The sequence below is a fragment of the Actinokineospora terrae genome, from assembly GCF_900111175.1.
GTDB classification, from domain to species: domain Bacteria; phylum Actinomycetota; class Actinomycetes; order Mycobacteriales; family Pseudonocardiaceae; genus Actinokineospora; species Actinokineospora terrae.
In genome coordinates, this window is the sequence record NZ_FOGI01000023.1 from 1 (window position 1) to 50215 (window position 50215).

The 50215-nt window shown below is 70.8% G+C and carries 52 protein-coding genes and 2 tRNA genes; 25 read left to right on the forward strand and 29 right to left on the reverse strand.

All coding sequences use genetic code 11. From position 1 onward, the window contains the following. Positions 1-269: 269 nt before the first annotated feature. The 3 genes from BMY07_RS32580 to BMY07_RS35080 form a co-directional block, all read right to left on the reverse strand. Complete coding sequence (locus BMY07_RS32580) at positions 270-1133, reverse strand: DNA-formamidopyrimidine glycosylase family protein (protein ID WP_092787059.1); 864 nt, start codon at positions 1131-1133, stop codon at positions 270-272. Between the two features lie 68 nt (positions 1134-1201). Beyond that, complete coding sequence (locus BMY07_RS32585; protein ID WP_177215935.1) at positions 1202-1639, reverse strand: DUF983 domain-containing protein; 438 nt, start codon at positions 1637-1639, stop codon at positions 1202-1204. Positions 1640-1794: 155 nt separating this feature from the next. Next, positions 1795-3390, reverse strand: coding sequence for a sigma-70 family RNA polymerase sigma factor (locus BMY07_RS35080; protein WP_342741574.1), 1596 nt, complete (start codon positions 3388-3390; stop codon positions 1795-1797). Between the two features lie 244 nt (positions 3391-3634). On the opposite strand from BMY07_RS35080, the gene BMY07_RS32595 reads away from it, so the two are divergent. Next, positions 3635-3707: transfer RNA gene (locus BMY07_RS32595), tRNA-Gly, on the forward strand. 161 nt (positions 3708-3868) lie between these two features. Here the strand turns inward: BMY07_RS32595 and BMY07_RS32600 are convergent. Next, complete coding sequence (locus BMY07_RS32600) at positions 3869-5242, reverse strand: DUF2252 domain-containing protein (protein WP_092787152.1); 1374 nt, start codon at positions 5240-5242, stop codon at positions 3869-3871. Between the two features lie 192 nt (positions 5243-5434). Between BMY07_RS32600 and BMY07_RS32605 the strand changes: the two genes are divergently transcribed. Together BMY07_RS32605 and BMY07_RS32610 are read left to right on the forward strand one after the other, a co-directional pair. Continuing rightward, positions 5435-5677: a type II toxin-antitoxin system Phd/YefM family antitoxin gene (locus BMY07_RS32605; RefSeq protein WP_245782796.1), complete on the forward strand. Its 243-nt coding sequence runs from the start codon at positions 5435-5437 to the stop codon at positions 5675-5677. Then, entirely contained in the window at positions 5674-5934 is a 261-nt protein-coding gene (locus BMY07_RS32610; RefSeq protein WP_092787065.1) for a Txe/YoeB family addiction module toxin, read from the forward strand. The genes BMY07_RS32605 and BMY07_RS32610 overlap by 4 nt, the downstream gene beginning before the upstream one ends. Positions 5935-6139: 205 nt before the next feature. On the opposite strand, the gene BMY07_RS32615 is transcribed toward BMY07_RS32610, so the two are convergent. The 3 genes from BMY07_RS32615 to BMY07_RS32630 form a co-directional block, all read right to left on the reverse strand. Beyond that, positions 6140-7519: an MFS transporter gene (locus tag BMY07_RS32615; RefSeq protein ID WP_218150861.1), complete on the reverse strand. Its 1380-nt coding sequence runs from the start codon at positions 7517-7519 to the stop codon at positions 6140-6142. A 286-nt stretch (positions 7520-7805) separates the two neighbouring features. Next, complete coding sequence (locus BMY07_RS34720; RefSeq protein WP_177215936.1) at positions 7806-8702, reverse strand: hypothetical protein; 897 nt, start codon at positions 8700-8702, stop codon at positions 7806-7808. Positions 8703-8755: 53 nt separating this feature from the next. Then, on the reverse strand, positions 8756-9568 hold the full coding sequence (locus tag BMY07_RS32630; RefSeq protein ID WP_092787069.1) for a hypothetical protein: 813 nt from the start codon (positions 9566-9568) through the stop codon (positions 8756-8758). 76 nt (positions 9569-9644) lie between these two features. On the opposite strand from BMY07_RS32630, the gene msrA reads away from it, so the two are divergent. Next, the gene (gene msrA, locus BMY07_RS32635; RefSeq protein ID WP_092787071.1) at positions 9645-10313 is read left to right on the forward strand and encodes a peptide-methionine (S)-S-oxide reductase MsrA; all 669 of its coding nucleotides are present in this window, start codon (positions 9645-9647) and stop codon (positions 10311-10313) included. A 352-nt stretch (positions 10314-10665) separates the two neighbouring features. Here the strand turns inward: msrA and BMY07_RS32645 are convergent, their stop codons facing one another. Beyond that, positions 10666-11124: a hypothetical protein gene (locus BMY07_RS32645; RefSeq protein WP_143073760.1), complete on the reverse strand. Its 459-nt coding sequence runs from the start codon at positions 11122-11124 to the stop codon at positions 10666-10668. Positions 11125-11186: 62 nt separating this feature from the next. Here BMY07_RS32645 and BMY07_RS32650 point away from each other — a divergent pair, with 62 nt between their 5' ends. Continuing rightward, positions 11187-12932 (forward strand): gamma-glutamyltransferase family protein, encoded by a 1746-nt coding sequence (locus BMY07_RS32650; protein ID WP_092787075.1) that lies wholly within the window; start codon positions 11187-11189, stop codon positions 12930-12932. On the opposite strand, the gene BMY07_RS32655 is transcribed toward BMY07_RS32650, so the two are convergent. After that, the gene (locus tag BMY07_RS32655; protein ID WP_092787077.1) at positions 12929-13447 is read right to left on the reverse strand and encodes a DUF1697 domain-containing protein; all 519 of its coding nucleotides are present in this window, start codon (positions 13445-13447) and stop codon (positions 12929-12931) included. The two genes, BMY07_RS32650 and BMY07_RS32655, sit on opposite strands and share 4 nt — an antisense overlap. Then, on the reverse strand, positions 13444-14391 hold the full coding sequence (locus BMY07_RS32660; protein ID WP_092787079.1) for an oxidoreductase: 948 nt from the start codon (positions 14389-14391) through the stop codon (positions 13444-13446). The genes BMY07_RS32655 and BMY07_RS32660 overlap by 4 nt, the downstream gene beginning before the upstream one ends. Positions 14392-14490: 99 nt before the next feature. Between BMY07_RS32660 and BMY07_RS32665 the strand changes: the two genes are divergently transcribed. Both BMY07_RS32665 and BMY07_RS32670 read left to right on the forward strand, forming a co-directional pair. Further along, positions 14491-15480 (forward strand): aldo/keto reductase, encoded by a 990-nt coding sequence (locus tag BMY07_RS32665; protein WP_211346422.1) that lies wholly within the window; start codon positions 14491-14493, stop codon positions 15478-15480. A 42-nt stretch (positions 15481-15522) separates the two neighbouring features. After that, positions 15523-16284 (forward strand): SDR family NAD(P)-dependent oxidoreductase, encoded by a 762-nt coding sequence (locus tag BMY07_RS32670; protein WP_092787083.1) that lies wholly within the window; start codon positions 15523-15525, stop codon positions 16282-16284. Between the two features lie 23 nt (positions 16285-16307). Here the strand turns inward: BMY07_RS32670 and BMY07_RS32675 are convergent, their stop codons facing one another. From BMY07_RS32675 to BMY07_RS32695, 5 genes are all read right to left on the reverse strand, one after another. Next, entirely contained in the window at positions 16308-17321 is a 1014-nt protein-coding gene (locus BMY07_RS32675; protein ID WP_092787085.1) for a copper resistance D family protein, read from the reverse strand. Next, the gene (locus BMY07_RS32680) at positions 17318-17866 is read right to left on the reverse strand and encodes a copper resistance CopC family protein (protein ID WP_092787088.1); all 549 of its coding nucleotides are present in this window, start codon (positions 17864-17866) and stop codon (positions 17318-17320) included. Before BMY07_RS32680 ends, BMY07_RS32675 begins: the two co-directional genes overlap by 4 nt. Positions 17867-17869: 3 nt before the next feature. Then, positions 17870-18637 (reverse strand): YcnI family copper-binding membrane protein, encoded by a 768-nt coding sequence (locus BMY07_RS32685; protein ID WP_092787090.1) that lies wholly within the window; start codon positions 18635-18637, stop codon positions 17870-17872. A 61-nt stretch (positions 18638-18698) separates the two neighbouring features. Next, positions 18699-19235, reverse strand: coding sequence for a hypothetical protein (locus tag BMY07_RS32690; RefSeq protein ID WP_143073761.1), 537 nt, complete (start codon positions 19233-19235; stop codon positions 18699-18701). Between the two features lie 51 nt (positions 19236-19286). Continuing rightward, positions 19287-19745: a DUF6474 family protein gene (locus BMY07_RS32695; RefSeq protein WP_092787094.1), complete on the reverse strand. Its 459-nt coding sequence runs from the start codon at positions 19743-19745 to the stop codon at positions 19287-19289. A gap of 94 nt (positions 19746-19839) precedes the next feature. On the opposite strand from BMY07_RS32695, the gene BMY07_RS32700 reads away from it, so the two are divergent. The 3 genes from BMY07_RS32700 (at position 19840) to BMY07_RS32710 (ending at position 23253) form a co-directional block, all read left to right on the forward strand. Continuing rightward, positions 19840-21480: a TM0106 family RecB-like putative nuclease gene (locus tag BMY07_RS32700; RefSeq protein ID WP_177215937.1), complete on the forward strand. Its 1641-nt coding sequence runs from the start codon at positions 19840-19842 to the stop codon at positions 21478-21480. Between the two features lie 67 nt (positions 21481-21547). Then, entirely contained in the window at positions 21548-22633 is a 1086-nt protein-coding gene (locus BMY07_RS32705; protein WP_092787098.1) for an S-(hydroxymethyl)mycothiol dehydrogenase, read from the forward strand. Beyond that, on the forward strand, positions 22633-23253 hold the full coding sequence (locus BMY07_RS32710; protein WP_092787100.1) for an MBL fold metallo-hydrolase: 621 nt from the start codon (positions 22633-22635) through the stop codon (positions 23251-23253). The genes BMY07_RS32705 and BMY07_RS32710 overlap by 1 nt, the downstream gene beginning before the upstream one ends. 901 nt (positions 23254-24154) lie before the next feature. Here the strand turns inward: BMY07_RS32710 and BMY07_RS32715 are convergent. The 3 genes from BMY07_RS32715 to BMY07_RS32725 are packed head-to-tail and all read right to left on the reverse strand — an operon-like array spanning position 24155 to position 26874. Beyond that, positions 24155-24520: a hypothetical protein gene (locus BMY07_RS32715; protein WP_245782790.1), complete on the reverse strand. Its 366-nt coding sequence runs from the start codon at positions 24518-24520 to the stop codon at positions 24155-24157. A gap of 52 nt (positions 24521-24572) precedes the next feature. Further along, positions 24573-25466 carry a phosphotransferase family protein gene (locus BMY07_RS32720; RefSeq protein ID WP_092787102.1) on the reverse strand — a complete coding sequence of 298 codons (894 nt, stop codon included), beginning with the start codon at positions 25464-25466 and terminating at the stop codon, positions 24573-24575. 37 nt (positions 25467-25503) lie between these two features. Next, positions 25504-26874 carry an NsdA family TPR-like regulatory protein gene (locus tag BMY07_RS32725; RefSeq protein ID WP_092787104.1) on the reverse strand — a complete coding sequence of 457 codons (1371 nt, stop codon included), beginning with the start codon at positions 26872-26874 and terminating at the stop codon, positions 25504-25506. Between the two features lie 217 nt (positions 26875-27091). Between BMY07_RS32725 and BMY07_RS32730 the strand changes: the two genes are divergently transcribed. The 3 genes from BMY07_RS32730 (at position 27092) to BMY07_RS32740 (ending at position 28678) form a co-directional block, all read left to right on the forward strand. Next, positions 27092-27403: a hypothetical protein gene (locus BMY07_RS32730; protein ID WP_245782792.1), complete on the forward strand. Its 312-nt coding sequence runs from the start codon at positions 27092-27094 to the stop codon at positions 27401-27403. A gap of 13 nt (positions 27404-27416) precedes the next feature. After that, positions 27417-27767, forward strand: coding sequence for a hypothetical protein (locus BMY07_RS32735; protein WP_092787106.1), 351 nt, complete (start codon positions 27417-27419; stop codon positions 27765-27767). 269 nt (positions 27768-28036) lie between these two features. Next, positions 28037-28678 (forward strand): TetR/AcrR family transcriptional regulator, encoded by a 642-nt coding sequence (locus BMY07_RS32740; protein ID WP_245782793.1) that lies wholly within the window; start codon positions 28037-28039, stop codon positions 28676-28678. Here BMY07_RS32740 and BMY07_RS32745 read toward each other — a convergent pair. Continuing rightward, positions 28663-29895: an amino acid deaminase/aldolase gene (locus tag BMY07_RS32745; protein ID WP_092787110.1), complete on the reverse strand. Its 1233-nt coding sequence runs from the start codon at positions 29893-29895 to the stop codon at positions 28663-28665. The genes BMY07_RS32740 and BMY07_RS32745 overlap by 16 nt on opposite strands. Before the next feature lie 53 nt (positions 29896-29948). On the opposite strand from BMY07_RS32745, the gene BMY07_RS32750 reads away from it, so the two are divergent. Next, on the forward strand, positions 29949-31265 hold the full coding sequence (locus BMY07_RS32750) for a D-arabinono-1,4-lactone oxidase (RefSeq protein ID WP_092787112.1): 1317 nt from the start codon (positions 29949-29951) through the stop codon (positions 31263-31265). On the opposite strand, the gene BMY07_RS32755 is transcribed toward BMY07_RS32750, so the two are convergent. The 3 genes from BMY07_RS32755 to BMY07_RS32765 form a co-directional block, all read right to left on the reverse strand. Then, complete coding sequence (locus tag BMY07_RS32755; RefSeq protein ID WP_092787114.1) at positions 31258-31905, reverse strand: NAD(P)H-binding protein; 648 nt, start codon at positions 31903-31905, stop codon at positions 31258-31260. The two genes, BMY07_RS32750 and BMY07_RS32755, sit on opposite strands and share 8 nt — an antisense overlap. Before the next feature lie 19 nt (positions 31906-31924). Next, positions 31925-32551, reverse strand: coding sequence for a hypothetical protein (locus BMY07_RS32760; RefSeq protein WP_092787162.1), 627 nt, complete (start codon positions 32549-32551; stop codon positions 31925-31927). Positions 32552-33147: 596 nt separating this feature from the next. Beyond that, positions 33148-33230 (reverse strand) — tRNA-Leu (locus tag BMY07_RS32765). Between the two features lie 129 nt (positions 33231-33359). Between BMY07_RS32765 and BMY07_RS32770 the strand changes: the two genes are divergently transcribed. The 7 genes from BMY07_RS32770 (at position 33360) to pknB (ending at position 43207) form a co-directional block, all read left to right on the forward strand. Next, positions 33360-34574 carry an FHA domain-containing protein gene (locus BMY07_RS32770; protein ID WP_092787116.1) on the forward strand — a complete coding sequence of 405 codons (1215 nt, stop codon included), beginning with the start codon at positions 33360-33362 and terminating at the stop codon, positions 34572-34574. A gap of 246 nt (positions 34575-34820) precedes the next feature. Beyond that, positions 34821-35279, forward strand: coding sequence for an FHA domain-containing protein FhaB/FipA (locus BMY07_RS32775; protein WP_092787118.1), 459 nt, complete (start codon positions 34821-34823; stop codon positions 35277-35279). Continuing rightward, complete coding sequence (locus BMY07_RS32780; RefSeq protein ID WP_092787120.1) at positions 35276-36733, forward strand: PP2C family protein-serine/threonine phosphatase; 1458 nt, start codon at positions 35276-35278, stop codon at positions 36731-36733. Before BMY07_RS32775 ends, BMY07_RS32780 begins: the two co-directional genes overlap by 4 nt. After that, on the forward strand, positions 36733-38205 hold the full coding sequence (locus BMY07_RS32785) for an FtsW/RodA/SpoVE family cell cycle protein (protein ID WP_092787122.1): 1473 nt from the start codon (positions 36733-36735) through the stop codon (positions 38203-38205). Before BMY07_RS32780 ends, BMY07_RS32785 begins: the two co-directional genes overlap by 1 nt. Continuing rightward, positions 38202-39689 carry a peptidoglycan D,D-transpeptidase FtsI family protein gene (locus tag BMY07_RS32790; protein WP_092787124.1) on the forward strand — a complete coding sequence of 496 codons (1488 nt, stop codon included), beginning with the start codon at positions 38202-38204 and terminating at the stop codon, positions 39687-39689. The genes BMY07_RS32785 and BMY07_RS32790 overlap by 4 nt, the downstream gene beginning before the upstream one ends. 3 nt (positions 39690-39692) lie before the next feature. Then, positions 39693-41141 (forward strand): protein kinase domain-containing protein, encoded by a 1449-nt coding sequence (locus tag BMY07_RS32795; protein WP_092787126.1) that lies wholly within the window; start codon positions 39693-39695, stop codon positions 41139-41141. Between the two features lie 77 nt (positions 41142-41218). Next, on the forward strand, positions 41219-43207 hold the full coding sequence (gene pknB / locus BMY07_RS32800; RefSeq protein WP_092787128.1) for a Stk1 family PASTA domain-containing Ser/Thr kinase: 1989 nt from the start codon (positions 41219-41221) through the stop codon (positions 43205-43207). Positions 43208-43260: 53 nt separating this feature from the next. Here the strand turns inward: pknB and BMY07_RS32805 are convergent, their stop codons facing one another. The 3 genes from BMY07_RS32805 to BMY07_RS32815 all read right to left on the reverse strand — a co-directional run bounded on the left by BMY07_RS32805 (position 43261) and on the right by BMY07_RS32815 (position 45021). Continuing rightward, positions 43261-43908: an aminodeoxychorismate/anthranilate synthase component II gene (locus tag BMY07_RS32805; protein WP_092787130.1), complete on the reverse strand. Its 648-nt coding sequence runs from the start codon at positions 43906-43908 to the stop codon at positions 43261-43263. 79 nt (positions 43909-43987) lie between these two features. Then, positions 43988-44143: a hypothetical protein gene (locus BMY07_RS34725; protein ID WP_092787132.1), complete on the reverse strand. Its 156-nt coding sequence runs from the start codon at positions 44141-44143 to the stop codon at positions 43988-43990. Then, on the reverse strand, positions 44143-45021 hold the full coding sequence (locus tag BMY07_RS32815; protein ID WP_245782794.1) for a class E sortase: 879 nt from the start codon (positions 45019-45021) through the stop codon (positions 44143-44145). Before BMY07_RS32815 ends, BMY07_RS34725 begins: the two co-directional genes overlap by 1 nt. 149 nt (positions 45022-45170) lie before the next feature. Between BMY07_RS32815 and crgA the strand changes: the two genes are divergently transcribed. Beyond that, positions 45171-45437, forward strand: coding sequence for a cell division protein CrgA (gene crgA / locus BMY07_RS32820; protein WP_092787136.1), 267 nt, complete (start codon positions 45171-45173; stop codon positions 45435-45437). A gap of 134 nt (positions 45438-45571) precedes the next feature. Continuing rightward, positions 45572-46000 carry a PH domain-containing protein gene (locus BMY07_RS32825; RefSeq protein ID WP_092787138.1) on the forward strand — a complete coding sequence of 143 codons (429 nt, stop codon included), beginning with the start codon at positions 45572-45574 and terminating at the stop codon, positions 45998-46000. 12 nt (positions 46001-46012) lie between these two features. Here the strand turns inward: BMY07_RS32825 and BMY07_RS32830 are convergent, their stop codons facing one another. Continuing rightward, positions 46013-46903 carry a rhomboid family intramembrane serine protease gene (locus BMY07_RS32830; protein WP_092787140.1) on the reverse strand — a complete coding sequence of 297 codons (891 nt, stop codon included), beginning with the start codon at positions 46901-46903 and terminating at the stop codon, positions 46013-46015. Next, a complete protein-coding gene (locus BMY07_RS32835) occupies positions 46904-47449 on the reverse strand; it encodes a peptidylprolyl isomerase (protein WP_245782795.1) in 546 nt (181 codons plus the stop codon). It abuts the gene before it with no gap. A gap of 97 nt (positions 47450-47546) precedes the next feature. Between BMY07_RS32835 and BMY07_RS32840 the strand changes: the two genes are divergently transcribed. Further along, on the forward strand, positions 47547-48218 hold the full coding sequence (locus BMY07_RS32840; protein WP_092787144.1) for a hypothetical protein: 672 nt from the start codon (positions 47547-47549) through the stop codon (positions 48216-48218). Between the two features lie 54 nt (positions 48219-48272). Here BMY07_RS32840 and BMY07_RS32845 read toward each other — a convergent pair whose 3' ends face one another. Then, positions 48273-48821 carry a DUF2020 domain-containing protein gene (locus BMY07_RS32845; protein WP_092787146.1) on the reverse strand — a complete coding sequence of 183 codons (549 nt, stop codon included), beginning with the start codon at positions 48819-48821 and terminating at the stop codon, positions 48273-48275. 142 nt (positions 48822-48963) lie between these two features. Between BMY07_RS32845 and BMY07_RS32850 the strand changes: the two genes are divergently transcribed. Then, the gene (locus BMY07_RS32850) at positions 48964-49392 is read left to right on the forward strand and encodes a DoxX family protein (RefSeq protein ID WP_092787148.1); all 429 of its coding nucleotides are present in this window, start codon (positions 48964-48966) and stop codon (positions 49390-49392) included. Between the two features lie 85 nt (positions 49393-49477). On the opposite strand, the gene BMY07_RS32855 is transcribed toward BMY07_RS32850, so the two are convergent. Continuing rightward, positions 49478-49909 carry an OsmC family peroxiredoxin gene (locus BMY07_RS32855; protein WP_092787150.1) on the reverse strand — a complete coding sequence of 144 codons (432 nt, stop codon included), beginning with the start codon at positions 49907-49909 and terminating at the stop codon, positions 49478-49480. Positions 49910-50215 lie beyond the last annotated feature (306 nt).

Consider the following 50215-nt stretch of genomic DNA (forward strand, 5'->3'; position numbering starts at 1 on the left):
GCCCTATTGACAGATCGTCCTGGTCGATAGGTTCAGAGATGGGGCCCCGGGCCCCGGGAGGGTGGGCCCCCGGAGCAGAGTTGATCTTGAGCTGGCGGCCAGCAGGCTGCGGGGCGGGGCGGCCGGTCGGTGGCGGGCGGGGCGGGGGCGAGCGGGGCGGGGGCGGTCGGGTGGGGGGACGCGCCGGGCCTGCGGCGGTCGGGTGGCCGGTCGGCGGCGGGTGGGCGGCAAGGGGCCGAGCGGCGGGGGTGGCTCGGTTCGGGGGCGGGTTACTTGAGCAGGCGGGAGAGGCGGCGGTCGGCTAGGGGTTTGCCGTTGGTTTGGCAGGTGGGGCAGTACTGGAAGGCCTTGTCCGCGAACGAGACCTCGCGGATGGTGTCCGCGCAGATCGGGCAGGGCAGGCCGGTCCGGGCGTGGACCCGCAGACCGGAGCGCTTCTCGCCCTTGAGGCGGGCGGCGTCTTGGCCGACCGAACGGGTGACGGCGTCTGTCAGCACTGTGCGCATGGCGTCGTAGAGCTGGTCGATGGACTCCTCCGGCAAGCGCGCTGGAGTGGCGTAGGGGGATAGCCGCGCTACGTGCATGATCTCGTCGGAGTACGCGTTGCCGATGCCTGCTAGGACGCGTTGGCTGGTCAGCAGGTTCTTCAGGCGTTCGGTGCGGCCCGTCAGCACAGCGCCGAACTCGTCGCGGGTCAGGGAGAGGGCGTCGGGGCCGAGGGTGGCGATCTGCTCGATGGTGTCCGGGTCCTCGACGATCCAGACGGCCAGGCCCTTCTTCGTGCCTGCCTCGGTCAGGTCGAAGCCGGGGCCCTGGCCGGGCGGGCCGAGGTGCACGCGCAGTGCCAGCGGGCCCTTGCCCGGCTTGGGCGGCGTTGCCGACATCGTGTCCGCCCAGCGCAGCCACCCGGCCCTCGCCAGGTGCGTGACCAGGTGCAGGCCCTCCGCCGCCACGTCCAGGTACTTGCCGTGGCGGGCGACGGCGGTGACCTCGCGGCCGTGCAGCGCGGTCCATGGCGGGCTGGCGGTTTTGAGGACGCTGAGCGAGGCGACGTCCACCCGCTGCACGCGTCGACCGACGGCGTGTTCGCGCAGGTGGTGGGCTAGGGCCTCGACCTCGGGGAGTTCCGGCACGGCACCAGTCTCGCCGCTGCGGGGCGGTCTGTCATGCCCCGCAGCGGGCCGTCACCGGTCGAGCACGCTCAGGTCAGCGGCTTGAGGACGCCCTCGTAGCTCGGCTGGGTGTCCTGGCTGATCTCCTTGGCGATCCTGGTGATCTCGGTGCGCGCGCTGAAGTAGCCGCGGATCGTGCCCATCCAGCGCTCGGTCGGCTCGCCGTCGCCGTCGTCCCCGGTCTCGGCGACCAGCGTCCACGGCCGCCGCACCGCCCAGCGCGCCGGGAAGAACAGGATGGCCAGCACCAGGAGCAGGACTAACCAGCCCGGCACCACCACGTCGACCGGCATCCAGGCGACCAGCGCGACCACCAGGACCGTGATCAGCACCAGCATCACCACGCCGGGGACGTACCCGGCCGCGACGTCGTGCTCGAAGTCGTCCTCGGTGGCCGGGGTGCGCCACTCGAGGGTGCCGTGCACGGTCCACAACCGACCGTTCACGTCACGTACCTGACGCGTCATCTCCTGCCCTCCGGCCGCCGGTGCGCGGCCAGCGGCACGCACCCGGGTCTGACAGCACCGAGGGGCAACGTTACCGCCTCGGCGCTGCGACCAACGGGTGAAATGCCCGACCAGCCCACGCACCGATTCTGGCACCGGCGACCCGAGTTGATCAACTACCGGGGTCGGGGGACCCCCGTCACGGTGACCGAGGAGTACGACTCCACCCTGGTCCCCTGCCGCACCGGGCGCGGGTGGCGGTAGTGGGTGTACTCCGCCTGCTTGGTCGCGACGGTGGTCTGCCGCGCCGAGTTGACCTTGGTGGTGACCCTCGTCTCGGTGACGACGTCGTAGCGGTCGTAGACCGTCCACCGCCGCTCGTAGGTGGTCTGGCTGTAGACCACCGGCAGCGACTCGTCGAAGGTCGACACCTGCTGGGTGTTCATCCGGCCCTGGTTGCGCTGCCTGGTCTCCTGGGGCGCCTGCTTCGGCTTCTCCACCGGGGAGTTGTTGGGCTGCGCCTTGGGCGGGGTGGCGACCCGGACCACCTGGCTGGCCGCCTGCGGAGACTGCTGGACGGCGGGCACCTGCTGCTGGCTGGTGGCCGTCTGCCTGGCCTCACCGCCCGCGGGGGCGGTCGGGGTGGTCGGCGACCCCGGCCTTGGCCGGTCCTGGGTCGGGACGACCGTGTTCGTCGGCGCCGGGGCGAGACCACCCGCGGCGGACGGGTCCGGCTCGACGAGCAGCTCGGTCGGGCCGCCGCCGTTGAAGTCGGCGTACGCCTGCTGTTCGCCGGTCGTCCCCCACGGGACCAGGGCGAACCCGAACACGCCGACCGCGGCCGCCGAGGTCGCGGCCAGCGTGACCTGCATCTTCGCCGTCGACAGCAGACCCTTGACCGCGCCGAGCCCCGTGGCCGCGCCGGTCGTGGAGCTGGCGATGCCGATCTGCTGCCACAGCGCGATCCCGGCGATCGGGGCGGCGATGAACGCGGCGTGCGCGCGCAGACCGGAGCAGACGTCCTGGAGCTCGGCCTGCATCGACGTGCACGAAGGGCAGATGGACAGGTGCGCGCGGACCTTGCGCCGCTCGGTGCCCTTGATGCTGCCTGCCGTGTACGCGCCTAGCTTCTCCAACACGGACCGGCAGCCGGTAGAGCCGCGGTCGACGGTCAGGTGCGCCTGGAGGTAAGCCGCACGCAGCCCCTGACGCGCACGGCGAGCCAACGCGGCGGTGGCGTTCGGGCTGAGACCGAAGTTGCCCGCGACAACAGCGGGACGCTCCCCCTCGACCTCGACCTTCCACAGCACGCTGCGCCACCGCTCGGGGAGACTGGTGAACGCGCGGGTGATCAGGGTGCGCTCGGTCGACTGACCGGTGTTGTCCGGGCCTGCGCCCACCCGGTGGCTGAGCTCCTCGTCGCTCACCGGGACGTCGCGCTTGCGGGCGTTCCACTCCCACGCGACCCGCCTGGTCACGATCAGCAGGTAGCCGCGCACGTTGTCCACGGGCCCCGAGCCGCGGCGGACCGCCTGCAGCACGCGAAAGAAGGCCTCGGCGGCCAGGTCCTCGGCCTCGGCGCGGTCGGCGACCAACCCCAGGGCCAGCCTGCGCACGGCGTCGGAGTGCCGGGAGAACAGCTCGCCGAAGGCGGCGTCATCACCGGAGCGGAGGCGTTGCAGGAGTGCCAGATCTTCGCAGGCGGCGACTGACGAACCACCCTCGTCAGCGTCGCGACGCCCGCCGGAAGCAGGCCGGTGCATCCCGGTCATCCGGCCCGGTACCTCCTCCTGGCCGTCGTGACAGTGGTGAACAAGATGCCACATGGTGTTGTCCAGCGGTCGATAAACGTGAATAACGTTAAGAGGACCCCATCATCTGCACTAGCCCGTCGGGTAGATCCTGCCTGGCCCAACAGCACCCCCTCGGTCGGCGAGTGTGGGGAAGGTACCCCCCGCTGCGACAGCGTTACCGGAGCCTAAGGTATAGTTCCCGTACCCAAGCAAGACCGGGTAGGCGGATGTAGCGCAGCTGGTAGCGCATCACCTTGCCAAGGTGAGGGTCGCGAGTTCGAGTCTCGTCATCCGCTCACGAATGGTGGCGGGTGCTCATGAAGAGCACTCGCCATTTTTCGTTCGCCGTGTATTTCGGGGGCGAAGCCCCCGCGCCCCACCCGGAGGGCTTCGCCCCCGGACCCCCGTGTCGATGGCCGGGAAGGTAGGGCAAGCGATCAGGTGGGGCTCTCGGGGGTCACTCCTCGTGAAGCGCCGGGAGTTTGCCGGTGCGGACGGCGGCTAGAAGGTCTGCGTGGTCTGACTCGGTCTGGTCTGCGTAAGAGGTCGCGTACTTGCCGATCGCCTCGTCCAAGTCCTCGCCGCAGTAGCCCGCCAGGAGCCTGGGGTCCACGGAGCGGGTGTGGGCGCGGGCCAGGAGTGCCCCCGCGAAGCGGCCGTAGTCGTCGAGGTGGTCCCGCTCCAGCGTTGTGGGATCGATCTCCCCCTTGCGGTTCCGGAACTGCCGGACGATGTAGTGCCTGCCGCCGACGGTGGTCCAACCGAGCAGGATGTCGGTCTCGGCCTGGACGAGCCGCGCGCCGTGGACGATGCGCTTGCCCTCGTGCTTGGCGGGCGCCAGGCCGAGGTGGTGGGCCAGCGCCGAGGACTGGGCCTCCTTCACCTGCAGCACCAGGGCCTCATCGCCGTTGCCGTGCAGCAGCACCAGGTAGTTGCGCAGGCCGACGCTGCCGGTGCCGACCACGCGGAACGCCACGTCGGACACCCCGTACCGCATGATCAGGTTCCGCCGCGACTCGCGCAGCGTGTCGACGTACGTGGGCAGGGCACCGACCACGGCCTCTGCCACCTCGTCGTCGACCGGGGTGAGCACGGGCGGCTCGGTGACGAACCGCCACCGCTGGTCCGCGCCGCGCTGGGTCCACTTCGCGGCGACCTTGGCGCTGGTGTTCTTGCGGGCCTTCTTGGCCGCCTTCGCGAAGTCGTCCAGCAGCGCCTGGCCGTCGACCTTGGCCAGCACCGACTCGTCGCCCAGCGCCGACCACGAGTCGAGGAACGGCTGCTCGGCGAGGTGGTCGAGCGCCTTGCGGTAGGACCGCACCACGTCCTCGGCCGCCTCCCGGCACGACCGCTCGGAGAACCCGCCCTCCCGACCGGCCAGCACGATGCTCGTCGCCAGCCGCTTGAGGTCCCACTCCCACGGCCCCGGCACGGTCTCGTCGAAGTCGTTGATGTCCATGACGATCTGCCCCTCGGGCGTCCCGTACAGACCGAAGTTCGCCGCGTGCGCGTCCCCGCACAACTGCGCGTCCAACCCACTGCGCGGCGTCCGGACCAGGTCGGCCGCCATCAACCCGGCGCTACCCCGGAAGAACGCGAACGGCGACACCACCATCCGCCCGACCCGCAACGGCACCAGGTCCTCGACCCGCCCCGCGTTGCTCGCCGCCACGAAGTCCACGACCGAGGGCCGATCCGCCGCCAGGCTCACCTCGCGGTGCTCCTTGAGCCCCGCCCTCTCCCGCAACGCCTTCCCCTGGGCGAACACCTCCCCAGGCTCCACCCACCGCCCCAAAGCCACCGCGGCCCGCGCCCGCGCCCGTTCACCCATGGCGCAGATCATGCCTGGTCATCGACCCGGATTTCCCCCAACCGACCACCATCGGCCGGAACGCCCCGCCCTACCCGGACATAGCGGGCGACCCTCCCGGGCCCTGCTAGGTCACATGGGCAAACCCTTGCCCCAGCTCCGCAGCCGACGTACATTATTCTGTACGTCGAAGGGAGGGTGTCTGTGAAGACCATGAGCTACTCCGAGTCTCGCGCGAAGTACGCCGAGACCCTCGATTCCGTGGTCAACGACCGCGAGGAGGTCGTGATCACCCGCGCTGGGCACGAGCCGGTCGTGATCGTGTCCCTCGACGACTACCAGTCGCTCAAGGAGACCGCCTACTTGCTGCGGAGTCCTGAGAACGCGCGGCGACTGATCACGGCCATCGAGCGCCTGGAGTCCGGCGACGGCGCACAGCACGACCTGGCGGAATGAAGCTGGTCTGGGACGAATACGCCTCGGCGGACTACGTCTGGTGGCAAACCGAGGACCGCAAGGTCCTCAAGCGGATCAACGACCTCATCAAGGACGTCTGCCGTCACGGCAACGAGGGGATCGGCAAGCCCGAGCCGTTGAAGCACGGCTTCCAGGGCTACTGGTCACGTCGCATCACCGACGAACACCGCCTGGTCTACAAGGTCGTGGACGACACGGTGCGGATCGCCGCGTGCCGATACCACTACGGTAAGTAGCGCCCCCAGCGACACAGCGTTGCTCGAACATTTGTGCACACTGTGGATAACTCCTGTGGATAAACTCATTCCGGTGCCCACCCCCGGTGACTGCTGAAACAGGTGCAAAAGTTGCCTCCGAGCTGGGGAATCACTCGCTCTGGACGGTGCTGTGGGGCACTCCGCGCCGGGTTGAGTTATCCACAGGTGGGGACAACTGGTGCGGTCAAGCGACGGCGGCGGTGGCTGGGGTGCGGCGGGTGAGGGTGAGGAAGGCGGCCAGGACCAAGGTGGTGAGGGCGGCCAGGAGCCAGAGGGAGAGGCGGAGGGCGCTGGTGTAGCCGTCGCCCTGGAGGGTGCCTGCGGTGCCGGTGGCGATGATGGAGCCGACGACGGCGATGCTGATCGTTTCGAAGGCGAGGCGGGAGGTGCCGAACATGCCGGAGGCGGTGCCCGCGCGGTCGGGTCCGGCGCTGCTCAGGGCCATGGCGTCGACCAGGCCTGTCGACAGGCCGATGCCCGCGCCGAGGGTGAGCAGCGGTCCGGCCAGCGACAGCGCGGTGCTGCCCGGGTTGATCGTGGTCAGCCAGCCCGCGCCCAGCGCCACCAGGGCGAGTGCCGCGGCGAGGACGGTGTTCTCCGAGGTCCACCTGGCCAGCGCGCCCGCGACCAGCGGCAGCACGAGGATCGGCGCGGTCATCAGGATCAGCGTGGCCCCGGCCTGCGGCGCCGTCTGCCCGACCACCTCGGTCAGGTACGACGGCAGGTAGACCAGCAGCGGCACCATCACCGCCACGAACGTCGCCGCCGCCATCGCCGCGGCCAGGAAGCGCGGGGTGCGCAGCAGCTCGAAGTGGAACATCGGGTTCGCGACGCGCCGCTCGACCACGGCGAACGCCACCAGCAGGCCGACGCCGACGACGAACGCGAGCAGCACCAGCGGGCTGGCCCAGCCCAGCGCGGGTCCCTCGATGAACCCGGTGATGACCAGCAGCAGCCCGCCGGTGAACGTGGTCGTCCCCGGCCAGTCGACGCCGGTCGCGGCCGGGTTGCGGGACTCGGGCAGCACCGGGACCAGCGCCAACGCCGCCAGGCCGACCGCGGCGGGGAACCAGAACACCGCCTGCCAGCCGAACGCGCCCATGAGCAGGCTCGACACCGACGGCCCGAACGCGAGCCCGAAGCCGATCGTGGTGCCGAACAGGCTGAACGCCAGTGCCTTGGCCTTGCCGTCGAACGAGCCTGCCAGGATCGCGACGGCGCTGGTCGCCGCGGCGGAGGCGCCGATGCCGGACAGGCCGCGCAGCACGTCGAGCACCAGCAGGTTCGCCGCGACCGCGCTGAGCAGGCCGCCCGCGGCGAAGATCGCGGTACCCGCCGCGAACACCCGGCGCCTGCCCACGATGTCGGCCAGCCCACCGGCGGCGAGCATGAACCCGGCGAAGGTCGTGTTGTAGGCGTTGACCACCCACTGCACCGACGCGAGGTCACCGTGCAGCGCGGTGCGGATCTCGGGCAGGGCGATCGAGGCGCCGGTGAGCGTGATCGGGAACATCAGGACGGCGAGCAGCACGGTGGCGAGGGTGACCGCCTGGTGGGTACGCACCCGGCCAGTTTCGTTGTCAGACGAACTATGCGGCAAGAGCTTTTCCTTCCCCGACTACCTCGTGCAGGACCGGCCGTGCGGGCGCGGTCGAAAGGTTGGGAGACGTGCTGGCCCACGCGGGCAGATGGCCGATCCTTGATCGTGTCCGCGCTCGACCTGTACGGGAGCTGCGGTTCACGGAGCTGCGGGCGCACATCGGGGCGGACAGCCAAACGCTCAGGCGCTAAGAGCCTTGGAGCGTGACGGGAGGATCTCCCGAACGGTACCGATAACTGTGGAGTGGTCGCTAACGAGTTTGGGTGGTGCTGTCCAGGCGCGAGTAGCCAGCGCTCGACGACTTGCTCTCGCCGACGCTCTTGCCCACGAAGAACGCGCCGGTCGCGATGCCCAGCACCACGAGGATCGCGATGATCACCAGCCACACCGTCTTGCCGCGGCCGGGCTTGGTGTCGGTGGCGAACACGTCCGCGCTCTGCGGCCACGCGGAGTTGCCCAGCTCGGGCACCTCCTCGCCCGCCCACCACGGCGGCGCGCTCTCGACCGGCCGCTGCTGGTTCCAGCCCGGCGGCACCACCGGGTGCTGCGGTGGGTGCTGGGGCTGCTGCTGCTGGGGCAGCGGCGGGATGTTCGTGGTGACCGTGCGCATCTCGCTGCTGGACACGACCTGGGTGCGGTCCGCTTGCGGCTCCGCGGTGGCCGCCTGCTGCTCGGGGTTGCGCACGACCTGTGTGCGGTCCGCCTGCGGCTCCTGCGGGCGCACCGTCTGCACGGTCTGCGTCCGCTCACCGACCGGGATGCCGGCGGGGCGCGGGGTGTCCGGGGTGATCGCCGGGATGATGTTGGTCGCCTCGACCGCCGGGGTGTCGTCCTTCCACTTGAACGCGGGCGGGAAGGGGCCGTCTGCGGGCTTGTCCGCGACCACGGGCGGCGCGGGGACCGGGACCGGGGCGGAGATCGGCGCCGCGACGGGTGCGGCCGGGGTGGGTGCCGGGGGCAGCGGCAGCTGGGTGATCGGCTCCGGGGCGGGCTGCACGGGGGTGGGCGCGGGCTGCAGCGGCAGGCCGGTGTCACCGCTCGCGGCCTTGGCCAGCACGGCGTCCCGCCGGACGCGGTAGTCGTCGGAGGACAGGCGTCCCGCGGCCAAGTCGGCGTCCAGCTGCCTTAACTCTTCTTGCCAGGTCATCGCCGAGCTCCTCCACCGTGTGCTCGTACCCTACCCAATGTGACTCCGCGAGCTCAGCGGGCAGGCAACGCCAAGAGCGTGCGTGCTAGGACCGAGTCGAAGTAGGCCCGGAACGACACATCGTCGTCCTTCGAGGTGGCCGTGACCAGCACAGTCCAGGTTCCAGAGCGGTAGACGGCGCGGTAGTGCTGTGTGCCGCCTTGACCCGTGCGCACTATCTGTACGCCTTCCGGGGCGGTGTCGTTGGCCCAACCTGTGGCGGCTGCGTAGGCCAGGATGTCTTTGGCCCGATCAGGACCGCCGCCGTTGTCGAGGACGTTGACGGTAAGAGAGCGGGGACCGTCAGTAGAGGCGGCGTTCACGAGGCCCGAGCTACCGGCGTTGGGGACCTCCGGGCCATAGAGGCCGAGCTGGGGGCCAACGGAGACGGGTAAGACTGACGGCTGGGATCTGACTGTGCCGGGCAGCTTGGGTAAGCCTCTAGCGAGTTCGTCTGCCCGGTTGGCGGTCGGAGGCGGAGGTGCGGCTACCGGCGCGGGCTCAGTCGAACCGGAGAACCACCACACAGCCACACCGACCACCGCTGCCGCAGCCACCACACCGAGCGCGACCTTGCCCCTACGGCCCTCCGACTCGACGAACAGCGACTCACCGTCGACGAAACGGCCCCGTTCGCCCAGCTCGAGCGCCCGCGCCGGGCTCAACTCGCGGCGCGGGAGGAACGCTGACGACGGGATCGGCACCCGCCGGGTCGTCCCCGACGCCTCGGCCAGCGCCTCGTCCCGCAACCGCCGGTGCTCGGCGGCGTCGATCTCCCCGGACGACAGCCGGTCGTCGAGGTCGCGAAGGGTGTCCTGCCACTGCATGCGTTGGTCTTCCGCTCGCGGTCAGCTCGGTCCTGTCCCACCCGCACGGGTTGCCGTGGGTCTCTACAGTGGTGTCATGACGCTGTTCAGGCGGGACAAGACTCGTATTGTCGCAGCCGACCAGGCCCTGCCGGGTCGCCAGGAGCCCCTGGTGGTCCCGACGGCGCACACGGTGTACCCCGACCGGCGGATCGTGGCGCCGTTCCCCGAGGGCACGCGCACCGCTGTGTTCGCCATGGGCTGCTTCTGGGGTCCCGAACGGGTCTTCTGGGCGGTCCCCGGCGTGTACTCCACAGCGGTGGGTTACGTCGGCGGCCACACCCCGAACCCGACCTACGAGGAAGTGTGCTCCGGCCTCACCGGCCACACCGAGGGCGTCCTCGTGGTGTACGACCCCGCGAAGGTCTCCTACGACGACCTGCTCAAGATCTTCTGGGAAGGCCACGACCCCACCCAGGGCCTGCGCCAGGGCAACGACCTCGGCAGCCAGTACCGCTCCGCCGTCTACTACGCCGACGACGAGCAAAAGAAGTCCCTGGAAACCTCCCTGGCCGCCTACCAGGACGTCCTCACCCGCGCGGGCTACGGCCAGATCACCACCGAAGTAGCCCCCCTCGGCACCTTCTACTACGCCGAGGACTACCACCAGCAATACCTGAGCCCCCAGAAAAACCCCAACGGCTACTGCGGCATGGGCGGCACCGGCGTCTCCTGCCCCATCGGCCTGGGCGTCCGGGAGAACTAGTCAGTCGACTTCGGGTGGCCGGTGCCCGCATGGGTCACCCACACGACGCGGCGGGCCGGGTCTGGGCAGTACCAGATCCGGCCACCTGCGGTGACTTCGTACTGCCATTGCTCCAAGGGGCGTCCGGAGTGTTCGCGGGTGCCCAGGCTCCCTCGGAGACGATGCTGGCGTGCGGGGCTCTCCGGTTCGGTCGGACGCTCGGTGAGCACGATCCACGCTTCCCAGGTGTTGCTCCTGGCGGTCTGGCACAGGTGCTCCCAGCCCTTCGCCGCCTCGGTGGTGGCGAATCGTGCTTCCCAGCCACTCGGTGGACCCGGTGGGGTTACGCGGTCTCCGCGTTTGGCGGGCACGGTCACTCGCCCATCGGTGGGGTCACGGCGCCGAGGTCGTCGTCGAGGGGGCCGGTGAGGGCGGCGCGGAGGTCGGGGTCGGCGTGAACGGCGGCCGTGCTGCGCCATTCGCGGACTGCCTGGTCGAGCAGGGACCAGTTGCCCAGTTCGGCCGATGCCTGGAACGCGCGGACGAAGTCGTGGGCGAACTGGAGCCGCTCGGGTTCGGGGAGCGCGTCCACCCAGGGGAACTCCTCGATCAGCGCCGTGTTCACCACCTCCGGCGGCAGGTGTGCCAGCACGGTGCGCAGCCCGCGGGCAGCGGCGAACGACCCAGCGGCCGCCGACCGGGCACGATCCGCTCTGACCAGCAGCAATGACGCCCCGTCCCGTCGTCGGACGAGCACGTCGCCCTGGTCCGCGAGGGCGGCGACGCTCTTCGGGTCGCGTTGGAGTTCGCTCCACTGCACCTCAGTTGCCATGCTCTAATTCTGAACTTTTTCAGAAGTTGGGGCAAGTGGTGCGGCGCTCGTATGTTGGGGGTGTGTTCACGACTCGGCCCGAGCTTGCGGGCACCTTCGGGATGGTTGCTTCCACGCACTGGGTCGCGTCCGGGGTGGGGATGGCGGTGTTGGAGGACGGGGGGAATGCCTTCGACGCCGTGGTGGCGGCTGGGTTTGTGTTGCAGGTGGTGGAGCCGCACCTGAACGGGCCTGGTGGGGAGGTTCCAGCGGTGTTCGCGACCGCCGCCGATCCGGTGCCTCGGGTGTTGTGCGGGCAGGGGGTGGCGCCTGCGGGGGCTTCGGTGGGGTACTACCGGGGGCTTGGGCTTGATCTGGTGCCGGGGAGCGGGTTGTTGTCGGCGACCGTGCCCGGGGCGTGGGACGGGTGGTTGACGTTGTTGCGGGATCATGGGACCAAGCGGTTGCACGACGTGCTCGGGTACGCCATCGGGTATGCGCGGAACGGGTTTCCGTTGCTCAAGCAGGTGACCGCCGTCGTCGACAGGGTGCGGGACCTTTTCACCGAGCACTGGCCGACGTCGGGGGCGTTGTGGTTGGGGGCCAAGGGGAGTCGGTTCGCGAACCCCGGTCTGGCCGATACCTGGGAGCGGCTGCTCAGGGCGGCCAAGGGGTCGACCCGGGAGGCCGAGATCGACGCGGCGCGGCGGGCGTGGTCGCAGGGGTTTGTCGCCGAGGCGGTGGATTCTTTCTGCCGCAACGCTTTCCGGGACGACTCGGGGCGGGACCACGCGGGAGTGCTGACCGGGCAGGACATGGCCGACTGGTCCGCCACCTACGAACCCGCCACCACCGCCGACTTCGGCCCGTGGACCCTGGCCAAGTGCGGCCCCTGGACCCAAGGACCCGTTCTCCTGCAACAACTCCGCCTTCTGGAGAACGCACAACTCTCCTATGTGGACGGAATCCCCACCGCCGACACCGTGCACACCGCCCTGGAGGCCACCAAGCTCGCCTTCGCCGACCGGGAAGCCTGGTACGGCGATGCACCAGTCCCGATCGACGCCCTCCTCTCCCGCGAGTACGCCGCCGAACGCGCCAAGCTCGTCTCCGACACGGCCTCGTTCGACCTCCGCCCCGGCTCCCCCGGCGGCCGCGACCCGCGACTCCCCCACTACCCCACCGCCCCCGCCGCCCTGTCCGGCGCGATCGGCGAACCCACCGTGCGCGCGGACGGCTCGACCAAGGGCGACACCGTGCACATCGACGTCGTCGACCGGTGGGGGAACATGATCTCGGCGACCCCGTCCGGCGGCTGGTTGCAGTCCTCGCCCACCATCCCCGACCTGGGCTTCTGCCTCGGCAGCCGCGCGCAGATGTTCTGGCTCGACGAGGGCCTGCCGAACACCCTGGCCCCCGGCAAGCGCCCGAGGATCACCCTCACCCCGAGCCTCGCGCTGCACGAGGGCGTCCCCCGGATCGCCTTCGGCACCCCCGGCGGCGACGGCCAGGACCAGTGGCAGCTGTGCTTCTGGCTGGCGCACACCGTCGGCGGGCTCAACCTCCAGGAAGCGATCGACGCCCCCGCGTGGCACTCCAACGCCGTGCCCAGTTCGTTCTACCCGCGCGACTTCGTCCCCGGCGAGGCGCACGTCGAGTCCCGCCTCGGGCAGGACACGCTGGACTCGCTGAAAGCGCGCGGCCACACCCTGCTCGACGTCGGTCCGTGGACCCTCGGTCGCCTGTCCGCCGTGTCCCGCGACCCTGACGGTCTGATGCGCGCCGCCGCCAACCCGCGCGGCATGCAGGGGTACGCGGTCGGGCGTTAAAGCAGGTCGGCCAGCTTCGTCACGGTGTTGAAGTTGCGGGCGGTCACCACGACGCCCCACTTCTTCTCCACGACCGGGACGACCAGCGGCGCGTTGCTGATGCCGTCCGGGCACCACTGGTAGATCACCCGATCGCCCACCCGCACCCGCTCCGGGTCCAGCGTCACCGGGTCGAACCCCGGCGAGTCCGGCACCGAGGACACGAACGCGGCCACCATCTTCGACCCGTTGTCGGCCTCGGTGAACGGGTTGCCCGCGAGCACCGCCCGCAGCTCATCGCCGGTGCGCACCAAGCACCGCGTCGTCAGCCCGACCTCGGCGAGCAACGCCCGCTCGACGGCCTGCTCGACGTCCGCCGCGTCCGCATCGGTGCGCAGCACGGCGTTGCCGCTCTGCAACAGCGTGCGGACGTCCGCATAACCGAGGCCGGTCAGCACCGCGCGCAGGTCCGCCATCGGGAGCTTCGAGCGCCCGCCGACGTTGACCCCGCGCAGCAGCGCCGCGTACGCGGTCATCGCGCGGCGAGGCCGAAGGACAGCTCGGTCAGTTCCTCGCTGGTGTCCCACAGCCGCTTCGCGAGCTCGCGGTCGCGCGCCGACTCCAGCGGGTGGACCACCGTCGGGTAGCCCTTCTGCTCCTTGCGCCCGTCCGGCCCGATCAGCTGACCGCCGTCGACGTCCTGCGACACCGCGGCGTAGAGCTGCGGCAACGCACCCATCCCGGCGTCCTGCGCGGCGAGCCGGTTGGACACCTTCATCGCCAGCTTCATGATCCCGGTCGGCCCGGCCGACTGCAGGTTCGTCGCCGCGTAGCCGGGGTGGGCGAGGACGCTGGTGATCGGCACGTTGTTGAGCCGCAGCCGCCGGTGCAGCTCCAGGCCGAACACGACGTTGGCCAGCTTCGACTGCGAGTAGTAGCCGGTGCGGGAGTACTTGTGCTCGCCGTGCAGGTCGTCGAAGTGGATGCGGCCGCGGCGGTGCAGGAACGAGGTGACGGTCACCACACGCGGGTCGGCGCCCTGCGACAGCACGTCGAGCAGCCGGGCGGTGAGCGCGAAGTGGCCGAGGTGGTTCACGGCGAACTGCAGCTCGTAGCCCTGCGCGCTGGTCGTGCGCGGCGGCATCATCACGCCCGCGTTGTTGACCAGCACGTCGACCTCGTGGATCCCGGCCGCGAACACCTCGACGCTGTCGAGGTCGGCCAGGTCGAGCACCCGCGTCTCGACCGTGGCGTCCGGGTGCTCCGCGCGGATCCGCTCGACCGCTGCGGCGCCCTTCTCGGGGTCGCGGGCGGCGAGGACGACCTGGGCACCCTTGGCGGCCAGCGCGCGGCAGGTCTCGAAGCCGAGGCCGCTGTTGCCGCCGGTGACGATGAAGGTCCGGCCGTCCAACGCGGGGATGTCGGCGGCGGTCCAACCTGGGGCGGTGACCCCCGGCTCACCCTCTGGTGTCGTGCTCATGGGCATAGCCTGCCTTACCGGGGTCACCCACACAGGGCGCGGTCCACGTTACATCCGATGTCTGGCTCACACGCGCTCTCCCGCCCTATCGTCAGCGGTGTGGAGCTCCGTCACCTGGGTGAGTCAGGACTGGTGGTCAGCGCCGTCGGTCTCGGCTGCAACAACCTGGGCCGACCCGGCACGGCCGCCGAGTCGCTGGCGGGTTCCCGCGAGCTCGTCTCCGCCGCGCTCGACGCCGGGGTGACCCTGTTCGACGTGGCCGACGTGTACGGGGCGCCGCGCGGTCGCAGCGAGGAACTGCTCGGCCAAGCCCTGATCGGGCGGCGCGAGAAGGCCGTCGTCGCCACCAAGTTCGGCCTCGACATGCAGGGCGTCAACGGGCCCGACTTCGGCGCGCGCGGGTCCCGCCGGTACGTGCGGCGTGCGGCCGAGACGTCGCTGCGCAGGCTCGGCACCGACTGGATCGACCTCTACCAACTGCACCGGCCAGACCCGGGGACGCCCGTCGAGGAGACCCTGTCCGCGCTCGACGACCTGGTCCGCGACGGGCTGGTGCGGTACGCGGGGATCTGCAACGTGCCCGCCTGGCAGTTGGCGGACGTGTGCTGGACGGCGCGCACCGAGCAGGTCGGGCCGGTGGTGTCCGCGCAGACGCACTACTCGCTGCTCGAACGCGGCGCCGAGACCGAGTTCCTGCCCGCCTGCGCCCGGTTCTCGGTCAGCCTGCTGCCGTACTTCCCGCTGGCCAACGGCCTGCTCACCGGCAAGTACGCGCGCGGCGAGACCCCGCCGGACGGCAGCAGGCTCGCCGGGCGGCAACGATTATTGGCCGACGCGCCGTGGGACCGGATCGAGAAGCTGCGCGCCTTCGCCGACGAGCGCGGGATCGGCATGGCCACCCTCGCCATCGGCTGGCTCGCCGCCCAGCCCACCGTCGGCTCGGTGATCGCGGGCGCCACCACCCCCGAACAGGTGACCGCCAACGCGGCGGCCGCGACCTGGCGGCCCAGCGCGGACGACCTGGTCGCCATCGACGGCATCTGCCGCGTGCGCCACAGTGCGGTGGGGCAGGCGCTGAACGGGCGTTAACCTCAGCCGCGGAGCACACCGCACGGGCGAGAGGAACGCACAATGCAGATCGACGGGTCCGCGGCCATCGTCACCGGAGGCGCGTCCGGCCTCGGCGGCGCCACCGCCCACGCCCTCGCCGCGGCGGGTGCCACGGTGTACGCGCTCGACCTGCCGTCCTCCATCGCCGCCGCCCCCGCAGTCGACGGGGTGACCTACCTCGAGGCGGACGTGACAGTCCCGGCGCAGGTCAGCGCCGCCGTCGAGCAGGCCGCCGGTGGGTCGGCGCCGCTGCGGGTCGTGGTGAACTGCGCGGGCATCGGGCCGTCGGCGCGCATCCTGTCCAAGCGCGGGCCGCACGACCTGGACCTGTTCCGCAAGGTCGTCGAGGTCAACCTGATCGGCACGTTCAACGTCGTCACCCTCGCCACCGCCGAGATCGCCAAGACCGAGCCGGTTGACGCACACGGCCAGCGCGGCATCGTGATCAACACGGCGTCCATCGCGGCCTACGACGGCCAGATCGGCCAAGCCGCCTACTCCGCCTCCAAGGGCGGCGTCGTCGGGCTGACCCTGCCCGCCGCCCGCGACCTCGCCAGCTCCGGCATCCGCGTCGTCACCATCGCCCCCGGCATCATCGACACCCCGATGCTCGCCACCGTCAGCGAGGACTTCCGCGCCGCCCTGGCCGACGGCGTCCCCTTCCCCAAGCGCCTCGGCACCGCCGACGACTACTCCGCCCTCGCCCTCTCGATCATCACCCACGACTACCTCAACGGCGAGGTAATCCGCCTCGACGGCGCCCTCCGGATGGCCCCCCGCTAGCCCTCAGGAAACGGGCGCGCGGGTCAGGAGACGGGGGCGCGGGTCAGGATGACGGCGAAGCCGAAGGCCAGGCCCATGATGGCTAGTTCGAGGGCTGCCCAGGTGACCAGTGCTGTGGGGCGGTGGGCGGCGATGGCGGGCATGAGGCGCCAGCGGATTTTGGCGCCGAGGGTGGCTAGGGCTATCAGGCAGGCTGTCTTGAGTAGGACTAGAGCGCCGTAGCGGGTGGTGGTGAGGGCCTCGAAGAGGGGGAGGTTCGGGTTCACCACGAGTTCGACCGCGCCGTTGAACAGGCCGGTGGCTGTGACGGTGATCAGGCAGATCGTGGCGAGTTTGGAGAAGCGGGGTAGGGCGTGGGCCAGGAGGGTGCGGTTCGCGGCGAGTAGGACGACCACCGCGCCTAGGCCACCGGTCCAGGCTGCTGCTGACATGACGTGGAGTTCCATCGAGATCATCGTCAGGTCGTGCCAACGCCAGTTGGTGGCGTGACCGGTGACCGGTAAGGGCAACAGCGCGAACAGCGACACCGCCGCGCGTAGTTCGGCTGGCACCGACTCCCCTACGCGTACCGACCACAGGGACAAGCCGAAGCTGAGTAGGGCGAACGCGGCGACGAACAGCAGTGCCTTACCTGCGCCGACAGTGCCCACGTAGTCCCACACCGCCGCGGCTGACACGTTGGTGCCCGGGCGGAGTTCCGCGGTCTGCAAAACCAGCGCGACCAGCGCGGCCACCGCCCACACCAGCGCGCTGAGCATCGCGACCCGCCGCGCGCCCGCGAGCACCGGCTCGGCCAGTTTCGGCCGGTCGAAGCCGATCAGCAGCGGCAGCAGGCAGAGCCCGACCGTCACCACCGCGGCCATGTCCAGCAGCACCCGCACGAGCGGGAGACCCACCCGGACCACCACCGCCGGTTCCGGCAACCCGGGGACCGGGTCCGCCGCGGTCACCGCGAGGCCGACGAGGACGCCGACGATCGAGGAGACCACGAGGACCGCGGCGAGTCCCGGGTAGGTGGTGGTCCGGGTGGCGGTCACGTCTGGCCGCCGCCGACGCGCAATGCGAAGAACACGCCGGCGCCGAGCAGGACGACCGCGCCCGCGATCCACACCCACACCGGGACGCCGCTGTCGTCGGACTCGGCCGAGGCCGGGGCCGAACCGGCAGCGACCTCGTCGGCGGGGGCCGGGGTGCCGGTGCCCGCCGCGGTCAGGGTGAACTTGATCTCGCCGGAGACCGAGTGGCCGTCGGCGGAGAGGATGCGGTAGCCGACGCGGTAGTCACCGGCGGGGCCGAGCGGTCGCACCGCGACGGACACGACGTTGCTGCGGACCACCGCCTTGCCGCTCTGCCACTGGCCCTTGCCGTCCGGGCCGACCACGACGATCGTGTTGAGGTCCTCGCCCGCCTGCACCGGCTGGTCGAAGGTCAACTCGACCGAGCTCGGGCCGGTGCCGACCGACGCCTTGTCCGCGGGGGTGCTGGACACGAGTTGGTTGTGCGCCAACGCGGGTCCGGCGAGGCTGACCGTGGCGACCAGGGCCACCGCGAGCGCCGCGAGGCCACGGCCCAGTGCGCGCATCGGCTACTTCCCCGCCTTCGCGGCGGCGACCGCCTTGCGCGCGCGCAGGGTCGCACCGGCGCCGAGACCGAGGCCGAGCGCGCCGACGACGAGACCGGCACCGCCGAGCCAGCGGGCCGTGTTGTCCGAGCCCGTGGCCGGGGCCGCCTCGGTGTGACCGGCCTTGGTGTCCGAAGTGGACGCGGGCGCGGCCGCGGCGTGGTCGTCGCCGCCCTCGGTCTTCTTGGTCAGCTTGATGACCGGCGCCGGGTGCTCGGGCTCCTCGGCACCGGCGGCGGGCGGCGGGGCGTCCCAGGAGACGACCTTGCCGCTGTCGTAGGTCTGGATCGCGGGGATGACCAGCTGGTCGGTCTCGGGCAGCGCGCCGCCGGAGAGCTCGAACTCGGCGAACTCGCCGGGGCCGATGCGGGTGCCCGCGGCGGCGGTCCAGGTGACGGTGCTGACCGCCTCGGTGATCTCGGTGCCGTGCGAGGTGATCGGCTTGTCCAGCTTGGCCTTGGTGATCACCGCGGACCAGCCCGGCTGCGGCTTGGTGCGCAGCGAGGTGATCGGGACCTCCTGCGGGAAGCGCACCTCCAGCTTCACGGTGCCCGCCGTGGCGTCCTCGTTGGGCACCCGGAAGGTGATCTTGGTGTAGCCGCCCTGGACGGCGGGCTCGCCGATGATCTTGGCGGTCACGTGCGCCGAGGCCAGCCCGGGGGCGAGCAGGACAGCGGAACCGGCGACGGCGAGCACGACACCCGCGCGCGCGGCGAAACGGTAAGTCGACATAGCGATATATCTCCTGAAGTGAGGTCGAGTCAGCGCGACTCGTGAGGGGGTGCGGGGACTTTCAGGAGAGGACCGGGGGGCCGCGCCGTCCGCAGACGACGCGTAAGACGACCGCGAGCAGGTGGTCGACCGAGGTGGCGACCGGGATGCTCGGAAGAGGGGTGCTCGGCGCGAGGCTGACCACCAGGGCCCGCACGATGCCCGAGAGCGTGGCGGCAACGGCGGCGAGCGCGCTACCTGCCACGGTAAGCAGCACGCCGTTGACCAGCGTGGCCGCGATGTGGGTGGCCAGCATCAGACCGCTGGGCACGACCGGGGTGTGCACATGTCCGTCATGCGAGACCGCGATGTCGGTGAGAAACACGTGCAGGCAGAGCTGACTGACGCCGAGCAGTGCAAGCGTCGCGAGGAGACCACCGCGGCGGTCGGCCAAAGCCGTACCCGCCCAGGCGACCAGCGCGGTCAACGCCAAGGTGACCGCCGTGTCGGGGACCCCGCCACCGGCCATGCCGTGCGCGGAGATCGCCAGCGCCGTGCTCGACCCGGCCAGGAGCACGCCACGCACCACGCGGGGCGAACTCACTCGACTGGGGCGCACAAACCAACAGCGTAAGCGTGGGGTCCAGAGGTCTCGACCACAGTCCGGCCGTCAGACGCCCAGCGCGGTCAGCACCTGGCCCTCGAGGCGGTCCAGCTCGGTGTTCACGGCCCGGTGCGCGGCCCGCCTGCGCGCGGTCGGCATCCGCTCCGACGCCCGCACCGCGGCCGCGAGCTGGCGCAACCGGTGCTCGGCGTCCTCGGCGAACGCCCGGTCCTGCGCGCTCGCGTCGGACTTGGTCCGCAGCTCGGCGACCGCGTTGGCCGCACCGGCGATCCTGGCGTGCAGCGCGCCGCCGCGACCCGAGTAGTGGCCGAGGTCGTCCACCGAGACCCCCAGCTTGCGGGCCTTGCGCCGGTCCCAGCTGTCGCGGACCACCGCGGCCGACCGCACCAGGTACGGGGTGACCACCGGCAGGACGGCGGGCGCGATCACCTTCGCCATCGCGATCGCGTTCTTCGCCTTGCCGGGCGTGAACCGGGGCAGCTCGACCGCCTTCTTGCGCGCCATGCCCTGAACCTACTTGCCGTGCTCGGCGCGGGCACGCCGACCTGCTGATCGGGCGGTACCTGGATCGTCCGCTCGCGCAACTAAGCTGCGCAGTGTGACTACTACGGTGCTCCTCGACGCCGGCGTGGTGAGCCGCTGCAGGCGTCGTGTGCACCTCGAGCACGACCCGGCGATGCGCGACGCGCCGCGCGGCGCCCCCGACCCCACCTCCGAGCTGCGCAAAGCCGACGCGACCGCGCACCGCCGCGCGGTCGCCGACCAGCTGGCCGCCCGGTTCGGCGAGCGCTGGCACGAGATCCCCACCGGGCCGGACGTGCGCTCGGCCGAGCGCGAGGCGGCGACGCTGGCCGCGCTCACCGAGGGCCGCGACTTCATCTGGGGCCCGATGCTGCCCCGCGACCTGGTGGCGGGTCGGCGCGGGAGCATGGACATGCTGGTCCGCACCGCGACCGGGTACGTGCCGGTGCTGGTCGTCCGGCACAAGGTCACCGACCCGGGGTCCGGCGCGCGGACGTCGCCGCTGGAGGGCCTTGCCGACGTCGGGGGGACGCCGGACAAGAGCCGCAAGGTCCGCCCGCAGCCGCGTGACCAGCTCCGACTCGCGCACACCCGCCGCCAGCTGCAGGCCGCGGGGTTCGCCGACGACCGCAACGCCTACGCCGGGGTCATCGGCCTCGACGGCGACGCCGTGATCTGGCACGACCTGCAGGCACCGACCTGGCCGGGTGGGCGGACCGCGCTCGCCGAGTACGACACCCGCTTCGCCGACCGCATCGCCGTCGCCACCGCCGCGGCCACCGGTGAACCCGCGCTCGCCGAGCCCTCGCGCATCGTCGAGTGCCGCAGCTGCCCGTGGTGGCCGGTGTGCGAGGCCGACCTGCTCGCGACCCGCGACGTGAGCCTGGTCGTGCGCGGCGAGGACGCCGTCATGCTGCGCGCGGGCGGGGTGACCTCGGTCGACGCCCTGGCCAGGGTTGACCCGCACGACAACGACGTGCCGCTGGTCGGGATGCCGGTCGAGGACGCGGTCGGGTTGGCGCGCGCGTGGCTGGCCGACCTGACGGTCGTGCGGCGCAGCCAGGACATCGAGGTGCCCCGCGCCGACGTCGAGGTCGACGTGGACATGGAGAGCTTCGGCGACGCGGGCGCGTACATGTGGGGCGTGCTGCTCTCCGGCGCCGACATCGGGGAACCGCGGGGGTACCGGGCGTTCGTGAGCTGGGAGCCGCTGCCGACCGACGACGAGGCCCGCTCGTTCGCCGAGTTCTGGGCGTGGCTGAGCGGGGTCCGCTCGGCCGCGGCCGAGCGCGGGCTGAGCTTCCGGGCGTACTGCTACAACGAGCTCGCCGAGAACCGCTGGCTGCTGTCGTCGACCAAGCGCTTCGCCAGTTTCCCCGGCGTGCCGCGCAAGCGCGAGGTGCTGTCGTTCATCGAGTCCGACCAGTGGTTCGACCTGTTCGGCAGCGTTCGGCAGTACTTCCTGTGCTCGCACGGCAAAGGTCTCAAGACGATCGCCCCGGTCGCCGGGTTCACGTGGCGCGACCCGGAGGCGGGCGGCGAGAACTCGATGCGCTGGTACCGCGACGCGGTCGGCCTCGACGGCGGCGAGCCCGACCTGCCGCAGCGCAGGCGGCTGCTGGAGTACAACGAGGACGACGTGCGCGCGACCGCGACCCTGCGCGCGTGGATGACCTCCCCCGCGGTGCGCGAGATCCCGTACGTGGGCGACATCTGAGCACTCGCACCCGGCAGTCGGCTCGCATACGGTGGTGCGCATAAGCGAGTGGACGAGGGAGCAGTGCATGCCGCAGCAGGTCCGGGGTGTTGTCGCCCGAGGCAAGGGTCAGCCGGTCAGCGTCGAGACGATCGTGGTGCCCGATCCCGGGCCCGGTGAGGCTGTCGTCCAGGTGCAGACCTGCGGGGTCTGCCACACCGATCTGCACTACCGCGAGGGCGGCATCAACGACGAGTTCCCGTTCCTGCTCGGCCACGAGGCCGCCGGGATCGTGGAGTCGGTCGGCGAGGGCGTGACCGACGTGGCGCCGGGGGACTTCGTGATCCTCAACTGGCGCGCGGTGTGCGGGACCTGCCGGGCGTGCCTGAAGGGCAAGCCCTGGTACTGCTTCAGCACGCACAACGCCGCGCAGCCGATGACGCTGGAGGACGGCACCGCGCTGTCGCCCGCGCTGGGGATCGGTGCGTTCGCGGAGAAGACGCTGGTCCACAGTGGACAGTGCACGAAGGTCGACCCGTCGGTGTCGCCCGCGGCGGTGGGACTGCTCGGCTGCGGCGTGATGGCGGGCATCGGCGCCGCGGTGAACACCGGCGGGGTCGGCCGCGGCGACACCGTCGCGGTGATCGGGTGCGGCGGCGTGGGTGACGCGGCCATCGCGGGCGCCAAGCTCGCGGGGGCCACGACGATCATCGGCGTCGACCTGGACGACCGGAAACTGGAGTGGGCCAAGGGGATCGGCGCCACGCACACCGTCAACGCGGGCTCGGGCGACCCGGTGGAGCAGGTGCGCGCGCTGACCGGCGGGTTCGGCGCGGACGTGGTGATCGACGCGGTCGGGCGGCCGGAGACCTGGAAGCAGGCCTTCTACGCGCGCGACCTGGCGGGCACGGTCGTGCTGGTCGGGGTGCCGACCCCGGACATGCGCATCGAGATGCCGCTGATCGACTTCTTCTCCCGCGGCGGCGCGCTCAAGTCCAGTTGGTACGGCGACTGCCTGCCCTCGCGCGACTTCCCGTACCTGGTCGACCTCTACAAGCAGGGACGGCTCGACCTCGACGCGTTCGTCAGCGAGAAGATCGGGCTGGACCAGGTCGAGGAAGCGTTCACGCGCATGCACCACGGCGACGTGCTGCGCTCGGTGGTGGTGCTCTGATGTCGGCGCGCGTCGACCACGTGGTGACGTCCGGGACGTTCAGCCTCGACGGCGGCACCTGGGACGTGGACAACAACGTGTGGCTGGTCGGCGACGACACCGAGGTGGTGATCATCGACGCCGCGCACGACCCGGACGCCATCCTCGCCGCCGCCGACGGCCGCCGCGTGGTCGCCATCATCTGCACCCACGGCCACGACGACCACATCAACGCCGCCGCGGACCTCGCCGCCGCCGGACCGGTCTACCTGCACCCGGCCGACGACTTCCTGTGGCGCGCGATCCACCCCACCACCGACTTCCACCCCCTCCACGACGGCCAACACTTCGAGGTCGGCGGCGTCTTCCTGGAGGTACTGCACACCCCGGGCCACGCCCCCGGCTGCGTCAGCATCCACGCCCCCCAACTGAACGCCCTCTTCACCGGCGACACGCTCTTCGAGGGCGGCCCCGGCGCGACCGGCCGCTCGTTCAGCGACTTCCCGACGATCATCAAGTCGATCACCGAACGCCTGCTGGTGTTGCCCGCGAACACCAAGGTCCACACAGGCCACGGCAACACGACGACGATCGGGGCGGAGGCTCCGCACCTGGACGAGTGGATCGCGCGCGGCCACTGAGTCTCGTTCTGCCAAGAGCCCTTTTCTCGAGAAGCCGTCCACCCCCTGTGCCGGGTGGGCGGCTTCTTCGCCTCCTGCTCCCGCCTTGGCCTCCGCCGCGTTTCGCCGAAGCCTCTCCTGAACGACTTCCCCCGGCGAGCCCGCCCGTACCCCGACCGTGTTGCCCCCTCGCTGGCACATCCCCAGCACAACGCCCACATCCCGCTCGAGCGATGTCATCCGGTCCAGCGACAGAAGTTATCCACATCTGGATCTTCGGCGCCCTGTTTCACGATCGTCTGTCGGGGGGTGCCGGTAGGCTGGGACCTGGGACGCCCCCCGGAGAGGGTGGGGGCTGGGGCCGGACTGGCGTGCGCGCGCGAAGCGGTGGGGGCAGGGTAAGCGGAGCGGCGTGGGGTAAGCGGTTCGGTGTGGGTTAGAGGCTTGAGGTGGGCGGGGCGCTTGGCGTGGGCCGGGCGCGCGGAGTGGGGTAGGCGCACGGAGTGGGGTTGATGCGCGGCACGGGGTCGGCGCGCAGCTTAGGTCAGTGGGCTGGCGGGGACTACGCGCGCGATGCAGGTGAGAGGCCTGGCGTCGTCAGAGGCCGAGTGTGGGGCAGGCGCGCGGTGTGGGGTTGACGCGCAAGCACGAGGCGCGGTCGTGGGTCTGTTGTCGGTTGGGCTTCGACGACCCGCGGAGGCTAGTGCGGCCGTTGGGGGCTGACCTGGGGATCTGTTCGGGTATCCCCAGTACCCCCGAGTAATCCACACCGAGTTGTCCACAGTTGTGGATGGATTGGGGTGGGTTATCCACAGGTTGGGTGGGCGTTCGTCGCGGGTTTGGGCCGTTCGGCGCCGGGGTGAGGTGGGGTGGCAACCGAATGAGCGGTTCGGGGTGGGCCGAACGGGGGAACGCCGAGTGGTCAGTCCCGTTCGGTGAGGTGCGCGGCCGCGGGGTGCGGGGAGCGCAGGTGGGAGAGGCGGGCGGTGGCGATCCGGCCGCGGTTCTCCAGTTCGCGGTAGGAGATCCAGCCGCGGGCGTAGGCGCGGTAGGCCTGGGCGAGGGTGATCAGCTCGGCGAGGTGGTCGGCCGAGCGGCGGCGGGCCTCGTCGGGGAGGCGGGTCACGCACGCCAGCTGGCTGTCCACCGCCTGCTCGAGAGCGCGGGCGGAGGCCAGGGCGCGTCGCCGGTACCGGAACATGAGCACCTCGCGTGGGGCCGACACGGACAGTGACCAGGTGCGGTATCCGTGCACTTCATCCGGCCCGCTGACCCTGTCGTCGTTCACAATGCGCAATGCGTTACCCGCCGGGATACCGCCATCCGGTCGTAAGGGCCGCTCAGCGGTAACGCGCCCACCGCGCCGATCTGTCGCCCGTGCGGAAGTCGCGCAGGCGTCTCAGCAGCTCAGGACGCACCTCCGGACTGCTGTTCATGATCGGCAAAACGCTGGTGATGAGCTTGAGCTCGCGTACTTCGCGAAGTACCGAAAATCCACTCCACAGAGTGACATCGAAGCCGTACCCCTCGGCCAGTTCCCGGTACCTGGCCGCGGGCTCCCCGAACCGGCTGACCCCCACCGCCAGCGGCGTCAGGTCCCACTCGGGCGGCCCGAGGCAGCTGGAGTCGAAATCGCACAGGACCGGACCGGCCGGGGTGGGGATGAGGTTGCCGAGGTGGGCGTCGCCGTGCACCGGGCCCCTGGGCAGCGGGAAGCTCAGCGCCCGCAGCCGGTCGTCGGCCTCGTCGACCCTGGCCCGCAGGAACACCAGGTCGCCGTCGTCGAGGCCCTCCGCCTCGCCCAACCGCCTGCGCACGTCGTCGAGCGGGTCCCACTCCGGCAGGTCCGGCAGTTCCGGCAGCGCGTGCACGACCCGCAGCAGCCGCGCGAGGTCGGTGGCCCGGGGTCGGACGTCGTGCTCGGGCACGGCGTCCCACACGGTCGCGGCGTAGTCGCCGACGCACACCGGCTGCTCGATCCCCGGGGTCAACCGGACCGCGGGGACGTCGTTCTCGGCGAACCACTCGGCGATCCGGACCACCTTGTGCACCCGGTGCCGCAGCGCCACGGAGCCGACGATGCGGACCACCACCGGCGCGTCGGCCAGCCAGTACACCGCGTTGTTGGTGAAGCGCAGCAGCCGCGCGCCCGTCGGGTCGACCCCGATCCGCGAGCACACGGCTGCCAGCGCGGCGGCCAGGTTCTCCCTGGTGAACAACCCATCGGTGGCCATCGGTCCCCACTGCCCTGATGACCTGCCTGCACGCCGGTCAGGCCACGCTGAGGTTGATTATCTGCTCGGCCAGGTCACGCGCGTCGGCGTTGTTGCGCCGCTTGCTCGCCTCGTTGAGCAGCGGCTTGAGCCGGTCCTTCACCCTGGTCGACTTCAGCGACTCGGCGAGGTCCACCGCGGCGCGACCGACCTTGGCGCCGTGGTCGATGTCGCCCTCGAGCATGTGGTTGGTGGCCAGCGCGCTGAGGTTGAACGCCCTGCTGCGGGCATAGTCGTCGCCGTAGGAGTCGATCGCCTTGGTCAGCGCCGGGATGGCGAACTTGGTGTGCGTCGGGTCGGTGGTCTGCGCCAGCACCGTGTGCACCGTGCCGATCATGGCGTAGACGTCGGTCTCGTTGAAGAAGCGGACCCAGTCCTCGGCCTTGCCGTGGTCGGCGCGGGCGAACTCGTCGCGGGTCCTGCCGATCAGCTTCATGGTCTGGTCCTTGTGCCCCATCAGCGCGTACGCCCACGCCTGGTTCGCGCAGATCACCGCCACCGCGAGCTCCGAACCCGACTCCTGCGCGGCGATCTGGCCGAGCTGGAACATCTTCAGCGCGTCGTCCGGGGACTCCTTGTGCAGGTACACCCGGCCCATCCGGTACAGGATGTTGGCCACCAGCGGCTCGCTCTTGCCCGCTTTCGCGAGTTCGAGCGCCTTGCCGAAGTGGTTGCGGGCCGAGTCGGTCAGGCCGATGTCGAACGACGTCCAGCCTGCCAGGTTGTGCAGGTCGGCCAGTGCGACGTGCAGGCGTTGTTTGACGTGCTCCGGGCCGGAGGCACCGAGCATCTGCTGACCCCAGGACAACTGCGCGACCACGGCGTCGCGGCAGAAGCCGCCGCCGTACTGGTAGTCCAGCGACCGCAGCGCTCTGGTCGCCGCCTCCACCTGGCGCACGTCGGTCATGCCGATCCGACCGGGCGCTGGGGTCTGGACGGGGTTGGCGACCCACGACCCGGAGTTGTTGCCCAGCACGTTCGCGCCCACCGTGACGGCGGCCGCGTGTGCCAGGAACTCCCGACGCTTCACCTCTTCGCTCTCCTCAGGCTGCGCGGCCTCACGTGTCACCGCCACCCGGACCGCGGTGACCTCGTCGTAGGCGAGGCCCATGTATCCCCTAGGGACACCCAGTCCGTCGGCGATCCTGGCGAGCACGTCGTAGGCCATCACCTGACGACCCTTGAGGATCTCCGACACCTCGGACTGCGACTGGCCGGTCATCGCCGCGATCTGGCGCTGCGACACACCAGTGCGGCGGAGCAACCGGTAGACGGAACTGACCTCCCGCGCGGCGAGCGCGGCCCGCATCTCGGGCTCCTCCCAGGTGTCGGAAGAAATGGGAGAACCCGATGATCCGATGGAGTTCATTCCGCCCCTCTCAGGCTCCGCCGGGCGTCAACCGCAGAGTAAGCGCACTTCACAGGCGGCGAGAAGGGCCGTTCGCCGAACCTGATCGGCCCGACCGAACTCTCCCGACCGCTCACCGTGAAACGAGCACCGATCGGCGCTGTGACGCTCCAAACCCGTTCCGCACGCATCAATGTAGTTCGTTGTAAGCGTACGAGCACGGAGGGAAACCGGGAACGTGGAACTGCTCAGGTCGGCTCCGAGCCCGCTGGTGGCACCGCAGCCGAGGCGGGCGGAACACCACCTCGACGGTCCCCCCGACGGGCGCCGGGACTTCCGCGGCGACCTGCACGGCTTCGTCGGTGAGCGCAGGGTGTGGCGGATCGCGTGCGGTGACGTGATCAACCGCGACCGGTGCCTGACCGTGCTGGTGGAGAAGAACAAGGTGGTCCTGGTCGGGCCACCCGGTGAGACGGCGGTGCTCTCCAGTGGCCAACTCGGCCAACTGCGCGACGCCCTCCGCGAAGCCGCCGAGCAGGCGGAAAGGTAACGGTGACGTTGAGGTGGACGAGATACTCGGCCAGGTCCTGCGCAGCGCCGTCTGGGAGCGGCTGGACATGCTCACCGAACTGGCGAAGCGGGCCGACGCCCCGTCGCTGCTGTCCGTCGCCCGCTCCGAGCTGCCGCGGCTGACCGAGGGCTGGCGGTCGATGCTGACCGCGCACGAGCCGGACGCCAAGGGCAACTGCCCCACCTGTTCGAGCCGGTGGCGCCAGCAGAAGGCGCCCTGCTCGGTGTGGCGCGCCGCCTACGAACACCTCGTCGCCGGGGGTCTGGCACCCCAGCACACCACGCGCCGCAAGGCAGAGGGCGGCACGCGCAAGTCGCGCCGCCTCACCGCGAGCGCGCGCTAGGCAGGCGGTCTGGGTTCCGCCGTTCCCCCGGACGCCGCGGAGCCCAGACCGTCGATCCACCGGGTGGTCCGACCACCCCACGCACTCCGCGGACCGGTGCTGATGTGCTTTCCTGCGTCCCCGACCGGCACCGGTCCGCGGCTCCACTCGGATATTACCCGTCGGTAGTGCCGAAACTCGCTCTCAGAAGTGGCCCCGAGGCCATTTCGCGCGTCTCCCTCAGTCGTTGGACGGGCAAGATGAACGTCTGCGATCCAGGAGGAGACGCTGTGGCAAGCCCTACCCCACTCCGCCGCCAGCCCGTGCAGCAGCGCAGTGCCAAGCGGGTGCAACGGATGCTGGAGGCCTGTGCGGAGCTGGTCGACGAACTCGGCTACGACGGGGTGACCACCACGCTGATCGCCGAACGCGCGGGTGTGGCGGTCGGGTCGCTCTACCAGTTCTTCCCGGACAAGCGGGCGGTCGTGCAGGCGCTGACCCAGCGCAACCTGGACCACTTCATGACCGAGATCGGCCGCAGGCTCGACGAGGCGCACCTCGAGCACTGGTGGGACGGCGCCGACCTGATCTTCGACAGCTACGTGCGGATGTACCGCGAGGTGCCGGGGTTCAGCCGGATCCGCTTCGGTGACGTGGTCGACCTGCGGCTGATCGACGGCGAGCGGGACAACAACACGGTGATCGCGGAGAACCTGGCCTCCTTCCTGGCCGACCGGTTCGCCATCCCGTTCGAGGACATCCGGCTGCCGGTCGCGGTGGCCAACGAGATCGCCGACGGGATCCTGAACCTGGCGTTCCGGCGCAAGCTGTTCCCCGAGGCGGCGGTGATCGCCGAGGCGAAGATGGTGGTGCGCAGCTACCTCTCGGGTCAGATCAAGGCGGCCGGGCAGGACGGTCAGCCGAAGCTGTGACCCTCGCCGCGGTAGGTGGGGAGCGTCCGGACCACGCGCTCCCCGTCGACGAGGTGGTACTCGGCGAACCGTTCGGCGAGTTCACCCGCCTTGGCGTGGCGGAACCAGACCCGATCCCCTATGCGCAGCCGGTCGGCCCCGGCGCCGGAGACCGGGGTCTGCACCTCCCCGGCCCCCTCCATCGTCAACAGGCGTAGTCCTTCCGGCAGGTGCGGCACCGGGAGCCGGTCCCGGTTGGCCGGGCCGGAGGCCAGGTAGCCGCCGCCGAGCAGGGTCGCGATACCGGGAGCGGGGCGGCGCACGACCGGGACCGCGAACAGCACCGCGGGACTCGGGGTGAACCGGCTGTAGTGGTCGAACAGGCCGGGACCGATCAACCCGGACCCGGCGGCGATCTCCGTGACCGACGCGTCCTGCCGGGTGAGCTCGATGCTCCCCGTGCCGCCGCCGTTGACGAACTCCAACTGCCGCACCGCGTTCACCGCGGCGACGGCCGCCGCCCGCCGGGTGGTCAACTCCCGCGCGGACCCCCGCTGCACCCAGCGCAACACCCTGCCGAGCAGCGGCTTGCCCGAGGGCGCGTCACCCATCCCGGCGATCTGGCCCTCGTAGCCCATGAGCCCGACCAGCCGGAACCCCGGCCGCGCCTCGATCGCCGCGGCCAGGTCGGCGGCCTGCTGGGGGGTGAACACCGGCGAGCGGCGGGCACCGATGTGGACCTTGTCACTGCCGCGGACCGGTCGCCACGACACGTCGAGTTCCAGGCACAGCCGGATCTCCGGGTGGTCGGCGCCGAGCGCGGCGTCGATGAGGTCGAGGTGCTCGACCGAGTCGACGGTCAGCGAGACCAGGCGGCGGGCGGAGTCGTCGGCGGCGAGCGCGCGCAGCGCCGAGTGGTCCGCGGTCGGGTAGGCGACCAGGATGTCGGTGTCCGCGAGGTCGGTGCCCGCCCACACCCGGGTCAGCCACAGCGCCTCCGGCAGCGCGTAGCTCATCACCCCGGCGAACCCGGGGCGGTGCAGGACCCGTTCCAGCAGCGCGCGGCAGCGCACCGACTTGCTGGCCACTCTGATCGGGCGACCACCCGCGCGGCGGACCAGGTCGGCGGCGTTGGCGTCGAACGCGGCCAGGTCGACCACCGCGAGCGGGAGGTCGAGGTGCTCGGTGGCGGAGTCGAGTGAGTCGCGGGAGAGGCGCACCGGACAACCGTACGGCATCCGGTCTTGAAATGTGAAGTGCATTCACTTAGCGTGCGGCACTGGGAGGTGCGATGGCACAGGACACCCCGCTGGCCTGGCGAAACTGGGCGGGCACGGAGACGGCGACGGCGGTGGAGCTGCACTCCCCCGCCGACGTGACCGCGATCAGCGCGGCGATCACCTCGGCGGCCGACCGCGGCCTGACCGTGCGGGCGCGGGGCAGCGGCCACTCGTTCACCCCGGCGGCCGCCGCGCACGGCGCCGCGCTGGACCTCTCGACCTGGACCGGGGTCGTCTCCGCCGACGGTGCCGACGTGACCGTCCGGTCGGGCACGACGCTCGCCGAGCTGAACACCGAACTCGACCGGCGCGGCCGGGCCATGGCCAACCTCGGCGACATCGACGCGCAGACCGTCTCGGGCGCGATCTCCACCGGCACGCACGGCACCGGCGCCCGGCTCGGCGGGATCGCGACCCAGGTCAGCGCCCTGGAACTGGTGCTGGCGAACGGGTCGGTGGTCCGCTGCTCGGCGACCGAGCGGCCGGACCTGTTCGCCGCGGCCAGGATCAGCCTCGGCGCACTCGGTGTGATCAGCACGGTCACGCTGCGCACCGAACCGGCGTTCGTGCTGGCCGCCGCCGAGCAGCCGGAGCCGCTGGAGCAGGTGCTGGAGCAGCTGGACCAGAACTGCGCGGACAACGACCACTTCGAGTTCTACTGGTTCCCGTACGGGCGGAAAGCACTCACCAAGCGCAACAACCGCCTACCGGCCGGCGCTCTTCCCCGACCGCTCGGCCCGGTGCGCCAGTTCTTCGAGTACGAAGTGCTGGAGAACGGTGCCTTCGGCGCTTTGTGCAAGATCGGCCGGTTCGTACCACAATTGGTTAGACCACTGAGCAAGCTCTCGGCGTCAGTGCTATCTCCGCGCTCTTACAGCGATGTGTCGCACAAGGTTTTCGTGACGAGCAGACGAGTCCGGTTCGTCGAATCGGAGTACGCGATCCCCCGCGAGGCACTTGCGGAGGTGCTCGCCGAACTCCGCGCCCGCGTCCCCCAACTCGCCGACCCGATCATGTTCCCGGTCGAGGTCCGCGTCGCCGCCCGCGACGACATCTGGCTCTCCACCGCCCACGACCGCGACTCGGCGTACATCGCCATCCACCAGTACCGGGGCATGCCGTACCGCGACTACTTCGCCCTCTTCGAGTCCATCGCCGCCTCCGTCGGCGGGCGGCCGCACTGGGGCAAGATGCACACCCTCGACGCCGAGAAGCTCCGCGCCCTATACCCGAGGTTCGACGACTTCGCCCGCATCCGCTCCGAAGTGGACCCGGACGGGATCTTCCGAAACCCTTACACCGACAAGGTTCTGGGCCCGATCACCTGACGGCGGCCGCGACGGACTCGACGACAGGGACGTCACCGCCGACGAGTTCCAGGGTCAACCCCGCGGTGCGCGGCTCGTCCAACACCGCCACCAGCACGGCGGCGACATCCGCGCGGCTCACCACACCCGGTGCGACTGAGGCGCCGAGCGACACGCGGCCGGTGGGCGCGTCGTCGCTGAGCCTGCCCGGTCGGACGATCGTCCAGTCGAGATCGCGGGCCCGCAGGTCCCGCTCGGCGGCGTCCTTCGCGGCCAGGTAGGCGGAGAACACCTCGTCGGCCGAGCCGCGGTCCAGGCCCATGGCGCTGATCTGCACGTATCGCCGCACTTGTGCGATCTGCGCGGCCTCCGCCGTCAGCGCGGCGGCACCGCGGTCGACGCTGTCCTTGCGCGGGATCCCACTGCCGGGACCGGCGCCCGCGGCGAACACCACCGCGTCCGCACCGGCGAGCACGGCCGCCACCTGTTCCGCCGTCGCGGTTTCCAGGTCGAGCACGACACCGTCGCCACCGCGGGCGCGGATGTCGTCGACGTGGTCGGGGTTGCGCACGACCCCGATGACCGTGTCGCCGCGATCGGCGGCGAGCCCGGTCAGCACCAACGCGATCTTGCCGTGTCCGCCCGCGATCACCAGCCGCATGCGACCGACCCTATAGCGATCAGCTGGTGGCCGCCGCGCCGTCGAGGATCTGGTCGTAGGCGAGTTCGCTGACCCAGCGGTAGAGGGCGTCGACCTCGGGGTACGCGCGGTCCTGGCGGCCGGGGAGGTCGAGCTCGACCTTGGCGTCCGGCTCGGCGCTGACGATCGCGACGCCGTAGGCGCGGGAGCGGGGCAGGCAGTTGGCGAGGTAGTCGTGGGTGAGTACGGCGGAGGTGGGCAGGACCATCGCGGTGTCGCCGTAGCGCAGGAAGGGGACCGCGTTCGCCAGGCCGGTGCGCCAGTGGCGGGCCACCGCGATGGCGCCGACGATGCGCACGGCGGGCTCGGGGACCCGGCCGTTGAGCTCGGGCCACGCCCAAGTGGACACGCTCGCGCGGTCGGTCACCGGCTCCTGCCCCAGGCAGATCCGCTCGGCGTGCACATCGGCCTTGAGGTCGACGACCAGGCACACGCGGCGGCCGTGCAGCGTCATCTCCGGCAGCACCGTCCCGTCCCAGCCGAGCGCCGCGGCGGCGGCGACGGCGAGCTCGTGCACCCCGGCGGGCAGCTCCACCGGCGGCGTCAGCTGCGCGGGCAGTGCCTTCAGGCTCTCGGTTACCGCAGTGCGCCCAGGAATGCCGGTCACGAACTTCCGCCCTTCGCTGCCACCCCGCCGCCTGCCCGCTACCGGGCTGACGAGGTGTTCGAATCGGTACTTCAATTGAGTACCAGTTCGGCATGGACGTTTAAGACCCCAGAACCGCTCTCCTGCGACCGGCGGCGCCAGACGGTCGGTAACCGGTCGACGACCGACATCCCGACTTCACCCCAACTATGCGGCCGTCCGGGTGACCCCCACCCAACCCCCCACCCGCCTCAACTACCCACAGTCCCCCAACGAACACCCCCCACCCCGAGTTCCCCCCACAATTTGATCTTCCCAACCCCACTCCCTCGTTGAGGAAACAATTAGTTCACCCCACCCAAAGAACAGACGTATTCCGTGGACCCCCAACCCCACCCCCGCGAAAGGCGAAGCCCGAGCCGGCCCCCCTAGTCCCGATGCAACGGCCGAAGGCCAAGCAAGCCCAAGCCACGTCCGCCAGGGTCCCCACCCCGCTACGTGCTCGTCCCTCGCACTACGCGCCCCCCGCACCGTGGGGGTCTGGGGGTTCGACCCCCAGATACAATGACGACCGACCCAGTCCACGCTCTCCGTGGACACAGATCGGCCGTCGGTCGTGGGCGAGGAGGGAGTTGAACCCTCACGTCCTTTCGGACACACGGACCTGAACCGTGCGCGTCTGCCATTCCGCCACTCGCCCGAGTGGTGCTGCCCCCTGCGGGACGTGGAGAACACTAGCACGCTCGAAAACCCGGTTCGCACATACCCGTGTCCTGCATGGCGCGCCCGGATACGATCGGTCCAGGAGCACGGGCGGAAAGGAGGTCCCATGGGCATCGGCCAGCGGTTGAACCGCAAGCTGGAGGACGTCGTGGGCAGCACTTTCGCGCGCGTGTTCGGTGGCAACGTGGTGCCGCAGGAGGTCGCGCAGGCACTGCAGCGCGAGAGCGAGGACAACATCCGCGAGTTGGCGGGTGGTCGGTTGTTGGCTCCCAACCACTACGTGGTGCAGTTGGGTCCGGCCGACCACCAGAACTTCGCTGGTGACGAGGACCGCATGAGGGCGCTGTTGGCGGACTGCGTGGCCGAGCATCTCACCGAGCACGGATGGGATACCTACGGAGACGTCGTAGTCTCCTTGGAGCGCTCCGACGCGCTGCACACCGGACAGTTCCGAACCCGCTCGACCGTCGACCCCGACGTGAAGGCCAGTCCTTCCGGCGGCGGTGCAGGCCACCAGGCAGGCAGACGGCCGGCACAACCCCGCAACGCAGGAGACCGATCCATGAGCCAGCCCCCCGGCTACGGCCAGGCGCCTGATGGCGACCCGTACGGACAGCAGCAATACGGGTACGGCCAGGGCCAGTACGGCAACGATCCCAACTACGGTCACGGCTACGGCCAGCAGCAGCCCCAGCAGGGCGGCGGCTACGACCAGGGTTATGGCCAGCAGCAGCAGGGTGGCTATGACCAGGGCTACGGCCAGCAGCAGCCAGGTTACGGGCAGCAGCAGGCCGGTTACGACCAGGGTTACGGCCAGCAGCAGCCGGGTTACGGCCAGCAGCAGGGTGGGTATGACCAGGGTTACGGCCAGCAGGGTGGGTATGACCAGGGTTACGGCCAGCAGCAGCCCGGTTACGGGCAGCAGGGCGGCTACGACCAGGGTTACGGCCAGCAGCAGGGTGGGTACGGACAGGACCCTTACGGCCAGCAGGGCGGGTACGCGCCGCCTGCGGTGCAGACCGGTCCGCGCCAGCTCTCGGCGAGCCTGCAGCTCGACGACGGCTCGAACCGCAACTACTCGCTGAAGCAGGGCGGCAACGTCGTCGGCCGCGGCCAGGACGCGGACTTCCGGCTGCCCGACACCGGGGTGTCGCGCCGCCACCTGGAGATCACCTGGGACGGGCAGAGCGCGACCCTGGCCGACCTAGGGTCGACCAACGGGACGACGGTCAACGGGACCCCGGTGCAGACCTGGCAGCTCGCCGACGGCGACGTGGTGCGGATCGGCCACTCGTCGCTGGTGTTCCGCACCCAGGGCTGACGCGGTCGCGCCAGGCGCTCGTCCGGTGGTCGGGCGCCCTCGGGTCGGGGAAGCCCGAGTCGCGCGAGGCAACGAACGAGGTCGGCGGACGTCCTCATCAACGAGGTCGGCCAGACGTCTTACCGAGGGCTGTCCGGGGGTCACCCTGGGCAGTCCTCACGTCGAGTTGGACACTGTGCGCTGTGGTCATCCCGTGTGGCCCCGGTTCTGACGTGGACACCCCAAGAAGCGGAGCGGTCGCAACAAGTGCCTGAGTTGGTGATGCAGCTGACCAGAGCCGGGTTCCTTGCCCTGCTCTGGCTGTTCGTGCTCGCCGCGTTGCGGGTGGTCCGCTCGGACCTCTACGCCGCGTCGGGGTTGCGTGTCGCGGTGCCCGGCTTCCGGAAGTCGACCGCGGCGAAGATGCGCGGGAAGGCGCCGAGACAGCTGGTGGTGACGCACGGGGCGTTGGCGGGGACGCGGATCACCCTCGACGGGCGGCCGATCATGATGGGGCGGGCGGACGACTCGACCCTGGTGCTCGACGACGACTACGCCTCGACCAGGCACGCGAGGTTGTCGCTGCGCGGGACGGACTGGTACGTGGAAGACCTGGGCTCGACGAACGGGACCTACCTGGACCGGGCTAAGGTCACCCAACCCCTCCGGGTGCCACTTGGTGTCCCGATCCGTATCGGCAAGACGGTGATCGAGCTGCGCTCATGACCCTTGTTCTTCGTTACGCGGCCCGCAGCGACCGGGGCCTGGTGCGTTCCAACAACCAGGACTCCGTGTACGCGGGCCCACGCCTGCTCTCCTTGGCCGACGGGATGGGCGGCCACGTCGCCGGTGAGGTCGCCAGCAAGGTGGTGATCGCCGCCCTCGCGCCGCTCGACGACGACGAACCGAGCGAGGACCTGCTCGGGCAGCTGCGCGAGGCGACGCTCGCGGGCAACGGCGCGATCGCCGAACTGGTGGCCAGCGATCCGGAGCTCGACGGGATGGGCACGACGCTGTCGGCCATCCTGTTCGCGGGCAACCGGATCGGGCTGGTGCACGTCGGGGACTCCCGGGTGTACCTGCGCCGCAACGGCCAGTTCTCGCAGATCACCCACGACGACACCTTCGTCCAGTCGCTGATCGACGAGGGTCGCATCACCGAGGACGAGGCCGCGACGCACCCGCAGCGCTCGCTGCTGCTCAAGGCGCTGACCGGGCACGAGGTGGAGCCGACGCTGACGGTGCGCGAGGCGCGCCCCGGCGACCGGTACCTGCTGTGCTCGGACGGGCTGTCCGGTCCGGTGAGCCACGAGACGCTGTCCGAGGCGATCCAGATCCCGGACCCGCAGGAGTGCGCGGACCGGATGATCGAGCTCGCGCTGCGCGGCGGTGGTCCGGACAACGTGACGGTGATCATCGCCGACGTGGTGGACGTGGACTACGGGGACAACCACCCCATCGTCGGCGGCGCCGCGGGCAACGGCTCGGACGAGACACCGCCACCGGACTCGGCCGCGTCGCGGGCGAGCGCGATGACCACGCCCCGGCCGGAGCCGAGGAAGGTCGAGCAGCCCCCGCCGCCGGACCCGAAGGTCAAGCGGCGCAAGCGGGTGCGGCTGGTGGTCGGGTTGCTGCTGCTGCTCGTGCTGCTGGGCTCCGGCGCGGTGGCGGCCAGGATCTGGGTGAACAACCAGTACTTCGTCGGTGAGGGCGACGGCGGGGAGATCGCGATCTTCCAGGGGGTGCGCGGCAGCGTGCTCGGCCTGTCCCTCAACAGCCAGCTGCAGGGCTCCTGCGACCCGAACGTGGCCACGTGCGACAAGTTCTACGTCGACGACCTGGAGCAGTTCGGCAAGGAAGAAGTCCGCAACGGCAACAACACCTTCGGCAACATCGTCGAGGCGCGGGAGTTCGTGCGCGGGCTGCGCAGCAAGTTCGGCCTGCCCGACTGCGACAGCCTGGTGACCTCGCCGAGCACGCCGACGACGACCACGGAGCCCGGCACCCAGCCGGGGCAGCTGACCAGCACCACGAACCCGCTGGCGCCGACCTCCGACCAGGTCGCCACGACCACGCCGACGCTGCCGGGGACGAGTTCGGCGCAGACGTCCGAGCAGGTCGAGCCGCAACCCGGGGTCAACTGCCGCAACCCGCGGGACGAGGACAAGGGCGGCGGCTGATGGGATCTCCGGTCCAGGGCGCGGGTGGTCCGGCGGCCGGGCAGAGCAGCGCAGGCACCGACGCCGCCGCGGCGCCGACCAGGCGCGGCACCGAGCTGCTGCTGCTCGGGTTCGCCGCCTTCGTGGTCTCCGCCGCGCTGATGCTCGTCGAGGCCAACCAGGAGCAGCAGCTGACGCTGCGCATCTTCTGGTACGGGCTGGCGTTCCTGGGCCTGTTCGGTGTCGCGCACGTGGCGGTGCGGCGGTTCGCGCCGTACGCGGACCCGCTGATCCTGCCCTGCGTCGCGCTGCTCAACGGCCTGGGCCTGGTGATGATCTACCGGATCGACCTGGCGATGACCGAGAAGGCGCTGCGCGCGGGCCGGGAGATCAACAACGACGTGCCCAAGCAGATCCTGTGGACCACGGTCGCGCTGGCGCTGTTCCTGGCCGTGCTGATCGTGGTCAAGGACCACCGCACGCTCACCAAGTACAGCTACACCTTCGGCCTGGTCGGGCTGGTCCTGCTCGCCCTGCCCGCGTTCCTGCCCAGCGTCATCGCCCCGACGATCAACGGCGCGAAGATCTGGCTCAAGGCCGGTCCGTTCTCGCTGCAGCCGGGTGAGTTCGCCAAGATCCTGCTGCTGGTGTTCTTCGCCGCGTTCCTGGTGTCCAAACGCGACCTGTTCATGGCGGCCGGTCGCCGGGTGCTCGGGGTGGACCTGCCGCGGGCGCGCGACCTCGGGCCGGTCGTGTTCGCGTGGGCGGTCTCGCTGGGCGTCCTGGTGTTCCAGAAGGACCTCGGCACCTCGCTGCTGTTCTTCGGCACCATCCTGGTGATGCTCTACGTCGCCACCGAGCGCGCCGTGTGGGTCGTGCTCGGCCTCACGCTGTTCGTCGGCGGCGCGATCGTCGCCTACAACCTGTTCACCCACGTGCAGCAGCGCGTGGCGAACTGGTTCGACCCGCTGGCGACCTACGCCGACGCGGGCGGCGGCTACCAGATCGCGCAGGCGCTGTTCGGGCTCGGCACCGGCGGGGTCGGCGGCACCGGCCTCGGCGCGGGCCGCCCGGAACTGGTGCCGCTGGCCAACACCGACTTCATCGCGGCCGCGATCGGCGAGGAGCTCGGCTTCATCGGCCTCGCCGCGCTGCTGCTGGTCTACACCGTGCTGGCGCTGCGCGGCATGCGCAGCGCGCTCGCCGTGCGCGACACCTTCGGCAAGCTCCTCGGCGGCGGGTTGTCCTTCCTGCTGATCATGCAGGTGTTCGTGGTCGTCGGCGGCGTCACCAAGCTCATCCCGATGACCGGCATCACCGCGCCGTTCCTGTCCTACGGGGGTTCCTCGCTGCTGGCCAACTACGTGCTGATCGCGCTGCTGCTGCGGATCTCCGACGCCGCGCGCAGGCCGCAGACCGGCGCCAGGCCGCGGCCGGTGCCCCAGGCCCCCATCGCGGAGGCGCACACGGTGATGGTGGAGCGGCCGACATGAACACCCCGCTGCGCCGGGTCGGCCTCGCCATGCTCGGCATGATCATCCTGCTGCTGGCCAACGCCACCTACATCCAGATCATCAAGGCCGACGACTACCGCGAGGACCCGCGCAACCAGCGCGTCCTGCTGGAGGAGTACTCCCGAGAGCGCGGCAAGATCCTCGCCAGGGGCGCCAACAACCAGGCCCAGATGCTGGCCACCGTCCTGCCGACCAACGACCGGTTGCGCTACCTGCGCCAGTACACCGCCGGCCCCACCTTCGCGCCTGTCACCGGCTTCTACTCGGTGCGCTACGGCGCGGGCGGGTTGGAGCGCGCCGAGGACGAGATCCTCAACGGCTCCGACGACCGGCTGTTCGTGCGCCGCCTGTCCGACCTGATCACCGGTCGCGACCCGCGCGGCGGCAACATCGAGCTGACCATCAACCCGGCCGCGCAGACCGCCGCGTACGACGCGATGGCCAAGGCCGGGTTCGCGGGCTCGGTGGTGGCGCTCAACCCGAAGACCGGCGAGATCCTGGCCATGGTCAGCACCCCGTCCTACGACCCGAACACGCTCTCCGCGCACGACGGTGCCGCGCAGGAGAAGGCGTGGAAGGACTACAACGCCGACAAGCGCAAGCCGATGCTGAACCGGGCCATCTCGGAGACCTACGCGCCGGGCTCGACGTTCAAGCTCGTCATCGCCGCCGCCGCGCTCGAGGACGGCAAGTCCAAGGAGGACCAGGTCACCTCGACCGACCGGCTCCAGGTCGGCGGTTCCGAGCTGCGCAACTACAACCGCGGCTTCTGCAACGGCACCCCGAACGGGGTGACCATGGAGGTCGCGCTGTCGCTGTCGTGCAACACCGCCTTCGCGCAGCTGGCCGGTGACCTCGGCCCCGGCAAGGTCAGCGAGCAGGCGGCCGCGTTCGGCATCGGCGAGTCCGACCTGGCCGTCCCGATGCGCGTCGAGCAGTCCTGCATCGGCCCGTCCACCGCGTGCATGAGCGTCGGCGACAAGGCCGCGCTGATGCAGACCGGCATCGGCCAGCGCGACGTGCGGCTCAGCCCGCTGCAGAACGCGCAGATCGTGGCCACCATCGCCAACGGCGGCGAGCGGATGCGGCCGCAGCTGGTCAAGTCGGTGCTCGCGCCGGACCTCTCGGAGATCTCCCGGCTCGACACCGACAGCCTCGGCCGGGCCATGTCCCGCGACGCCGCCGGGCAGCTGCGCGACATGATGGTCGCCTCCGAGGCCAAGACCGGCGGCGACGGCAAGCGCGACGGGCTGACCATCGCGTCCAAGACCGGCACCGCCGAGACCGGCAACGACCCGAAGAACACCCCGCCGTTCGCCTGGTACGTGGCCTTCGCGCCCGCCGACGACCCGAAGATCGCGATCGCCGTCGTCGTGGAGAGCCAGGACGTGGCCGCGACCGGCGGCAAGCTCTCCGCCGCGATCGGCAGGGCCACCATCGCCGCCGCGCTTGGCGGTGGCTGAGCCGTGTTCACCTCGGGCCAACTGCTCGCCGACCGCTACCGGCTCGCCCGCCGGATCGCGGTCGGCGGCATGGGCGAGGTGTGGGAGGCCGCCGACACCCGGCTCGACCGCAACGTCGCGGTCAAGGTGCTCAAGCCGGAGCTGTGCGGGGACGCCGAGTTCCTGCACCGCTTCCGCACCGAGGCGCGCACGACCGCGTCGATCAACCACCCCGGCATCGCCTCCGTGCACGACTACGGCGAGACCGCGTCCATCGTCGACGGCCCGCAGGACACCGCGTACCTGGTGATGGAACTGGTCGAGGGCGACCCGCTCGCGGCGATCCTGGCCAAGGAGGGCCGGATCGGCGCCGAGCGCACCCTCGACATCCTCGAGCAGGCCGGGCACGCGCTGCAGGCCGCGCACGAACGCGGGTACGTGCACCGCGACGTGAAGCCGGGCAACATCCTGATCACCCCGACCGGCGTGGTGAAGCTGACCGACTTCGGCATCGCCAAGGCGGCCGACGCGGCACCGGTCACCCGCTCCGGCATGGTCATGGGCACCGCGCACTACATCGCCCCCGAGCAGGCCCTCGGGCACGAGGCCGAACCCGCCAGCGACGTGTACTCCCTCGCCGTGGTCGGCTACGAGTGCCTGACCGGGCGCAGGCCGTTCCTGTCGGAGAACGCGGTGACGGTCGCGATGATGCACATCCGCGACATCCCGCCGCCGCTGCCGCCGGACATCCCGCCCGGCGCGCGCGCGGTGATCGAGGCGACGCTGGTGAAGGACCCCCGGCAGCGCTACGGCAGCGGTGGCGAGTTCGCCGCCGCGGTGGCCGCCATCCGCGCGGGCCGCCCGCTGCCCGCGCCGGCCGGGTACGCCATGGCCGCCCAACGGCACGGCATGCGCACCCCGCCGACCGGCACCCACCCCGGCATGCACCCGGTGGCGCCACCGCCGGGACATCCGAACTCGACCGGTTTCGCGATGCAGCCACCCCCGCAGCGCTCCGGCCGGGGCGGCTTATGGGTGGCCATCGTGGTGCTGGCGATCGCGTTGATCGTCGCGCTGGCGATCGGCCTCCCCGCGATCTTCAGCTCGGACGGGCCGGGGGACCTGCCCGGCGAGCAGGCACCCCGCACCACCACCGCGGTCGTGCCCGACGACAGCGAGGAACCCGGCGGACCACCCGCCGGGCAGCAACCCACCTCGCGCACCCCGCGTCCCACCGAGGGCGAGGACGACGACACGGTCACCATCATCCCCACCCGGTACGCCAAGCGGCCCGCGGACGAGGTGGCCGCGGAGTTGACCAGGCTCGGCGCGTCACCGATGGTGCTCACCGAGGACGGCCTCGTGCCGCAGGACCCGACCGGTTGCCTGGTTGTCGAAGTCTCGCCAGTGGGCCGGGTCCCGCGCGGCGCGCCAGTCACAATCAGGTGCAGGCAGAACGGACCCGCGGGATGAGCGACGACCGGACGACGACGGTCGCCACAGCAGGCATGATGGGACAGGACATTGACTAGGAGCGGGGCAACGCACCGATGACCACACCGCGACTGCTCTCGAACCGCTACGAGATCGGTGAGACGATCGGTTACGGCGGCATGTCCGAGGTCCACCGCGGCCGCGACGTCCGGCTCAGCCGCGAGGTCGCGGTGAAGGTGCTCCGCCAGGACCTCGCCCGCGACCCGCAGTTCCAGGAGCGGTTCCGCCGCGAGGCGCAGAACGCCGCCGCGCTCAACCACCCGGCGATCGTGGCCGTCTACGACACCGGCGAGACCCGCATCGAGACCGGGCCGCTGCCCTACATCGTCATGGAGTACGTCGACGGGCGGACGCTGCGCGACATCGTCAAGTCCGAGGGACCGCTGCCCGGCCAGCGCGCCATGGAGATCATGGCCGACGTCTGCGCCGCGCTGGACTTCAGCCACCGGCACGGCATCGTGCACCGCGACGTCAAGCCCGCCAACGTGATGATCACCCGCTCCGGCGCGGTGAAGGTGATGGACTTCGGCATCGCCCGCGCGCTCGCCGACGGCCAGGTCGCGGTCACGCAGACCTCCGCGGTGATCGGCACCGCCCAGTACCTGTCCCCCGAGCAGGCCCGCGGCGAGACCGTGGACAACCGCTCCGACGTCTACGCCACCGGCTGCGTGCTCTTCGAGCTGCTCACCGGTGAGCCGCCGTTCACCGGTGACTCGCCGGTCGCCGTCGCCTACCAGCACGTGCGCGAGGACCCGCGGCCGCCGTCGGCGCTGAACCCGAGGGTCAGCCCGCAGCTGGACGCCATCGTGCTCAAGGCGATGTCCAAGGGCGCGGCGAACCGGTACCAGTCCGCGGCCGAGATGCGCACCGACATCGTGCGCGTGCTCTCCGGCCAGCGCCCCGCTGCGCCGATGGTGATGACCGACGAGGACCGCACCGCGGTGCTGGGCCAGAACCGGCAGCCCGAGGTGCGCGGCCGCCACCGGCCCGAGGTGCTCTCGGACGACTACGACGATTACAACGCCTACGACGCCGAGGACGACCGCGCGCGCAAACGGCGCAAGACCTGGCTGATCGTGCTGGTAGCCCTCGTCGTCGCCGCCCTGATCGCGCTGCTGTTCCTGTTGCTCAGCGGCAAGGACAAACCCACGACCGCCGACTCGTTCGCGCTACCCGACGTGCGCAAGCAGGTCGAGGCGCAGGCCAACGCCACCCTGGCCAACCAGGGCCTGCAGGTGGTCCGCGAGGCGGTCGCCTGCGAGCAGACCGCCGACGGCCAACCGGGTCCGTGCACCGCCGACGACATCGGCAAGGTCGTCGACACCGCGCCTGCCGCGGGCGCCCAGGTGCGCAAGGGCGACCGGATCACGCTGAAGATCGGCACCGCGCCCGGCAAGGTCGCCGTGCCGGACGTGGCAGGCAAGACCCAGGACGAGGCCAAGAAGATCCTGCAGGACGCCAAGCTCGGGGTGGCCGCGGCCGTCGACGAGGTCGAGGTCGACGACGAGAAGCAGATCGGCAAGGTCGTCGAGACCAGCCCGCCGGTCGGCCAGCAGGTCAACCCCGGCACCCAGGTCAAGCTGGTGGTCGGCAAGGGCCCCGACACCGTCGAGGTCACCAACCTGGTCGGCCAGGACTTCGAGACCGCGTCGAAGAACCTCACCGCCGCCGGTTTCGTGCCGCAGCGCAAGGACGTGTCCTCGGACCGCCCGGCCGGTGAGGTCGTCGACCAGGCGCCCAAGAGCGGCAAGGCGCGCAAGGGCACCACGATCACGCTGAGCGTCTCCAAGGGCGACAAGGTCGACATCGAGATGCCCGACCTGGAGGGCAAGACCCGCGCCGAGGCCGAGGCCCTGCTGCGCCAGCGCGGCTGGTCCGGCCAGTTCAACGTGATCGACGAGCCGACCAACGACCCCGACCAGGTCGGCAAGATCGTCGACCAGCAGCAGCAGCCGGGCGACAAGATCGGCAAGGACACCACGATCGGGGTGCGGATCGGCAAGGCGCGCAACACGCCCACGATCCCGACCTTCCCGACCAGGTAGCTCCTACGACAAGGCCCCCACCGGTACGCCGGTGGGGGCCTTGGGCTTTGGTCCTAGCCGAGCGCCTTGGTCAGCTCGCGCATGCCGCGCTCGAGTTCCTCGACCCGCGCCGGGGGCACCTCGAAGCCCGCGTCGGCGAGGAAGTTGGCCAGCATCCGGTGGCCGCCGTCGGTGAGCACCGACTCGGGGTGGAACTGCACGCCGTGCACCGGCAGCTCCCGGTGCCGCATCGCCATCACGATGCCGCTCTCGGTCCGCCCGGTGACCTCGAAGTCGTCCGGGATGGTGTCCGGCACGATCGACAGCGAGTGGTAGCGCGTCGCGGTGAACGGGTCCGGCAGCCCCTTGAGCACCCCACCCCCGTTGTGCCGCACCTGGCTCGTCTTCCCGTGCAACAACTCCGGCGCCTGCGTCACGGTCGCCCCCCACGCCACCGCGATCGCCTGGTGCCCCAGGCACACCCCCAACAACGGCGTCCCCGCGTCGGCACACCGCCGCACCACCTCGACACTGCGCCCCGCCCGCTCCGGCGTACTGGGCCCAGGACTCACCAGAACCGCGTCGAACCCGTCGAGCACATCAGCCCGCCCCAACTCCGCCGCGTCGTTGCGCCAGACCTCGCACTCAGCACCCAACTGCGCCAGGTACTGCACGAGGTTGTAGACGAAGCTGTCGTAGTTGTCGACCACGAGAACGCGCATGCGGGCCAACCTACCCGCCCACCCACGCCTCCCGCGCCCGACATATCCACGGCAGCCGGTCAGCGGTGGACCGCCGAACTCACTGGGTGGTGACCTGGTTGAACGGCAGCTTGGGCTCGACCCACGGGAAGACGACCAGCATCAGCAGGGCGATGACGCCTGCGACCAGGACGACGGCGGTCAGCACCCGGACGGCGGTGGGGCCCGGGAGGTGGCGCCAGATCCACCCGTACATCAGCTGGTCTCCTTCAACTCGGGTGGCGTCTCGCCGGGCTTGGTCGGGTCCTTCGCCCACTGCTTGACCAGGACGGCGTGAACGATGAGGCGTTGGCGGTCGGAGAAGCGGGGGTGGCAGGTCGTCAGGGTCATCAGGGTGGCGCGTTCACCGATGCTGGGGGCGCCGCCCGCCTGGCCGGGGATGGGGGCGATGACGGTGCCCTGGCTGGGGTTGACGATCTGCTGGCCGACGAGGCCGGTGTAAGGGCCGCCGAGGGGGGCTACGCCCTGGCAGCGCGGGTCGGTGCCCTTGCCAGCCGCCCAGCCGTCGACCTCGTCCTTCTTGGGCAGCATGCGGTAGACGAACCAGTTGAACCTGGTCTCGACCACGATCGCGTCGCAGGAGCCCAGCAGGTCGATGTCGTTGAACGGGGCGCCCTTGCCGACCCGGTGCCCGGCGACGGCGAAGTTGCCCGGCTCGCCCGGGTACGCGGTGCCCTTGTAGTGGCCTGGGCCGATCTCCAGGGAGCGCTCGGTGGTGCCCTCGATGATGGTGAACGAGTAGTCGGCGCCGAAGGAGGGGATGTGCATCTTGGCGAACCCGGCGCCCTCGCCGAGGCCGTCGAAGCGCTCGACCCGCTGCTGCTCGGGCGCGGCCGGGGCCTCGTCGTTCCACTCGGTGTCCAGCTGCGAGGTCGCCTCACGCTGCTTACCTGCGGAAACGATGTCGGTCACGTAGACCTCGTAAACCACGAACAGCAGCACGACCAGCCCGGCGGTGATCAGCAACTCGCCGATGCCGCGGACGACGGTGCGCACCCGGTCCGGCCGCGCAGGCGGCTCGTCGGGGCTGTCGAGGTCGCCGGCAGGCGGGCCACCGGTGTCGAGCGTTGTCACGCGAGGCTCCTTCCGGCCTGCGGATCCGAACATCGTTGGCGACTGGTGATTCGCCGACCTGCTCAGCTACGTTAACGTGTTGCACCGGCGGGAGTCGTCCCAACACGAGCGCGCCCGCACCCGACCGCACCACGTCAGGCGAGGACAGCATGCCGAAGTCCAAGGTCCGCAAGAAGGCCGCGTACACCCCACCGGCCGACCGTCGCACGCCTGTGAAGGTGAAGCAGGCTGGGCCGTCACACCCGATCTACATCGCCGTGATGCTCGGCATCATGGTGCTGGGCCTGGCCTGGCTGGTCGTGAACTACATCGCAGGCGAGAAGATCCCATTCATGACCGACCTCGGCAACTGGAACTTCGCCATCGGGTTCGCCCTGATGATCTCCGGTTTGCTGATGACCATGCGGTGGCGCTGAGCCCACGCACGGCGGTCACGGGTCCCCCGCCCGGCTATCACCACGCTGGGCGACGGGGACTGCTCCATTCAGCGGACAGTCACTGAACCACACGGATGTAAGTAGTCCCCAATGTGGATAACTACTGTGGATGAATGCCCGTGACACCCGAGGACAGGTCAGCGCAGTGGGCTCCCGAGCCCAGGGTGGTGGCCGTCGGCTGGCTGCTGGCGGCTGCATCCGCGCTGGTCGCGGCCCTGGTCGACGACCCGAGGGGTGCGCTGCTGCTCATCGCGGCAGCGGGACTGCTCGGGGTCTTCGCGTTGCTCGGAACGCTGCGCAGACCGCGGCTGACCGCGGATGCCCGGGGTATCACCCTTCGGGGGGTACGCGGGAGCAAGCAGTGGAGCTGGGGCGAGGTGAACGTGCGCCTGGTGCACACCCGCAGGCTCGGCCGCGAGTCCAGCGCCCTCGAACTCGACGCGGACAACGCGGCCGAACCGGACCTGGTCCTGCTCGGCCGCCTCGACCTCGGTGCCGACCCGCAGGACGTGGTCGAGCACCTGCTGCGCCTGCGCACCTGAGCCCGAGCGCGGCTAGACCGGGTAGAGCCAGTCCAGGATCTGCGCCGTGCGGATGGCGTAGAGCCCGATGAGCGCCGCGGTCACCAGGACCACGGTGCTGACCTGCCACGTCCGCCGCTGCTGCGGGGGCGCGTAGACCATCCCGAAGGTCACCGCCGCGCCGACGGCCAGACCGCCGAGGTGCGCGAGCAGCGACACGCCCGGGACGGTCACGCTGATCGCCAGGTTCACCGCGAGCACGCCGAAGACGTTCATCAGCGCGTGCTTGTCCTGCTTGAGCCGCAGCACCGCCACGATCAAGCCGCCCAGCAGGCCGTAGATGGCCCCGGACGCGCCAGCGCCCTCGACCCGCAGCTCGCCGAACACGTACGGCGCAGCGCTGCCGCCGAGCAGCGACAGCAGGTAGACGATCGCGAACCGGCCGCGGCCCAGCAGCAGCTCCATGTCCCGCAGGAACCACAGCGCGACCATGTTGACCGCGAGGTGGATCGGCCCGAAGTGCAGGAAACCGCTGGTCAGCACCCGCCACCACTCGCCGTCGGCGACCAGCGGGGGGTACTCGGAGAGCTCGTGGAACAGCGTGGAGCTGTCGTTGTTGATGGGGTCCTTCGCCACCAGCGCGGTGATCACGAAGACCACGACGTTGATCGCGATCAGGGCGGGGACCAGGACCGGCTTGCTCTCCAGCCGGGCACCGGCCACCGTCGTCGGCTGCAACCGGACCTGCCGTCCGGCGTTCACGCAGTCGACGCACTGGAAGCCGACCGAGGCCTCGACGAGGCACTCGGGGCAGGCGGGCCGACCACAGCGGGTGCAGCTCAACCCGGTGAGCCGGTCGGGGTGGCGGACGCAGGCGGGCAGGCCCGCCTGCGTCCCCGGGTCGGACTGGTGTGGTGGGGTCACCTAGCGCTCGATGGTGACCTTGGTGATCACGATGTCGGTGACCGGCTTGTCACCGGGGTTGGTCGCGGTGTTGCCGATCGCGTCCACCACGGTGCGCGACTCCTGGTCGGCCACCTCACCGAAGATCGTGTGCTTGAAGTTGAGCCAGGTGGTCGGGGCCACCGTGATGAAGAACTGGGACCCGTTGGTGTTGGCGCCCGCGTTGGCCATGGCCAGCAGGTAGGGCCGGTTGAACTGCAGTTCCGGGTGGAACTCGTCGGCGAACTCGTAACCGGGGCCGCCGCGGCCGGTGCCGGTCGGGTCGCCGCCCTGCAGCATGAAGCCGTCGATGACGCGGTGGAAGATCGAGCCGTCGTAGAACGGACCCGAGGTTCCCCCCTGGGCGTTCTGGGCCTTGTACTCCTTGGAGCCCTCGGCGAGCCCGACGAAGTTCGCGACCGTCTTGGGCGCGTGGTCCGGGAACAGGTCGATGCGGATGTCACCCTGCGAGGTGTGCAGGGTGGCGGTCACCTTGGTCCCGACGAGGGATGCGTTGCTGTCTGCCACCGCCCCATCGTGCCATCTTCGGCGAGATCCGCTCGGAAGGGGCAGGATTGACGGGGTCAGGAAAGGTCCCTGAGCACACGATGGACGAGGTGAAGCCATGACCCGGGCCGGAGAGACGGTGGGCAAGGCCGTCGGCACCGGCTGGCGCGCGGTCCGCGAAGGTGCGGTTCGCGCCTCAGCAGCCGGGGCGGAGGCGGCGCACGCAGCCGAGCAGAAGCTCGCCGCCAAGGGCGTCGCCCCCCAGCAGGTCGCCGAGGCACTGGCCGAGACGGCGCAGGTGGCCAAGGAAGAGGTCATCCAGACCACCCGCCGCACCCGCAAGCGCCTGGCCAAGACGGCCCAGCAGGCCCGCAAGGACCTGGCGAAGGCGGCGAAGCAGGCCCGCAAGGACGCCCTCAGGCACCCGGCGACCAAGCGGGCGAGCAAGGCGACCGGGCCGGTGCGGGCCCAGGTCAAGCAGCTGAAGAAGGACCTCAAGCCGCAGGTCAAGCAGTACCGCAAGGAGCTGGAGACGCAGCTGCGGGCGGCCAAGTCGGCCGCGCGGCAGGCGGCGAAGGACCCGTCGGCCAAGCGCCGCAGGTGGCCGTGGCTGCTGGCGGTCCTGGGCATCGGCGCCGGTGCGGCCGTCGTCCTGCGCGGCAAGTCCCAGCAGGCCCCGGTCGAGCCCCAGCCGCAACGCCCGAAGCCGCCGGTCGCCGAGACGCCGACCGGTGGGGCCGAGCGCAACGGCCAGGCCAAGCCGAACCAGCCGATCAGCTCCGAGAAGTAGCTCCGCACCGAGGCGGCCGACCTGCGGGGGTCGGCCGCCTCGCCACGTCCGGGGTCAGAGGCCGAGGTTGGTGATGACCGTCTCGGTGATCCGGCGGGCCTTGATGGTCTGCTCCTGGTTGGTACTGACCACGACCGCCGTGCCCGCCTTGGCGACGGCGTAGACGGCGCCCTTGTCGCCGGAGAGCGAGCCGCCGGTCCACCCCGCCGGGGACGACGCGGGGTTCGACGAGGCGATGGGGGCGGCCTCGTCGACCACCAGCTTCGCGATGGCCGGTTCGCCGGTGTAGACGCGGACGGTGAGCTGGACGCTCCCGTCCGGGCGGTAGTAGAAGCACGCCGGGTGGGGTTTGTCCCCGGACGTGCGCACCTTGGTCACGTGCTGCCCGTTGGCGTCGGCCACCACCGAGCTCTCCAGGTACGGGCACGGCCCGTCCGCGACCGGCTCCGGGGCAGGCGGGGCGGCTGCCGCGCCCGTGGAGGTCGGCTGGGTCGGTGGGGCGACGGCGGTGGTGGTGGGCCGCGGCTGGTCGGCGGGCGGCTCGGTGCTGGTGCACGCCGCGAGCGCGAGCAGGGGCGCGGCGAGGATCACGGCTCTTCTCATGGCCGGGCAAGTCAACCAGATAGCGCTAAGTGTGGTCCCGGCCACTCATTGAACCGGATGACGGTCAGGGGCATTACAGACAGTGTGGCCTCGGCCACGGATGGATGACCCCCTGTTGTTCCGAAATGAAAGAGAGCCAGGCATGGACCTGTTCGACAGAACAAGGGACCACGTACTAGCCCTGTTCCGGATCGTCATCGGCTTCCTGTTCGCCCTGCACGGCGCCGCCACCCTGTTCGACGTGCTCGGCGGTCCCGCCACCGGCAAGGTCCCCGCGTTCGCCCAGTGGCCCAGCTGGTGGGCCGCGGTGATCGAGCTCGTCGGCGGCGGACTCGTGGCGCTGGGCCTGGGCACCCGGTGGGCCGCGCTGCTGTGCTCCGGCACCATGGCGTACGCGTACTTCGTCGTGCACCAGAAGATCGGGCTGTTCCCGATGGAGAACGGCGGCGAGAGCGCGGCGCTGTTCTCCTGGTCGTTCCTGCTGATCGCGTTCTTCGGCCCGGGCAAGTGGGCCGTCGACCAGGTGATCGGGCGTTCCCGCCAGGCCGAACCCGCGGGCGTCGCGGGCTGATCACGCGGTGGTGCGTCCCCCGGTCCGGACACCGGGGCGGACGCCGGAGGGGGCGGGGGACCACGTGTCCCCCGCCCCCTCGCCGTCAGCTCAACGCCGCGTCGAGGGTGATCTCGGTCCCGGTCAGCGCGGCCGACACCGGGCAGATCCGCTTGGCGGTCTCGGCGATCTCACCGAACTTGTCCCCGTCGAGCCCCGGCACGCTCGCCCTGGCGGTCAACGCGATCCCCAGGATCGCGAACCCGTCGCCCTTCTTCCCGAAGCTCACCACCGCGCTCGTCTCGATCCGCTCCGGCGGCGTCCCATTGGCCCCCAACAACCCGGACAGCTGCATCGAGTAGCACGACGAGTGCGCCGCCGCGATCAACTCCTCCGGACTCGTCTGCCCGTTGGCCTCCTGCGCCCGCGACGGGAACGACACCGTGAACGCCGCCGCCTTGGACGTGTCCAGGCTGACCTCCCCAGCCCCCCGAGCCAGATCCCCACTCCACACAGTCGTAGCCGCCCGCTCAGTCATTCCCCAACTCCAAGTCCGTAGGTACGCCCCCCATGCTCGTCCCTACCAACCCCACCCGCGAGCCCACCCGCCCGGCTGCACGCGCCCCCAACCCCCGCCAGCGAACCCGCCAACTCCACCACCGCACCGTGGGAGTCTGGGGGGTCGCCCCCCAGAAACAATGACGGACGACCCGGTCTGCGCACTCCGCAGACACAGATCGCCCGAGTCCGTGGAGCTAACGTCAATGCATGAGAACCACCCCGTGGTGGCCAGGGGGCCTGAGCTCCAGGTCACGCTGGTAGGGCAACCAGTCGGGCCAGCCGC

Excerpts from the sequence above, each read along its gene's own strand:
- BMY07_RS32585 (WP_177215935.1), bottom strand. The coding sequence starts at position 1,639 with ATGACGCGTCAGGTACGTGACGTGAACGGTCGGTTGTGGACCGTGCAC.
- BMY07_RS35080 (WP_342741574.1), bottom strand. The coding sequence starts at position 3,390 with ATGACCGGGATGCACCGGCCTGCTTCCGGCGGGCGTCGCGACGCTGAC.
- BMY07_RS32600 (WP_092787152.1), bottom strand. The coding sequence starts at position 5,242 with ATGGGTGAACGGGCGCGGGCGCGGGCCGCGGTGGCTTTGGGGCGGTGG.
- BMY07_RS32605 (WP_245782796.1), top strand. The coding sequence starts at position 5,435 with ATGAGCTACTCCGAGTCTCGCGCGAAGTACGCCGAGACCCTCGATTCC.
- BMY07_RS32610 (WP_092787065.1), top strand. The coding sequence starts at position 5,674 with ATGAAGCTGGTCTGGGACGAATACGCCTCGGCGGACTACGTCTGGTGG.
- BMY07_RS34720 (WP_177215936.1), bottom strand. The coding sequence starts at position 8,702 with ATGACCTGGCAAGAAGAGTTAAGGCAGCTGGACGCCGACTTGGCCGCG.
- BMY07_RS32630 (WP_092787069.1), bottom strand. The coding sequence starts at position 9,568 with ATGCAGTGGCAGGACACCCTTCGCGACCTCGACGACCGGCTGTCGTCC.
- msrA (WP_092787071.1), top strand. The coding sequence starts at position 9,645 with ATGACGCTGTTCAGGCGGGACAAGACTCGTATTGTCGCAGCCGACCAG.
- BMY07_RS32645 (WP_143073760.1), bottom strand. The coding sequence starts at position 11,124 with ATGGCAACTGAGGTGCAGTGGAGCGAACTCCAACGCGACCCGAAGAGC.
- BMY07_RS32655 (WP_092787077.1), bottom strand. The coding sequence starts at position 13,447 with ATGACCGCGTACGCGGCGCTGCTGCGCGGGGTCAACGTCGGCGGGCGC.
- BMY07_RS32660 (WP_092787079.1), bottom strand. The coding sequence starts at position 14,391 with ATGAGCACGACACCAGAGGGTGAGCCGGGGGTCACCGCCCCAGGTTGG.
- BMY07_RS32670 (WP_092787083.1), top strand. The coding sequence starts at position 15,523 with ATGCAGATCGACGGGTCCGCGGCCATCGTCACCGGAGGCGCGTCCGGC.
- BMY07_RS32680 (WP_092787088.1), bottom strand. The coding sequence starts at position 17,866 with ATGCGCGCACTGGGCCGTGGCCTCGCGGCGCTCGCGGTGGCCCTGGTC.
- BMY07_RS32685 (WP_092787090.1), bottom strand. The coding sequence starts at position 18,637 with ATGTCGACTTACCGTTTCGCCGCGCGCGCGGGTGTCGTGCTCGCCGTC.
- BMY07_RS32695 (WP_092787094.1), bottom strand. The coding sequence starts at position 19,745 with ATGGCGCGCAAGAAGGCGGTCGAGCTGCCCCGGTTCACGCCCGGCAAG.
- BMY07_RS32705 (WP_092787098.1), top strand. The coding sequence starts at position 21,548 with ATGCCGCAGCAGGTCCGGGGTGTTGTCGCCCGAGGCAAGGGTCAGCCG.
- BMY07_RS32710 (WP_092787100.1), top strand. The coding sequence starts at position 22,633 with ATGTCGGCGCGCGTCGACCACGTGGTGACGTCCGGGACGTTCAGCCTC.
- BMY07_RS32720 (WP_092787102.1), bottom strand. The coding sequence starts at position 25,466 with ATGGCCACCGATGGGTTGTTCACCAGGGAGAACCTGGCCGCCGCGCTG.
- BMY07_RS32725 (WP_092787104.1), bottom strand. The coding sequence starts at position 26,874 with ATGAACTCCATCGGATCATCGGGTTCTCCCATTTCTTCCGACACCTGG.
- BMY07_RS32745 (WP_092787110.1), bottom strand. The coding sequence starts at position 29,895 with ATGCCGTACGGTTGTCCGGTGCGCCTCTCCCGCGACTCACTCGACTCC.
- BMY07_RS32750 (WP_092787112.1), top strand. The coding sequence starts at position 29,949 with ATGGCACAGGACACCCCGCTGGCCTGGCGAAACTGGGCGGGCACGGAG.
- BMY07_RS32755 (WP_092787114.1), bottom strand. The coding sequence starts at position 31,905 with ATGCGGCTGGTGATCGCGGGCGGACACGGCAAGATCGCGTTGGTGCTG.
- BMY07_RS32770 (WP_092787116.1), top strand. The coding sequence starts at position 33,360 with ATGGGCATCGGCCAGCGGTTGAACCGCAAGCTGGAGGACGTCGTGGGC.
- BMY07_RS32780 (WP_092787120.1), top strand. The coding sequence starts at position 35,276 with ATGACCCTTGTTCTTCGTTACGCGGCCCGCAGCGACCGGGGCCTGGTG.
- BMY07_RS32785 (WP_092787122.1), top strand. The coding sequence starts at position 36,733 with ATGGGATCTCCGGTCCAGGGCGCGGGTGGTCCGGCGGCCGGGCAGAGC.
- BMY07_RS32790 (WP_092787124.1), top strand. The coding sequence starts at position 38,202 with ATGAACACCCCGCTGCGCCGGGTCGGCCTCGCCATGCTCGGCATGATC.
- pknB (WP_092787128.1), top strand. The coding sequence starts at position 41,219 with ATGACCACACCGCGACTGCTCTCGAACCGCTACGAGATCGGTGAGACG.
- BMY07_RS32805 (WP_092787130.1), bottom strand. The coding sequence starts at position 43,908 with ATGCGCGTTCTCGTGGTCGACAACTACGACAGCTTCGTCTACAACCTC.
- BMY07_RS34725 (WP_092787132.1), bottom strand. The coding sequence starts at position 44,143 with ATGTACGGGTGGATCTGGCGCCACCTCCCGGGCCCCACCGCCGTCCGG.
- crgA (WP_092787136.1), top strand. The coding sequence starts at position 45,171 with ATGCCGAAGTCCAAGGTCCGCAAGAAGGCCGCGTACACCCCACCGGCC.
- BMY07_RS32825 (WP_092787138.1), top strand. The coding sequence starts at position 45,572 with ATGCCCGTGACACCCGAGGACAGGTCAGCGCAGTGGGCTCCCGAGCCC.
- BMY07_RS32840 (WP_092787144.1), top strand. The coding sequence starts at position 47,547 with ATGACCCGGGCCGGAGAGACGGTGGGCAAGGCCGTCGGCACCGGCTGG.
- BMY07_RS32845 (WP_092787146.1), bottom strand. The coding sequence starts at position 48,821 with ATGAGAAGAGCCGTGATCCTCGCCGCGCCCCTGCTCGCGCTCGCGGCG.
- BMY07_RS32850 (WP_092787148.1), top strand. The coding sequence starts at position 48,964 with ATGGACCTGTTCGACAGAACAAGGGACCACGTACTAGCCCTGTTCCGG.
- BMY07_RS32855 (WP_092787150.1), bottom strand. The coding sequence starts at position 49,909 with ATGACTGAGCGGGCGGCTACGACTGTGTGGAGTGGGGATCTGGCTCGG.